Source organism: Mesorhizobium newzealandense, from assembly GCF_042682145.1.
In the GTDB taxonomy this organism is placed as follows: domain Bacteria; phylum Pseudomonadota; class Alphaproteobacteria; order Rhizobiales; family Rhizobiaceae; genus Mesorhizobium; species Mesorhizobium newzealandense.
Genome location: NZ_JBHUGZ010000008.1, coordinates 57,672 through 113,493, shown reverse-complemented (window position 1 = coordinate 113,493; position 55,822 = coordinate 57,672). Strand labels below are relative to the sequence as shown.

Here is a 55,822-nt window from a genome sequence, read left to right as displayed (position 1 = left end):
TGCCGCGCGCCAAGGTCGCCTTCATGGCAGCGCACGAGACCAACTCGATCGCCAACGGTGCGCTTGCCGAAGGCATCCATGGCGTGCGCACGGTGCAGAGCCTCGAGCGCCAGCACGTCAATTTCGACCTTTATGACGAGAAGGTGCTGGCCAATCTCAATGCCCATTTGACGTCGGCGAAGTACGCGCAGGTGATGGTGCCGATCGTCGACACGCTGACCGGCATCGCCATGGCGACGGTGATCGTCGTCGGCGGTTCGATGGTGCTCTCGCACAGCCTCGATGTCGGCGTCATGGTGGCGTTCCTGTTCTACATCCAGCGCTTCTTCGACCCGATCCGCTCGCTCACCATGCAGTACAGCGTCATGCAGCGCGCCATGGCCTCGGGTCAGCGCATCTCCGAAGTGCTCGACGTGCCGGTGGACGTCAGCGACAAGGACGGTGCAGTCGCCCTGTCGCGCGACATGGACGGCTCGGTCGAGTTCAGGAACGTCACCTTCGGCTACCGGCAGAACCAGCCGGTGCTGAAGGACATCTCCTTCCGCGTCAATCCGGGCGAGACCGTCGCACTGGTCGGCCCGACCGGATCGGGCAAATCGAGCTCGATGGCGCTGGTGCACCGCTTTTACGATGTCTGGTCAGGCCAGGTTCTGGTCGGCGGCCATGATGTGCGTGACCTGACCCAGGATTCGCTCGGCGATCAGGTGGCCATGGTCCTGCAGGAGCCGTTCCTGTTCTCCGGCTCGGTGCTGGAGAACATCCGCTACCACAAGACCGGCGCCAGCCGCGAGGAGGTGGTCCGCGCCGCACAGGCCGTCGGCGCGCACGACTTCATCGAGAACCTGCCTGAAGGCTACGATACCGAGCTCGAACAGCGCGGCGGCAATCTCTCGCTCGGCCAGCGCCAGCTGATCAGCTTCGCGCGGGCGCTGGTGGCCGACGCCAAGATCCTGGTGCTCGACGAGGCCACCGCCAGCATCGATTCCTACACCGAGATGCTGATCCAGAAGGCGCTGATAACACTGCTGGAAGGCCGCACCGGGCTGGTCATCGCCCACCGGCTGGCCACCATCCGCGGCGCCGACCGCATCATCGTCCTGCAGAACGGCGAGATCGTCGAAAGCGGCAACCACGAACAGTTGATGGCAAGAAAAGGCCTCTACGCCCGCCTCTACAACATGAACTATGCCTCGTTCGACGACATTTCGGAAGGCGAGCTGGAGCTGGACGCGGCGGTCGGCAAGGCGACATGACCAGGTTCGTCGACGACGACAGCCGATTTTTTGGCTTAAGGGCTTAACTTTCGCGGCACCGGTTTTTACATGTTGGACAGCTGGGGACGATCGAGCTTGAGGAGGCTCCCTTGCAGCAGCAACCAGAAGACATCGCCGCCCGCCGATTGGGCATGCTCATCGAGCAATATGTGGAAGCGCGCAAAAAGCGCTACGACTATGTGTCGACCGAGCAGGCCTACCGGGCCATCCGGCAGGTCCTCAAACCCGCCATTTCCGATCGCGAACTCGACGACATGGTCGCCTCGCTTGCCGTCAAGAACGGGCTGGCAGTGGTTTTCGATCGCCAAACCAAAGCCGACGATACCCCTCGTCCGCCAGGCACATAGACATCAGCAGTGATTTTCAGGTGGCCAGGCGAATCCACTTGCCATGCGGTCTCACTTAATAGCATGTTAAGTGAACCCTGAGATCACCATGAAAATTGCCGAGGATCACATCCCAGACGACAGCGCCAGTTCCAGCGCGGAAGCGCGCCGATCGACGGTGTTGGGCAATCGCATCAAGGCCTATCGCAGCGCGCGGCGCCTGACGCTGCGCCAGCTCGGCGACATGATCGGCACCACCGCCAGTTTCCTGAGCCAGCTCGAGCGCGGCCTTTCCGGAGCCAACACCAGCACGTTGATGCTGATCGCCAATGCGCTCGGCATCGGCCTCGCCGATCTTTTCGACGAATGCGAAGTGTCGCCGCACGCGGTGCTGACACGCGCCGAGCGGCCGGCGCTGCCGACCAGCGAAGGCTACCGCAAGACATTGCTGTCGCGCCGGCCAATCCGTGAGATGGAAGTCTATTGCGGTGAATTCGCCGTCGGCGGCTCGACCGGCGACGTGCCCTACACGCATGGCAACGCGCACGAAATGTTCCTCGTGCTGCGCGGCCGGGTGCAACTGACGCTCGGCGACGAGAGCTTCATCCTCGAAGAGGGCGACAGCATCGAATATGCGACCTCGACACCGCACAGGACCATCAATGTCGGCAATACGGTCGCCGAAGTGCTGTGGATCATCGCACCGCCGACAAGCGGCGCCGTCGATCTCGACCAATATGTAGCCCGGAAACCACTCGCAGCCGGGTTGCCAAAATCAAACAGCGAGTCATCGGAGGGTTAGAAAATGGGAAGCAGATCAATAGTGGCCGGATTTCTCGGTGCTGCCGCACTGGCCTTGATTACAGCCGCCGCGGCTCATGCGCAGAGTGCGCCGCCGGCAGGCACCGTGGTGGACGGTTCGCTGAAGGGCAAGACACTGACCTTCGTCTCCTACGGCGGCATCTACCAGGACGGCCAGGTCGCCGCCCTCAAGGAGTTCGTCGACAAGAGCGGCGTCAAGCTGCTGAACGATGGGCCGACCGAAATCGCCAAGCTTCAGGCGCAGGTCGAGTCCGGCAATGTGACCTGGGATGTCGTCGACACCGACGATTTTCCGCCATTCGTGCATTGCGGCAAACTGTTCCAGAAGCTTGACCTGACCAAGCTGGACGTTTCGCACATCCCGGCCGGACAGGTCGGCGAATGCAGCGTGCCGGCGATGAACTACGGCACCGTGCTGATGTACAAGAACGCGACCTACAAGGACAATCCGCCGAAGGACTGGAAGGATTTCTTCGACACCAAGAAATTCCCCGGTACGCGCGCCATCGATGGCAGCGGCAGCCCGATCGGCGGCCTGATCGAACAGGCCATCCTGGCTGACGGCGGCTCGGTCGACAACATGACCCCGGCCGACGTCGACAAGGGCATCGCCAAGATCAAGGCGATCGGTCCGGACACGATCTTCTGGAAGACCGGCGCCGAGTCCCAGCAGCTCGCCGAATCCGGCGAAGCCGACATGATCATCATGTGGACCGGCCGCGCCATGACGGCGGTCAAGAACGGCGCTGCCTATACGCCGGTGTGGAAGGACTGGCTGGTCGTCATGGATCAGCTGACCATCCCGGTCGGGGCCAAGGACACCGACGCGTCCTACGCGCTGATCAACGCCTATCTCGGCAAGAAGTCGCAGGAGATCCTGACCGAGCAGACGTCCTACTCGCCGATCAACACCGAGGCGCAGCCCAAGGTGGACGCTTCCGTCGCCGCCTTCCTGACCAACACGCCGGAACACGCCAAGCAGGGCTACCAGCAGAACATCAAGTTCTGGGTCGCCAACTTCGCCACAGCGTCCGACAAGTGGACGGCGCTGATGGCCGGCAACTGAGCCGGCTGAACGCCAGGGTGACGGCGTGAGCCAGACATCGCATACGCTGGCGGCCGGGGGTGAAAATCCCCGGCCGGCGGGTGCCGTGCAGGGGCCGCAACGGCGCCTGCGGCTCGCCGCCTATCCTTCGCTGCTGGCGATGCCGGCCCTGCTCCTGCTGATCGCCGCGATGGGCTATCCGCTGCTGACTGTCAGCCTGCGCAGTTTCTCGGATCCAGACTGGGGCCTGCAGAACTACGTCTGGTTCTTTTCCACGCCGGTGAATGTCACGGTACTGTGGCGCACCTTTTCCATCGCCGCCTGGGTCACCATCGTCTGCGTCATCGCCGCCTATCCCTATGCCTATCTCATGACGGCGGTCGGGCCGCGCATGCGGCTCGTCCTCATCCTGTGCGTGCTGGTGCCGTTCTGGGTGAGCGGCGTGGTGCGCACATTGGCCTGGGTCATCCTGCTGCAGGATTCCGGCATCATCAATTCGCTCATCAGGCTCGCCGGGTTTGACTCGGTAAAGCTGATCCGCACGCAGACCGGCGTGGTGATCGGCATGGCACAGGTGCTGCTGCCGTTCATGATCCTGCCGCTCTATTCGGTCATGCGCGGCATCGACCTGCGCCTCGTCCAGGCGGCGCGCAGCCTCGGTGCGCGGCCTTCGCTTGCCTTCCTGCAGATCTATCTGCCGCTCTCGCTGCCCGGCGTTTTCGCCGGCGCCATCATCGTCTTCATCCTGTCGCTCGGCTTCTACATCACCCCAGCCCTGCTCGGCGGTCCCCGCAGCACCATGCTGTCGACGCTGGTGCAGAGCCAGGTGCTCAGCCTGCTCAACTGGGGCCGCGGCGGCGCCATGGGTGTCGTGCTGCTGGTCGCGACCTTCGTGCTGCTGGCGCTCGCCGCACCGCTGATGCGCCAGCGCCACAAGCAGGCGTCGAGATCATGAGGCTGGCTCCGTTCCGCATTCTGCTCGGCCTGTTCTGCCTGCTGGTCGCGGTGTGGCTGGTGATGCCGACGCTGGTCATCATCCCGATGTCGTTCAACGAGAAGAAGTCGCTTGCCTTCCCGCCATCCGGCTTCTCCTGGCAATGGTACGAGAATTTCTTCACCAACCCCGATTGGCTGACGAGCTTCTTCAATTCGCTCAAGGTCGCGGGTCTCGTCGCCGTCGCCGCGACGCTCCTCGGCACGCTGGCGGCACTCGGCCTCAGCCGCATGAAACATTCCGGCGCCGGCCTGCTGCGCGCCATCCTGATCACGCCGATGATCGTGCCCGGCGTGGTGCTGGCGATCGGCATCTATGCCGTCTATCTCGACTACCATCTCGTCGGCACCACCACCGGCTTCGTCATCGCGCACACGATGCTGGCCATCCCCTTCGTCATCATCGCCGTATCGGCAAGCCTCGAAGTCTTCGACGTGCGGCTGGAGACGGCGGCGGCAAGCCTTGGCGCCGACCGCTTCACCGCGTTCCGCACCGTGACCTTGCCGCTGATCGCACCCGGCATCCTGTCGGGGCTGCTGTTTGCCTTCGTCACTTCCTTCGATGAAATCATCGTCGCGCTGTTCATCACCAGCCCGTATCTGAAGACCTTGCCGGTGCAGATCTTCACCAGCATCACCCGCGACGCCGATCCGACGGTGACTGCCGTCGGAACGATCATCTTCATTGCCACGACGCTGGTGATCAGCGCCGGGCTGATCATCAGCTCGAAATCGACGAGGAGTTGAGATGGCTGCGTCCAACAGCAAAGAACGTGGCGCGGCCATCGACATCAAGGGCGCAACCAAGCGCTACGGCAATTTCACCGCGCTCGACGATGTCAGCCTGCATATCCAGCCGGGAGAGTTCATGACGCTGCTGGGGCCTAGCGGCTCGGGCAAGACCACCACGCTCAACGTCGTCGCCGGCTTCACCGACCTGACCTCCGGCGACCTTGCCGTCGGCGGCAAAAGCATCGTCGCGTTGCCGGCGCACAAGCGCAACATCGGCGTCGTCTTCCAGCACTACGCGCTGTTTCCGCACATGACCGTCGGCAAGAACGTCGCCTATCCGCTCACCCTGCGCGGCACGGACAAGCAGGCGCGCGACCGCCACGTCGCGCGCGCCCTCGACATGGTCAAGATGGCCGACTTCGCGCATCGCTATCCGGCCGAGCTTTCCGGCGGCCAGCAGCAGCGCGTGGCGCTGGCCCGCGCCATCGTCTTCGATCCGCCGCTGCTGCTGATGGACGAGCCGCTCGGTGCGCTCGACAAGAAACTGCGCGAATGGCTGCAGCTCGAAATCAAGCGCATCCACCGCGAACTCGGCACCACCTTCGTCTATGTGACGCATGATCAGGAAGAGGCGCTGGTGCTCTCCGATCGCATCGCCGTGTTCAACCGGGGGCGCATCGAACAGGTCGGAACCGGACGCCAGCTCTACGACGAGCCGGCGACATTGTTCGTGGCGAAGTTCATCGGCGAATCGACCAGTTTGCGTGGTGATGCCCAGACGTCGGGCGGCGAGACCAGCCTGACGATCGCCGGCCAGAAGATCGTTGCCGGCGGCAAGCTCGCCGGCGGCCAGAAACCGGTGGTCCTGCTGCGGCCGGAAAAGCTTTCGCTTGCCAGCACGAAGACGCCTCCAGAGGCCGGGCAGAACAGCCTCACCGGTCAGGTCAGCGAAGCGATCTATCTGGGCTCGGGTTCGAAATACCAGGTGACGCTCGGCGATGGTTCGGTGGCCATCGTGCGCTCGTCGCTGGAGGCCACGCCCTTCTCGATCGGCGACGCGGTCGATCTGCGCTGGTCGGTCGTCGATGCAAAACTTCTTGCCGACGACGACCGCGCCGACATGACGATGACCTGACCGCTCCCTCCCCCCGCAGGATTTTTAGACATGGACGCCAAAGTCAACGGCAACGTCTCGTTCTGGTATGCCGACATTGGCGGCCTGCCAGCCTATCGCGCGCCGCTTCCGGGCGACCTCGAAGCCGATGTCTGCATCGTTGGCGCCGGCTACACCGGCCTGTGGACGGCCTACTATCTGAAGCAGGCCGATCCTTCGATCCACATCGCCATCGTCGAAAGGGAATTCGCCGGCTTCGGCGCTTCCGGCCGCAATGGCGGCTGGCTGTCAGGCGGCTTCAGCTGGTCGCGCGAGAAATATCTGCAGACGTCGACGCGCGGCGCCGTCATCGACATGGAAACCGCCATGCATGGCACGGTCGACGAAGTGATCGCAGTGACCGAGGCCGAAGGCATCGATGCCGACATCCGCCGCGTCGACAATCTGACGGTTGCCACCAACCCGCCGCAGCTGGAGCGGATCAAGGCCGCCTATGCGGACGCGATCGGCTGGGGCGTGCCACAGGAGCGCGTCAGCCTGATCGGCCAGGCGGAGGCCAAGGCCCGCATCGACATCCGGAACGTGCTTGGCGGTTATATCCACCACGGCACCGCGCGTGTGCAGCCGGCCAAGCTGGTGCGCGGCCTGTCCGAAGCCGTCGAGCGGCTTGGTGTGCCGATCTACGAACAGACGACCGTGACGACTATCGAGAAGGGCAAGGTCACGACCGATCGCGGCACGGTGCGCGCGGCCGTCATCATCCGCGCCACGGAAGGGTTCACGGCGGGCATTCCAGGCAATGAGCGGCTCTGGCTGCCGCTCAACAGCGCGCAGATCATCACCGAGCCGCTGCCGCAATCGCTGTGGGACGAGATCGGCTGGCAGGGCCACGAACTCCTGGGCGACGCCGCTCATGCCTATTGCTACGCGCAGCGAACCCGCGAAGGCCGCATCACCATGGGCGGACGCGGCGTGCCCTATCGCTACGGATCGCAGACGGACGTGCGCGGCCAGACGCAGCAAGCGACGATCGAAAGCCTGCACGCGATCCTCACCCGCCTTCTGCCGCAGACGAAAGGGCTTCGCATCGACCACGCCTGGTGCGGCGTGCTTGGCGTGCCGCGCGACTGGTGTACGACGGCCGGCCTCGACCTTGAGACCGGCATCGGCTGGGCCGGCGGCTATGTCGGGCTCGGCGTGTCGAGCTCCAACCTTTCCGGCCGGACGCTGCGCGACCTCATCCTGCGCCGCGACACCGAACTGACCCGCCTGCCCTGGGTCAACCGCCAGGTCAGCAAATGGGAACCCGAGCCGATGCGCTGGCTCGGCGTCCACTCGATGTATCAGCTCTACCGCGTCGCCGACGAGCGCGAGGAAGCCGGCCTCCGGCATACGTCGAAACTGGCGGCCATCGCCGACCGCATCACGGGGCATTGAGCCCCGCGACGCCACACATCGGATTGAAAAACATTTTCAGTGCCTGCCCGGAGACTGCCATGACCGACTTCCAGACCTTCGCCCATCTCGCCTCGATCGATCTCGGCGAGCCCGAGCCCAAGCCGACCTCGATCAGCGGCGATCAGCTCGAAGCGTCGAGGACACTGTGGACGTCACCGGACGGCACGCTGGAAGTCGGCGTCTGGGAGTGTACGCCCGGTCGGTTCACCGCATCGCGCGACAACAATTCCGAAACCTGCCACATCGTATCGGGCCGGGTCTCGCTGCATGGTCCCGATGGCCGCAGCAAGGACGTCGGCCCTGGCGAAATGCTGGTGCTGCCGAAAGGCTGGAAAGGCGAATGGACGATCCACGAACCGACGCGCAAGCTTTACATCCTGCACTTCGAGGCGGCGTGAGCTAGATCGGTTCATCGTTTCACGGAAACGCAGAACCGCTCTATCTCTTTGTTTTGACGCAATTCCGGACGGAAAACCGTTTCACACTTTTCCTGGAATTGCTCTAATCGTCGTTCCGGGTGACGACCGGCCTGCCTTCTATTGCCTGCCGCAATGCGTCATTGATCCGGTCCTGCCAGCCGGGCCCATCCGCCTGGAAATGGTCCAGCACGGCTCGATCGATCCTGATCGAAACAAGCTCCCTGACACCTGGCGCGGCCGAGGGCTCGCGAACCGCAGCGACCGGCTTCTTGATTGGCTTGAAGGCGGCTTCCGCCGCCGTCATCGGATTTGTCGGTCGGCGCGGGGGATTTGCCATCGGGTGACCCTGACTGGAGACAATTCATGCTCGCCGGTGAGGCTGCACGCTTGCACCAGCATAGCCCAACTGGTGCCATCGCGCAGTCCCATTTGGCCAGGACCGTCTCGATCCCCGCAAGGCGCGGTTCGCGCGCCGCCTTCGCGGCACGCGCTGGCGCTCATCACTCGGCGGCTTGAAGAATTTGTGCGTCGACGATGACGCGGATTTCGGCACGGCAAGAGCCGCAATTCGTGCCGGCATGCAGGGCCGCGCCGATCGCCTCGACGCTGGCGCAGCCGCCTCGCACCGCTTGCGCGATCTGGTTGGCGCCGACGCCGAAACAGGAGCAGACGATGGCACCGCGGTCGACGTCGACCCCGCCCGGCCGTCCGGCCACGATCGCCAGCCTGCCGCGCCGGTTGGCATGATCGGCAGTCAATTGTTCCGCCGCCCAGCCGCGCGACACCGCGACCGGACCGGGCGCGACGAACAAGGCGCCGGACAGGTGATCGCCGTCGAAAGCGGCGATGCGATGCTGGCCGGCATCGCGGTCATGATAGGCGAGCATTTCGGCGGCCCCCGGCGGCGTGCCGAACAAGGCTCCGGCGAAGCCGGCCCAGTCGATGTCGTCATCTCCAAAGGCAAGCTCGACTCGCCAGCCACCCCTGCACTTGGCCACGGCCCAGTAGCTTGCGGTATCAGGCGCCGGCCTCTGCCGCATCACGGCGAAACCAAACGCTTTCGCGGCGAATTTCTCGATGCGGGCGGCGACATGTTTCAGCGCCGGCTGGCCGGAGACCGGATCGATGAGCGGCGCGGTCAGCGCGTCGAGCCGGCCCTTTGCCGAGAACTGATCGGTCCAGTGCATAGGCGCAAACAGGCTGCCCTGGCGCTGGCGTGCCGTCACCAGCGCGCGCACCAGCACGTCGCCACGCGGGCTGGAAACGCGCACGATGTCGGCGTCGCCGATACCGAAGCGCTGTGCATCCGCCGGGTGGATTTCGACGAAAGGCTCGGCAATGTGCTGGGACAGCCGCGGGCTTTTGCCGGTCCGCGTCATGGTGTGCCAGTGATCGCGGATGCGGCCTGTGTTGAGGATCAGCGGATAGTCCGGGCTGGTACGGGTCTCGACGGTGGGGCGAATGGTGATGAAGCGCGCCTTGCGGTCGGGCGTGTAGAAATTGCCGTCGGCGAAGAAACGGATGCTGGAAGGCCTATGTCCAGCCTGACCGCCTTCCTCTGGCTGACGTCCAGCTTGAACTGGGCCCGGCGCCGGCCACTGGAACGGGGCCAATTCCTCATACCCCTCCGCATCGACACCCGCATAGGCACCAATATCGAAATCCCGCGCGCCGTCATTCTCGAACCCCGACAGGGCGGCGTGTTCGGCAAACACCTCCGACGGCGTCGCATGCGAAAATGCCTCGCCAAAACCCATCCGCTTACCGACTTCGGCGACGATCTGCCAGTCGGGCCGGGCCTCGCCGGGCAGGTCCAGGAACGCGCGCTGGCGCGAGATGCGGCGCTCCGAATTGGTGACGGTGCCGTCCTTCTCGCCCCAGGCGGCGGCGGGCAGCCGGATATGGGCGTGGCGGACGGTGTCGGTCCTGGCCAGCACGTCCGACACCACGACGAACGGACAGGCCTTGATCGCCGCTTCGACGGCATCGGCATCCGGCATCGAATCGACCGGATTGGTGGCCATGATCCACAGCGCCTTGATGCGTCCGTCGGCGACCGCCTGGAACATCTCGACCGCCTTCAGGCCGGGCCTTTCGGCAATGGCCGGCGCAGTCCAGAAGCGCTGCACGCGCTTGCGATGTTCTGGATTTTCGATCTCCATATGGGCGGCCAGCATGTTGGCCATGCCGCCGACCTCGCGGCCGCCCATGGCATTGGGCTGGCCGGTCACAGAAAACGGCCCTGCCCCCGGCCTGCCGACGCGGCCGGTGGCGAGATGGCAGTTGATGATGGCGTTGACCTTGTCGGTGCCCGACGACGACTGGTTCACCCCCTGGCTGTAGACCGTCACGGTCTTGGAGGTCGCGGCGAACAGGCTGTAGAAACGGCCAAGCTCGTCCTCGGTGAGGCCCGTGGCAGCGGCGACGCTGGCAAGGTCGAGCGCCGATGCGGCGAAAAGCGCTTGCCCGAAACCGGTCGTGTGCGCCGTGATATAGGCGCGGTCCAGCGCGTTGTGCTGGCCGAGATAGGCGAGCAGCCCGGTGAACAGCGCGACGTCGCCATCGGGCGCGATCGCCAGATGCATGTCGGCGATGTCGGCGGTCATGGTGCGGCGAGGATCGACCAGCACGATCTTCATCTCCGGCCGCTTTTCCCGGGCCGCCACGATGCGCTGGTAGAGCACGGGATGGCACCAGGCGAGATTGGAGCCGACCAGCACGATCAGGTCGGCAAGCTCCAGATCCTCGTACGTTCCCGGTACGGTGTCGGAGCCGAAGGCACGGCGGTGGCCGGCGACCGACGAGGCCATGCACAGGCGCGAATTGGTGTCGATGTTGGCCGAGCCGACAAAACCTTTCATCAGCTTGTTGGCGACGTAATAATCCTCGGTCAGCAACTGGCCGGAAACGTAGAAGGCGACGGCATCGGGGCCGTGCTCGGCGATGGTTTGCGAGAAGGTCGAGGCGACGAGGTCGAGCGCCTCGTCCCAGCCGGCGCGGCGGTCGTGGATCTCGGGATAGAGCAGCCTGCCGTCGAGATCGATGGTCTCGGCCAGGGCCGAACCCTTGGAGCAGAGCCGGCCGAAATTCGCCGGATGGTCGGGGTCGCCACGGACGGACACTTGCCCGTCCGCGGCGACCTTCGCCAGCACGCCGCAGCCTACCCCGCAATAGGGGCAGGTGGTCCTCACCTCGCGCGCTTCGTCAATCTCCATGGTTCAGGCCGCGCGGCTGGCCAGCGCTTCAAGCGCAATGAACAGACGCTCGCCCTCGACCCGCACCGGAATGGTACGCACCGCGCCCTCGTCGGCGCCCAGTGCCTTGCCAGTCTCCAGCGAAATCACCCAACTGTGCAAGGGGCAGGTCACCGCCGTGCCGTGCACGATGCCCTGGCTGAGCGGCCCGCCCTTGTGCGGGCAATGATCGTCGATGGCATAGACCTGGTCGTCGGCGGTGCGGAAGATGGCGATCTTGCCTTCCGGCGTGTCGACGCAGCGCGCGCCACGGCGGGGGATGTCTGACAGCGAGCCTATCGATACCCAGTTCATCTGTTCCATCCCTATTTGCGCGTGTTCTTGACCGAAGACCGGTTTCCACTTTTCGGGAACACGCGCCTACTCCGCCGCCTGCGCAAACCCGACCGAGGCCATCGGCCGGAACTCGTGCTTGTCCTTGCCGGACACGCGTTCCGACCACGGGTCGACCTGAGCGAATTTCTGGCTGAAGACGAAGCGGTCGAAATACGCCTTGCGCTTCTCGCCATCGTCCATGATCTGGCGCTTGATCTCGGGGATCCCGATGCGCTTGGCCCATTTGTAGATGCGCTCGAGATAGCGGCCCTGCTCGCGATACATCTGCGTCAACGCCACGATATGCTCCAGTGCCTCGTCCTCGGTCCTGACCAGGCCGAGCACTTCGGTGCCCTTGATGTCGAGGCCGGCCGCCCCGGCGAAATGGATCTCGTAGCCACTGTCGACGCAGATGACGCCGACATCCTTGCAGGTCGCCTCGGCGCAGTTCCTCGGGCAACCGGACACCGCCATCTTGACCTTGGCCGGGGTCCACGAGCCCCACATGAATTTTTCGATGCGGATGCCGAGGCCCGTCGAATCCTGCGTGCCGAAGCGGCACCAGTCCGAGCCGACGCAGGTCTTCACGGTGCGCAGGCCCTTGGCATAGGCATGGCCGGAGACGAAGCCGGCCTGGCCGAGATCGGCCCACACCGCCGGCAGGTCTTCCTTGCGGATACCGAGCATGTCGATGCGCTGACCGCCGGTGACCTTGACCATCGGGATCTCGAACTTGTCGACGACATCGGCGATGGCGCGCAGTTCGGCGGCGTTGGTAACGCCGCCCCACATGCGCGGCACCACCGAATAGGTGCCGTCCTTCTGGATGTTGGCGTGGACGCGCTCGTTGATGAAGCGCGACTGGTAGTCGTCGGCATAGTCGTCCGGCCAGTCGCAGACGAGATAGTAGTTGAGCGCCGGCCGGCATTTGGCGCAGCCGCAGGAGGTCGTCCATTCCAGTTCCTGCATGACCGCCGGAATGGTCTTCAGGTGCTTGGCCATGATCAGGCGGCGCACTTCGTCATGGCCGAGCGTTGTGCAGCCGCACATCGGCTGCACGGCGGCCGGGTTGTACTTGTCGCCGATGGTCAGCACCATCAGCTTCTCGACTAGCCCGGTGCAGGAGCCGCAGGAGGCCGAGGCCTTGGTGTGAGCGCGCACATCGTCGAGCGAGGTCAGCCCCTTGGCCGTGATCACGCCAGTGATCTTGCCCTTGCATACGCCGTTGCAGCCGCAGATTTCCGCATCATCCGGCAAGGCTGCAACGGCCGCCATAGGGTCCAGCGGGGCACCCCCCTGGTAGGACTGGCCGAAGATGAGCGTGTCGCGCATCTCCGATATGTCGGTCTGCTTCTTCTTGAGATCGTTGAACCAGGCGCCGTCGGCCGTCTCGCCGTAGAGCACGGTGCCGATGATGCGGTCGTCCTTCAGCACCAGCCGCTTGTAGACGCCGGCCGCCGCGTCGCGCAGCACGATCTCCTGGCGGTCCTCGCCCTCTGCGAAGTCGCCGAGCGAGAACAGGTCGATGCCGGTGACCTTGAGCTTGGTCGGCGTGTCCGAATGCACGAAGGCGGCAGCCCCGTCGCCGGCAAGCTGGCTGGCGGCGACGCGCGCCATTTCGTAGAGCGGCGCGACCAGCCCATAGACCTGGCCATTGACCTCGGCGCACTCACCGAGCGCGTAGATATCGGGATCGTTGCTGCGCATGCCGGCGTCGACGACGATGCCGCGATTGACGGCAATGCCGGCCTCCTTCGCCAGCGCCGCGTTCGGCCTGATGCCGACGGCCATCACCACCAGCGTCGCCGGGATGACTGTGCCGTCAGCGAGCTCAATTTGCTCGACCTTGCCGTTGCCGGTGATCGCCTGCGTGTTGGCCTTGGTGATGACCTTGATGCCGCGCTGCTCCACCGCGCGCTGCAGGAGATAACCTGCGGCTGGATCGAGCTGGCGCTCCATCAGCGTCGGCATGACATGCAGAACGGTGACGTCCATGCCTTGCGAATTCAAACCGGCTGCGGCCTCGAGCCCGAGCAGGCCACCGCCGATGACCACCGCCTTGGCCCGCGACTGGGCCGCCAGCATCATCGCCTGGACATCGTCCAGATCGCGATAGGTCAGCACGCCCGGCAGATTGTGGCCGGGCACCGGGATGATGAACGGCACCGAGCCGGTGGCGATGACCAGCTTGTCGTAAGGCTCGGTCACGCCATGATCGGAGGTGACGGTCTTCGCCGCCCGGTCGATGGCGACGATCTTGTGGCCCTTGTAGAGGGTGATGCCATGCTTGATGTACCAGCCGTCACCATGGATGATGATTTCCTCATAGGCCTTTTCACCCGACAACACCGGCGACAGCATGATGCGGTCGTAGTTCACCCTGGGCTCGGCGTTGAAGATGGTGACCTGGTAGCGGCCGGGCGCCTTTTCCAGGAGATGCTCCAGCATGCGCCCGGGGGCCATGCCATTGCCGATGATGACGAGTTTTTCGGTCATGGTCCTGATCCGCTCCTGTCTCACTCAGCCGCGTAGGAAAGGGCTGGAGCTTCGGCAGCCGCCACGCGCTCCATCCGCCGGATGCTGAAGTGCATCCAGGCAAAGCCGGCGACGACGATCACGAAAAGCAGCATGAAGCAGCTCGACCACAGGCCCGTGAGATCGTTCAGCGCGCCGAAGGCGATCGGCAGCACAAAGCCACCGAGCCCGCCGATCATGCCGACAAGGCCGCCGACCGCGCCAACGCTACCCGGATAGTAGGCCGGGATGTGCTTGTAGACGGCAGCCTTGCCGAGGCTCATGAAGAAGCCGAGGACGCTGGCGACGGCGATGAAGGCAACCGGCCCGATGGCGAAGTGGAAGGCGATCGGTCCGCTGGCGCCGTGAACGACATAGTCCGCGGGGGGCAGCGACAGGATCAGCGTGGCCACGGCCGACACCGCGAAGGTCCAATAGAGCACTGTGCGAGCGCCGATCCGATCGGAAAGCACGCCGCCATAAGCACGGAAGACACTTGCCGGGATCGAATAGGCTGCGCCGATCATGCCGGCGGTCGCGAGCCCGAAGCCGTAGACACCGATCAGATAGCGCGGCAACCACAGCGATAGCGCCACGAACGCACCGAAGGCGAAGAAATAATAGAAGGCGAAGCGCCAGACCTGCAGGTTCTTGAGCGGCGCGAATTCCTGCCAGAAGCTTCTCGGCGGTGCGACCTTGCCCGCGCGGCGCTCACGGATGACCGGATCGTCGCCGGTCGTGAACCAGAAAACGACGGCCATGACGACGAGCGCGGCTGCCCAGATCTGCGCAACCGACTGCCAGCCCCAGGCGAGAAGAACGAACGGTGCCAGGAACTTGGTGACCGCGGCGCCGACATTGCCGACGCCGAAAATGCCGAGAGCCGTTCCTTGCTTGCCGGCGGGGAAGAAGCGCGAGACATAGGCGACACCAACGGCGAAGGCGCCGCCGGCGAGCCCGACGCCGAGCGCGGCGATCAGCATCTGCCCATAGGTATGCGCAAAAGCGAGCAGAAAGGTCGCGACCGCCGCTGCAAGCATGGTCGCCGTGTAGACCAGCCGTCCGCCGTACCGGTCGGTCCAGATGCCGAGCACCATACGCACGAGCGAGCCGGTAAGGATTGGCGTGCCGACGAGCAGGCCGAACTCCGTCTCGTTCAGCCCCAGCTCCTGCTTTATGCGCACGCCGATGATTGAAAAGATCGTCCACACGGCGAAGCAGACGGTGAAGGCGATGGTGGACATCGTGAGCGCCTGCCGGGAAGCATTGTCCTGGCTCGGCGCGGCTGAAAGATTTGCAGTCATTGTCAGGCTCCGGATTGCGGCGTGGGAGGCGCCGCCCTTGTCTGTTCGTTCGCGACCGTCAGCGGCGCGGCATCGGCGAAATGGTTGAAACCGACCTTTGCGCGATCACTTCGGGACCCTTGCCGTCAGTCTTGGCGCCTGCGGGAAAGAGGAGGAGCGCGGCGGTGAACAGCGCTGCCGTCAGCGCGCTGCTGGTCAGAAAATCGCGGCGCGTGAAGTCCGCGAGGGACGCGCCAGTTCCGATCCGTTTCGTCATCGTCGTCTCCCGGTTGGGCGCCGCTTGGGACCAGCGCCGTCGATTGCGTGTTCGGTCAAAACAAAAAAGCTGCCGGTCAGGTCGCACGCGTCCGTCCATCCGGGATCGCGTATTGACCTGAGCGGCAGCTTTGCCTGTGGCGCCCGCCATTGGACGCCGTGTCACTTGGCCCTACGGACCTACATTCTCAAAAGCAGGAAGCGTGCCAATTCGACAGCGCTCTGAATTATCGAATGAAATCAATGTGAACCGCAGCCGCGCGACTTTCGACCAAGCCCTGCAGCGGATCAAAGATTAGTCAGAATGCCTTGCACAGCAGCATAATATTTGTGCAATGCGGTAGACTGCCCATTGCCGATGCAGATTGCCAATTGCCGGTGATGACGAGTTTTTCGGTCACAGCCTTACTCCGCGGCTTCGACGAAGCGGTGGCGTTCGTAGAGGAACTTCAGCACCGCCTCGCGGCAGCGCAGGAAGGTGCGGTCCGAGGAGAGTTCGACGCGCCGGCGTGGGCGGGCGAGTGGCACCGCAAGCACCTCGCCGATGGTTGCCGCCGGACCGTTGGTCATCATGACGATGCGGTCGGAGAGCAGCACCGCCTCGTCGACATCGTGGGTGATCATGATCGTCGTCGAGCCGAGCCTGGAATGGATGTCCATCACCGCGTCCTGCAGATGGGCGCGCGTCAGTGCGTCGAGCGCGCCGAACGGCTCGTCGAGCAGCAGGATCTTAGGCTCCATGGCCAGCGCCCGGGCAATGCCGACGCGCTGCTTCATGCCGCCCGAGATTTCCGCCGGGCGCTTGTCCCTGGCATGCGCCATCTGCACGAGGTCGAGATTGCGCATGATCCAGTCATGCCGCTCGGTCTTGCTTTTGCTGCGGCCGAAGACTTTCGACACCGCCAGGTTGATGTTCTCGTAGACGGTCAGCCACGGCAAAAGGCTGTGGTTCTGGAACACCACGGCGCGTTCGGGTCCGGGGCTGTCGACCTCCTTGTCCTCGAGCAGAACGGCGCCGGCGGAAACCTTGGTCAGGCCGGCGATCAAATTGAGCAAGGTCGACTTGCCGCAGCCGGAATGACCGATGATGGAGACGAATTCGCCCTTGTCGATGGTCAGCCTTATGTCTTTCAACACCTCGCTGACCTGGTTGCCGCGGGCAAAGGTTTTGTCGATATGATCGAGTTTCAGATAGGCCGTCATCGCCCTCTCCTCACTTTGCCGTTGTGCCGCGGGTGACGAAGGCGCCGACCGCCGCGACCAGGCGGTCGAGGCAGAAGCCGGTGACGCCGATATAGGCGAGCGCGACGATGATATCGGGCAGCCGCGACGAGTTCCACGCGTCCCAGATGAAGAAGCCGATGCCAACGCCGCCGGTCAGCATTTCGGCGGCGACGATGGCGAGCCAGGACAGGCCGATGCCGATCCGCAAGCCGGTGAAGATGTAGGGCGCCGCCGCCGGCACCATGATCTTGGCGAAGAATTCGAACTGGTTGAGCCGCAGGATACGCGAGACGTTGCGGTAATCCTCGGGGATGTTGCGCACGCCGACGGCGGTGTTGATGATGATCGGCCAGATCGAGGTGATGAAGATGACGAACAGCGCCGACGGGCTGGAATCGCGGAACGCCGCCAGCGACAGCGGCAGCCAGGCCAGCGGCGGCACGGTGCGCAGGATCTGGAACACCGGGTCGAGACCGCGCATCGCCCAGATCGACTGGCCAACCAGCGCGCCGAGCGCGACGCCGACGATCGCCGCCAGGCCAAAGCCGATGGCGACGCGCTGCAGCGAGATCAGCACCCGCCAGGCCAGCCCGATATCCTGCGGGCCATTGTTGAAGAACGGATGCGCGATCAGGTCGTAGGCCTCGTTCCACACCTGACTCGGCGGCGGCAGGCTGGCGGTCGGCGACGAGCAGGCGATCTGCCAGACGATCAGCATGAGGGCGATGACGATGGCCGGCGGCACCAGCGCACTGGCCAGCTTGCCGGCGATCACGATCGGATCGAAGCGGCGCCGCGCCTTGGCGGTGAAGGCGATGACCTCCGCTGGCTTGGCCGGGAACGCTTTCACCTTTGTGTCCTCGATTGTCTGGATCGACATGTCTGGGAAAAACTCCGTGGGGCAGGTCCTGGATCGGAATTGAAGGCGGCAAGCGGCGCCATGGGCGCCGCTTGCCGTCTTCTATGCCGAGGCCTTGATTTTCAGGCTGTCGAGATAGGCGGACGGGTTGGCCGGATCGAAGATCTTGCCGTCGAAGAAGGTCTCGATGCCGCGCGACGAGGACGCCGGGATATCGGCGGCCGCGACCCCGAGGTCCTTGGCCGCCTCGCGCCAAAGATCCTCGCGGTTGACCTGACCGACCAGCGCCTTGATGTCGGTGGTCGGCGCGAACTTGCCCCAGCGGATGTTCTCGGCAAGGAACCACGAGTCATGGCTCTTGAACGGGTAGGACACGCCGCCCTTCCAGAACTTCATGTAGAGATCGGTGCCGGTGGCGACGCGGCCATTGCCGTAGTTGATGTCGCCCTTGAGGCGGCCGATGATGTCGGCGACAGGCACGTTCATCCATTGCCGCTTGCCGATGATCGCGGCCATCTCGTCCTTGTTCTCGCGAGCCTCGCACCATTGCTGGGCTTCCATGACGGCCATCAGGATCGCCTTGGTGGCGTTCGGGTATTTGTCGATGAATTCGGCGCGCAGGCCGAGCGCCTTTTCGGGGTGGCCCTTCCACAATTCGCCGGTCGTGGCGGCGGTGAAGCCGACGCCCTGGTGCACGAGTTGCTCGTTCCACGGCTCGCCGACACAGAACACGTCCATGTTGCCGACCTTCATATTGGCCACCATCTGCGGCGGCGGCACGACGATGGTCGAGACATCCTTGTCGGGATCGATGCCGCCGGCGGCCAGCCAGTAGCGCAGCCACAAATCATGGGTGCCGCCCGGGAAGGTCATGGCGGCCTTGATGTCCTTGCCGGCCGCCTTCTTGGCGGCGAAGGCGTCCTTCAGCTTCGAGGCATCGAGGCCGACGCCGGTGCCGGCATATTCCTGGGCGACCGAAATGCCCTGGCAGTCGTAGTTGAGCCGCGCCACAATCGCCATTGGCATCGGTTGATTGTTCTGCGTCACCTTGCCGGTGTGCATCAGGTAGGGCAGCGGCGTCAGGATATGCGCGCCGTCGATGCCGTTGGCAGCACCCCCGAGCATCAGATTGTCGCGCGTCGCGCCCCAGGAAGCCTGCTTGAGCACCTCGACATCGGGCATGCCGTATTTGGCGAACAGGCCCTTCTCCTTGGCGATCATCAGCGGTGCGGCATCGGTCAACGCGATGAAGCCGAGCTTGGCGCCGGTGACCTCCGGCGCGGTCGTGGCGGCATAGGCGCCAGAGGGGAAGAGCTTGCGGGCCGCCATGAACAGCCCCGCCGTCAGCGCGCTGCTGGCGAGGAAATCGCGGCGCGTCATGTCCTTGAGTGTCGTTCCAGTTCCGATCCGTTTCGTCATCGTCGTCTCCCGTTGGGCACTGCTTGGGATCAGCGCCGTCGATTGCGTGTTCGGTCAAAACAAAAAAGCCGCCGGCCAGGCCGCGCGCGTCCGTCCATCCGGGATCGCGTGTTGACCTGAGCGGCAGCTTTGCCTGTTGCGCCCGCCATTGGACGCCTGTTCCGTGACCCCGAGAAGAGTCTGCTTATTGCAAAGCAGGAACCGTGCCAGTTTCGTAGTGGATGACAAACATCAATGAGATCAACGACATGTCACAATCGTCAGTGCGCCGGCCGGCCGGGCGAGCAAGCCAAAGATTGTTCATTAGCGCAGATGCACGCACAATTTTTGTGCAATGCACAAGAATGGCGCGGAAATGATCAGGCTTCCGCGCGGGCCGATTTCTGATGCGCGATGTAGGCGTCGATCTCGTCGGGATCGAAGATCTGGCCGTCGAAGAAACCGTCGGGACCGAGCACCAGGCTTGCCCCCGCCGAACCGACCGGAGTCGCGGCCTTCAGTGCGCCCTCGACCTTGGCATTGGCGCCGGGAAGTGCGACGCCAAGCGGCTTCAGCGCCGAACGGTAGAGGTCGGGACGGTAGCAGTCGCGGGCGATGGCGAGATTGTCCGGCGTGTGTTCGACATGCCCCCAGCGCACCATCTGCGTGTAGAACCACAGCGCATGGCTCTTCCAGGGAAAGTTCGCCGCCTTGTCGAAGGGCAGGAAGAAGTCGTCGATGGTCCGCTCGGCGCCACCGCCCAACTCGAGGCGTCCCGTCAAGATCGGCATCTGGACCGCCGGCGGCAGGCCGAGGAAGCCGGGCTGTGCCATCACCGCCGCCAGTTCGCCGTGGTTGGCCGGATCCTGGCACCAGCGCGCCGAGTGGTGCAGCGCGCGCAGCAGCGCCGCAAGCGCCTCGGGGTTCTGCTCGGCCCACGCCTTGCGCACGCCGATCACCTTCTCCGGGCTGTTGCGCCACAACAGTGCCTTGACGGTGACGATGTGGCCGGTGCCGGCGGCAACCGAGGCGCTGTTCCAGGGCTCGCCGACGCAGTAGCCGTCGATGCGCCCAGCGGCCAGCGCGTCGGCCATGAAGGGCGGCGGCACGATGACGATCTCGATCTCGCGCTGGGGATCGATGCCGCAGGCGGCGAGCCAGTAGCGCAGTTCGTAATTGTGCCCGGAATGCGGATGCACCACGGCGAAGCGCAGCGGGTCGTGGCCGGCCACCGCCCGCTCACGGATGAGCGCGCCAAGTGCGGCACCGGCGCGCGCCGGATCGAGATCGGGCTCGGCGCCATGCGCTGCCATGCCGGCCCAGACGGCGTTGGAAATGGTGACGCAATTGCCGCCGAGACCGAGAGAGAACGGCACGATGGTCTCGGAGGCGAGCGGCGTCAGCCCGAGATTGCAGGCGAGCGGCATCGGTCCCAGCATATGCGCGAGATGGAAGTGGCCGATGGCGATGCGGTCGCGGATGTTGGCCCAGGACGTCTCGCGGTGCAGCGTCAGGTCGATGCCTTCGCGTGCGGCGAAACCAAGCTCGCCGGCCGCGACCAGCACGGCGCTGTCGAACAGCGGCATGAAGCCGGCGGTGATCTGATGCCTGGCGCCCATGCTCATTCGTCCTCCGCCGGTCCCAGCAGTCCGGCGGCGGTCACCAGGCTCTGGGCGATGTCGCTGATCTTGCGGTTCTGGTTCATCGCCGTCTTGCGCAGCAGCGTGTAGGCGGCCTCTTCGCTCAGGCCGCGCGACTTCATCAGGATGCCCTTGGCGCGATCGATCACCTTGCGGCTCTCGAGCTCGCTGCGCGCCTCCTCCAGTTCGCGCGCCATGCGCGAAAAGGCGTTGAAACGGCTGACCGCCATGTCGAGGATCGGCTTGACGCGCTCCTGCCGCAAGCCGTCGACGACATAGGCCGAAACGCCGGCATCGACCGCCGCCTCGATCGAGGCCTGGTCGGAGCGGTCGACGAACATGGCGATCGGCCGCTTCACTGCGCGCGACAGCTGGAACATGTTTTCCAGCATGTCGCGGTTCGGATTTTCGAGATCGATGACGATGACGTCGGGCTGGATCTCGGCGATGCGCCGCGCAATGCCGGTCACGTCATGGACGACCGTGACCCGCTCATGGCCGGCCTCCCGCAACCCCGCCTCGATGATCGCGGCGCGGATGCGGTTTTCATCGATCACCAGGACGGCGAGTGCGGTTCGAACCATGCCCTGCATTGTCACCAAGCGAGGGAATTGTGCAATGCGGGATAATCCAAAGATCCCGACATTCGCTGATCGCCGCGGGTAATGTGGCGGCCGGCCCCCGAAACGTCATAGCTGGCGCCACCGAGGTTGCAACGCTGCAGCGGCCCGGCACTGAAAAGAAAAGGTGCACCGTCACCGTAATTCCATTGAGGGTCGTTGGTGGTATAAGCACGAGGCCATATGCAGGAAATCCATAGGTAGAGCCGTCCGGTGGCCAAATCGTATTCAGAATCTAACGTGAACTTAATAACGGACGCGCTCGGACATATAGCCAGCAATCCAAGGATACATATCGGAGAAAAGTACATTCCAGAAAATCTAATCGCAAGGCTAGTGAGCGATTTGATCGCTAGCGGGATCTAATATTATTTCAATAGAAAAACATAATAGCTGGTGGAAAGTATCTTCAGGAACGGATTGGCTTCAGAAGGAAGATGGGTGCATATCATATGACGAATGTTACTCATTTGTCACAATAAATGGAGCAGAAATGTTTAGAGATAGAGTTGGAGTTATACTTAACACTTTCTCGTTAGCGATGGTTACAGTTGGAATCGACGGAGTAAAGGTGATAAAGGGCGTTTACGAGAGCGGCGATCTGTCGCTAGATCATAACTATATTAAAAAAATGTTGTCGGTAGAGAGATGTTTGTAAAGCTGCCATCCGAAATTTTCATACCCCCGGCCTGACTGGAATTACGGTGACAGTGCACTTTTTCATGTCCGCCCGCCCTCACCGTATGTAGACTAGCCGCATGGCCCGCATCGCCGTTCCCGGTTACCGCACCACGTGACGCAGCGCGGTAACGGGCGCGCCAAGGAATTACGGTGACAGTGCACTTTTTTGCGGTTCGCCCGAACACCTTGCGCGCAGATTGAGCGTCGCGTCGGCCAAGGGCATCGGGTCGGCCTCTGGGCAGCGAGGCATTTCTGGACCAGGTTGACGAACAGACCGGAAAAACCGTGAAATCTGGAAGCGAGGCAGGCGACCAAACAAAAATGGTGCACTGTCACCGTAATTCTCAAAGCAGGCACTGCCAAATGCCATATCGAATCAAGAGAATTCTTTTAAAGACCGGCGAGATACTGACGGAGCGAGACCTCCCCGGCGGGGGTACTTTGGTAGACGAGGAGGCTCCGGTCGTCGGCGACGTGGCGGAAACCACGGTTCGGGGCCAGTCTATCAAGGTCGAAATAATATGGGGTCATTGGGCCGAGCGCCGATCCCGTAACCCGGATGTGATCGTCCCTTTGCGCGCGAAGGAGGTTTAGCACACCTATGAACTACTAGAATTACGTGACAGTGCACTTTTTTCTATTTTCGCCTTGCTGTCGTTGTGTGCAGAATAATCGCCTGCCCGCATTTGTCGTCCCTGCCTGCCGCAGCGTTGCGCTTGAGCACCTCTAACCAACAAACCTGTGGCCAACCGCCCGTCCTCGCCTTCGCGAATATCCGCATCACACCAGCATCTGTAGTAGTCTCAGCCTGAAAATCCTGGCTGAGAATCAGCCGGGGTGGCGGGTGGCTGGTCGTGGCGACACTCAACGCGCAGGTTCTGGATTTTTTCGACTGGTGGCTCGATGAGCTGCGAGGCGTCTGGTCGCGGGTCGCGCCCAGGCAAAGGCAATCTTCCACAGGCGACTGGATCATCAGCCTGGCGGATGATGGCATCCGGGCGCGCGAGGCCAATGCGCCGGAGTTCCAATCGATCCCGTTGGCGCTCACGGCGTCCTCGGACGAAATCTTGGCACTTCTCCAGGGCGGGCCTCGGCGCAAACGGCCGACCTTCGATATCCGGATCCAGCCCGGGCTGTTCCTGACCCGGCAGTTGGCGGCGCGGCGGCTGCCGCTTCGGCAGGCGCGGGACATGGCCGAGCTCGACCTTCTGGCCTCGACGCCGATCGACCCGGCGCAGGTGCATGTCGTTTTCGCCAGGCATGTCGAGCAGGAGTGCGTCTACCAAGTTGTCAAGGCGAAGACGCTTGCGGCGGTGCTGGACGCGGTCCGCCGGGCTGGCGGGTCGGTCAGGGGTCTGTCGCTGTCGCAACCCGAAAACACGCTACAGGCTGATCTGCTCAGCCTGGCCGCGATCTGGCCGCCGACCGCGCGCGACCGACGCGCCCGGACTGTCTGGGTGACGGCCTGTTCGATGCTGGCCGCGGCAGCGCTCGTCACCTTCGCGCATGCACATTGGCGCAGCTGGCAGGCCGGCGCGGAACTCGACGCGCAGATCGCCGATGCGCAGGTGCTGGCCAAGGCGGCGCGCACCTCGCTGCAGAAGCGCCAGACCGGCATCGAGCAGATCGAGAAAATCCGTCAGGAAAAGAAGACCACCGCGTCGCTGGTCCGCGTCTGGGCCGAACTGACGCATCTGCTTCCCGACACCGCCTGGCTGACCGATCTTTCGGCCAAGGGCGACGACCTGACCATCACGGGCTTTTCAGCCTCCGCCGCCGAATTGATTAAGCCGATCGACGATTCGCCGCTGTTTTCGGCGCCCGAATTCGCCTCGCCCGTGGTCAAGATACCCGGCCAGGACGGCGAACACTTCACCATTTCGGCCAAGATCGGAGCGCTCTGACGATGCTCTCCGCCATCCTCAACACCAGCCCGATGGTTCGTCGCCTGATTGCGCTGACAATCGCGGCGGTGACGGCCTGTGTCCTGGCCTGGGTGGTGTTCGCCGCGTTCGACAGCGTTGCCTCGGCGCAAGCCGGGATCGAGGAAAAGCGGGAGCTTCTCGGCCAGTTGCAAAGCGTGGCGGCATTGGCAAGGCGCCTCGACAGCGCCGCCAGCCCGGTGGCGACGGCAAATCCCGAGTTTCTCACCGGCGAAAGCGAAGCGATCATTCGCGGTGGGCTGCAGACCCGGCTGAACGCGATAGCCACTGCCAATGGGGTGAATGTGCTATCGGCCGGCAATGCGCCGGTGCTGAGCGAAGCCGGCGTCGACTACATCGGGCTGCGGGCCAATCTTTCGGGGCCGCTGGAGGGCATTCACAACGCCGTTCTTGCAATCGAAACGTCGCTTCCGGTGCTGTTCATTCGCGAGGCCACCTTGCGCACGACCGATGTCGGGCCGGTCGCAGGGCGCAGCGGCGACCCCGAGATCTTTGCCGAGATCCTGTTTTACGGCCCACTGCAAACGCAGGTGGCGCCGGCGCCCGGCGGGGTCAAGCCATGACCGGGAAATTCGCCGGCCTGGCGATTGCGGGTCTGATCGCGGGCCTCGTACTGGTCAATGTCGCGCTCTACGACACGCCGGTCGACATCTCGCCGGTCGCTTCCGGCAAGGGGCATGACGGCGGCGTGGCTTCGGCGACAGGATCGCTGCAGTTCCCAGAGGCCGGCAATTTCAGCGAGACGTTCCAGCGACCGCTGTTCACGCCGACACGCCGGAAATTCGTGGCCCCGCCAGCCGGGCCGCCGCCGGTTGAGGTTGTCGCGGCCGCCGTTGAACAGCCGTCGGCACCCGAGGCAGCACCCGCCGCTGCGCCATCGCTTCTGGGCATCAGCATCCATGGCGGGGCGGCGAAGGCGCTGCTGCGCGTCGCCGGCAGCGAAGCCGCCATCTGGTATGGCAGCGGCGAGACGATCGACGGCTGGAAGGTTTCTTCGATAGACAAGGATCATGCCGTGCTGGAGCGGGATGGCAAGGTGGCGCACATCCCGCTCTATCCGCCGTGGAAGAATGCCCCGCCACCCGCAAATGCCCCCTCACCCGCAAATATCCCGCCACCCCCGAATGAACCGCAATTATGAGCGACCGCACATCTCATGAAAGCGCAAACGCAGGGGGCGAAAGCACCAGCAGCGGCTTTTCGCTGGTCGCCGTGCTGGTGTTCATGCTGATCGTCTCGGCGATCGTCGTCCCCTTTGCCGTCACCGCGAAAACACGGCTGATGATCGCCAACAATGAGGTCGAGCAGGAACGCCTGTCGCTACTTGCCGAAGGCGTCGGCAATGTGGTTGCGAGCGAGTTGGTCGGCGGCTCCGGCACAAAAATTTTTGCGCTGGATTTTGCGCCGGCAGCGTGCCGGGAGGGAAATTTCAGCTTCGCTGTGCGCGTCCAGGATCATGGCGGGCTGATCAACCTCAATGCCGCGGACGACACACTGCTGGCGATCGGTTTTGCATCGCTCGGCTTCGAGCGGCAGACAGCGCAAGCGCTGGCCGAGGCCGCGATCCGGTTTCGTGACAGTGCCAAGCTGTTTGCTGGCCAGCAGCAGCCCAGAAGCCCGGTGGGGCCGCCCCAAGACAAGCAGGCGCCGTTCGAATCGGTTTCCGAACTGCAGGAGTTTTCAGCACTTGCGTCGACGCCCTTGCGGGCCCTCCACGCTGTCTTCACGGTCAACTCGGAGCGCAGCACGATCAGCGCCGATCGTGCGCCGAGCCGTCTTCGCGCTGCTCTTGCCGGCGGCAGCAGCGCGTCGGTCACTGAAGCGGCGGCCGATGCATCGGCCTACACGGTCGACGTGGTCGCAAGACGCGACGAATCCGGCATCACAGGCGAAGCCGGGTTCATCATCGAGAGGTCTCCGGTCAGCCCCACGGCATTCCAGCGCCTCTCCCGGAGCCCGGTCACCGACCCTGGCACACTGCCAGCCGTCGCCGCCACCGCCGACTGCGAGGTGCTTTTCGGCACCGAGGCGGCGCAGCTCCTGCGCGGGTGGAGCTCATGAACGCTTCTGCCCAGACCCAGGGGATCGAAGCGTTTCTTGCCTTTCTCGAGGGCGAGAAAGTGCTGACCGCGCATGCGGCCCAGCGCGCTCTGGGGGCATCGCGAACAAGCGGGCACCCGTTCGATACGGTGATGACCGAACTCGGCCTGATCGGCGAGCAGGAGCTTGCCAACAGCCTCAGCCGCTACCTCAACGCACCGACGCCGGTCGAGATTCCCGAACAGGTCAGCCCCGAAATGCTGGCAGGCGTGCCGCTGGCCTATCTGCGTGAAAACGCGATCCTTCCGCTGCAGATGGATGCCGAGCGGCTGGTAGTCGCCGTGGCCGATCCGTTCTCGTCGGCAACCATCGACGCGCTCGCCTTTCACTATGAGCGGACACTGGCGCTGCGCATATTGCCAAGGCGCACGATTGGCGAATGCATCGACCGCATCGAGCAATCGGCCATGGCGGCCGTTTCAAATGGCGGCAACGGTGGCGAGACCCTGGATTTCGGCCCCGACGACCTCGAACGGTTGAAGGATTTTGCGCGTGAGGCGCCGATCGTTCGCTTCGTCGCCGAGACCATCCACAAGGCGGTCGATGCGAGAGCCACCGACATCCACATCGAGCCGCTCGAGGATCACGTCCGCATCCGCTTCAGGCATGACGGCATGCTGTCCACCGTCGACACCGCCTCGATCGCGATGCTGTCCGGCATTTCCACCCGCATCAAGATCCTGTCGCGGCTCAACATTGCCGAACGGCGCTTGCCGCAGGATGGACGCATGCGCATTGCCGTGCGCGGCCGCGACATCGACCTGCGCGTCTCGGTCATTCCGTCGATTCACGGCGAAGCCATCGTGCTTCGAATTCTCGACCGCGCCGGGGTCGAATTGCGGTTGGAGAAACTGGGTTTCGACGGCACCGCGCAAGCGAAAATCCGCAGCATGTCGCAAGCCGCCAACGGCATCGTGCTGATCACCGGGCCGACCGGAAGCGGCAAGACGACGACGCTCTATTCCATCCTCGCCGAGCGTTCGCGCCCGGATGTCAAGATTTTCACCGTCGAGGACCCGGTCGAATACCGGATGGCCGGCATCACCCAGCTGCAGGTCAATCCGGCGATCGACCTCGACTTCGCCGCCGCCTTGCGTTCGATCCTGCGGCAGGACCCCGATATCATCCTGCTCGGTGAAATCCGCGACCGGGAGACGGCGCAAGTCGCGGTCCAGGCGGCCCTGACCGGCCATCTGGTGTTTTCGACGCTCCACACCAACAGTGCGGCGGGGGCACTCACGCGTCTTCGCGACATGGGCATCGACGGCTATCTGCTCGGCGCGACGATCAGAGGCGTCATCGCACAGAGGCTGTTGCGCCGTATCTGCCCGACCTGCCACGGCGCGGAACAAACCGGTCCGGCCTGCCGCACCTGCAACGGCTCCGGCTACAGCGGGCGCACGGTGACCTACGAAATGCTGCAGGTGTCGCCACGCATCGCCGAGCTCATCGACCAGGGTGCCGGCGAAATGGAGATCGGGAAAATTGCCGCCGAAGACGACCTGGTGCCGATGTCCGTCCACGCCACCGCACTTGCCCGGTCGCAGGTCACCACGATGGACGAAGTCCGGCGTGTCATCGATCTCGCAGGAGGCGGCTGATGCCGGCCTTTGCCTATCGTGCCTATCTCGTCGACGGCAGCACCGAGACCGGCGTTCTCTATGCGTCGACCAAGCAGGATGCCGCCCGCAAATTGGCGCAGCAGGGCCGCCGCTCCTATCATCTTGCCCCGGTGAACGGCGAGAGGCAGCAGCTTCGCCTGCCGGGGCGCAGCGCGCTGACGTTTACCCGCAGGGTCGATCTCAGCCGTCTCTTTTCCGAGCTCTCGGTGCTTCTGAACGCCGGTTTCACTGTCGACCGCGCCTTGAGCGCGGTTATTTCGGGCGAAACCAACCACCAGCGGCGCCAACAGCTGCAATCGGTGCTCGATCACACCACAGGCGGCCGGCCGATCGCCGAAGCATTCGCCGGCCTGCCGGGCATCACCTCAGACGTTGCCGCCTTGCTCGCCAGCGGAGAGCGCAGCGGCAAGATGGCCTATATATGCCAGCGACTGGCGGATACGTTTGAGGCAACGGCCAAGCGCCGTGCGGCAATCGTCGAGGCTTTGGCCTATCCGGCTTTCCTGCTGCTGGTCATGAGCGGCGCGCTGGTCATTCTGGCGACGGTTCTGGTGCCGGCACTGGAACCGATCTTCGAAGGCTCATCCGGCCCAAAGCCGTTCACCATGACCATGCTTTCGGCGCTCGGCACGGTGTTCAGGGACTATCCGTTCGTTTTCCCGCTGGCGGCGGTCCTGGCCCTGCTTTCCTATCTCTTGCTGTCCCGGTCCGCAGGCGCCAGAAAACGCCTTTCGCATTGGCTGTTGAAAATCCCGCTGATCGGCGCGCTGGTCAAGGATGCGGTGATCGCGCGCTATCTGGAAACGCTTGCGCTGCTGCTCGGCAATGGCGTGGCGATGACCGAGGCGCTTGGCCTGGCCGCCAGGGTTTCCAGGCAGAACTCACTGGCGGCGAGCTTTGCCACGATCGAAGAAACCGTCGCAAACGGCGCCCGCCTGCATGGCGCGATCGTCAAGGTGGGGATTTTCGACAACGCCACGATGTCGCTGGTCTCGCTGGGCGAAGACGCGAATGCACTTCCGGTGGTGCTGGATCGCGCCGCGAAAATGCTTCAGCTGACGCTGTCGCGGAGGATCGACACGGTGCTGAAGCTGTTGACGCCGGCGCTGACGATTTCGCTCGGTTTTCTCGTCGGCAGCCTGGTCATTTCGGTGATGACCACGATCCTCAGCATCAACGACCTGGCGCTGCAATGACAGCGCCGGGAGCCAGCGCATCGGCGGACGCGACGGCCGGATTCACACTGGTCGAAATGCTGGTCGTGCTGGCGATCATGGCCCTTGTCGCGGCGATCGCCGCACCGGGGCTCGTCAGCAATTATCGGACCAGGAACGTGGAGACGCTGGCCGGCGAGATCACCATGCGGCTGCGCCTGTCGCGCACATCGGCAATCGCCACCGCCAGGCCGAAGCAGGTCGTTGTCGATCTCGGCGCTCGCCTCATCCGTTTTGGCGAGCGAGACATCGTCACCCTGCCCGACGATGTCAAAATGACGGTAATCACCGGCCAGGAGACTGTCGCTGGCCGGCAGACGGTCTTGACCTTCCTTCCGGACGGCAGCGCTTCCGGCATGGATATCTCCCTGCAGCAAAAGGGACGGACCACGCGCATCGCCGTCAACTGGCTGACCGGGCTTCCAACGTGGCGCGCACTGCCATGACAGGGCCATCGTCGCGAGCCTCCTCCGAAGACGGGTTCTCGATCCTGGAGATGATCGTCGCCATGACCATCCTAGCGCTTGTGCTGGGCATCGCCAGCCAGTCGATCGTGCTGGCGAGCCGCAGCATCGCCGCGGCCAAGCGCCAGGTCGAAGCCGCCAGGACCGTCCGTACGATGCTGGCCGACTACGAAGCCCAAGTCCAACCCATGGCGCAGAACATGACGCAACCCGGCTGGACCCTGAAGACCCGCACGATAGACGTGTCGAAGGCGAAGGTAACCGCTGTTCTCGTCGAGAAGACCGGTGGAGCGTTTCCAGGCGGGCCGTTTTTGACCTTCGTGCCCGCGCGGGACCCGGCGACCCGATGAGCGGCCTGTTCTCTCGCGCTCGCTCGAAGGTCCGCGCCGATCGCGGACGGTGGCGTCTTTCAGGCGCCCCTCCGCCCGGCCGCAAATCGCCGCCGGGACCATCGGCGTCGGTTGAGGGTTTTGCGCTCATCGACGTGTTGGTCGGACTGGCACTGATCGGCGTGATCACATCGCTGATGATGGTCTTCCTGAGCCAGGCCCGAACGATGGTGCGCATCGAAAAGGCAACCGAATTCCAGATGGAGGTCGACGCCGCATCGCGGTTTCTGGAAACCGCGATCAGCCACGCCGAGCCGTTGCCACTGTCCAAGTCGTCGCCGGACATGGTGCTTTATCTCAACGGCGACAGTGCCCGGATCGAATTCAACGCCGTTCAGGCGATCGGCTTCAAATCCTCGGCACTGCGCGAAATGGCCGTTTCGCTTGGCAACGGTGGCCAGGCCGGGGGCGCGCTGACCATTGTCCAGAAGACACGGCGCGGCAGCGGAGCCGGGACGTCGACGCCGAGCCAACCGGTGCGGCTGATCAGCGGTGTGAGTGCCATGAAACTCGAATATCTCGACGGCTCAGTGGCGGCCTCATCGTGGTCGCCGAGCTGGAATGTGCCACAGCGCCTGCCCGCCGCCGTACGGTTCACCATCTCGGTTCTGCGGGATGGTGCGGCCTATTCGGCGAGAGGTTTTGCACGCCTCGACCTGGCAAATGCCCAGGTGCAGCCGCGCACGAAATAAAGACTCGTTCCTGTCGGAATGAAATCCCGTCAGTTGGTGACGTCCTGGTCTTCGCCGGTTCCGTCCGGCTTGCCGTCTTTGCCAAAGGTGCGGATGATCACGCCGCTCGCATCGGCCTTCACTTCGTAGGAATAGGGCCTCCCCCACGGATCCTTCAGGCCGGTTGTTCCCTTCAGGTAGGGGCCGTTCCAGCGCGCTTCGCCGGCGGGCGCCGTGACCAAAGCCGAGAGCCCCTCTTCCGCGGTCGGGTATTTCGCGTTGTCGACATAGTAGAGTTCGAGCGCGCTTTCGATGTTGCGAATTTGCGCCTTGGCCGCATTGGTCCGAGCCGAGCCGAGATAACGCAGGACCTGTGGCGCGGCGAGCGTGGCGATCAACGCGATGATGGCGAGCACGACCAGGAGCTCGACCAGGGTGAAGCCGCTTTCGCGATGTTCGCCGACAGATTTTCTGGCGCGCCGGGGTTCCTCGGTAGCGGGTTTTTCGGAAGGTTTGAAAGAGCGCAGAGTGATCATCAGAGCAGTCCCATGTTCAAACCGGCAAATTGCTCCAGCGCCCAGCTGCAGCCGAGACCGATGGCGACAAACGGGCCGAAGGCGACACGGGCCCGCGCCGCCGCAGGCCCTGTTGCAAGCACTTGCCCGCCGACGAACAGCAAAGCGCTGGCGCTGGCGATGAACAGCAGCATCGGCAGCAGCAGCGGGCTGATCCAGCATGCGGCGGCGGCGAGCATCTTGACGTCGCCGAGGCCGAGACCGATCCTGCCGGTCATCAGGAAATGACCGCGCCGGATCAGCCAGGCAGCGGCAAAAGTCGCGGCAGCGAACAGGAGCCGCACGGGGATGCCGTCTGCGTCCGTCGCCATCTGGTAGCCAAGGCCGACGCCAGCCAGAGCCAGGTTGAGCCCGTCCGGGATGATCTGCCTGCGGAAATCGGCGATTGAAATGGCGACGAGAACAGCCGCCAGGGCGACAGTGGCAGCCAGCACGAGAGATGGGTGCGTAGCCATCGTCAATACGCCAGCCTCTTGAGATCCTGTTGCAGCTTGGTGCCGCCGCGTCGCTTCTGGATCGGCGTCTGCAGGCTGATCTTGCCGCGGAATTCGTCCGTCACTTCGCGGGCTTCGTTGATGTCACGGACCACATGCGGCCTGATGAAGATGATCAGTTCGGTGCGTCCGATGCTGTCCGTCTTTTGCTTGAACGCGTTGCCGATGATCGGGATATCGCCGAGGATTGGCACTTGCGTGCGGTCGACATTGTTGCGCGACTGGATGAGGCCGCCCAGCGCCAGGCTCTCGCCATCGTTGACCAGAACGCGGGTCTGGATCTTGCGCTGCTGGATGGTCGGCGAATCGATGCCGGAACTGGTCGTCTTGGTCACATTGCTGACCTCCTGCTCGATGTCGAGCATGACCCTGCCGGCATTGTTGATGCGTGGCGTTACCGTCAGGATGACGCCCGTATCCTTCATCTCGACCGAAACGACCGGCGAGCTGCCGAGCGTCTGGTCCACCACTTGCCGTGTGGCGATCGGCACCTGGTCGCCGACCTGCAATATCGCTTTCTGGTTGTTCAGGGCCATGATCGTTGGCGCCGAGATGACATTGACGTCGGTGATGCTGGACAAGGCGTTCAGCGTCACCTGGATGTTGTCGGTTGCGTAACTCCAGTTGAAGCCAGGCAGTGCTGCCGCGGCAACTCCCTTGGCCACGTCGGACACCGAGATCTTCATGCCACCATTCTCGAAGAACCAACGCAGGCCGTATTTCAGGTCGTCGTTGAGCGTGACTTCGGCGATGACGGCTTCCAGCATGACTTGCGTCGGCAGCACGTCGACCTTGCTCAGGATCTGCTCGATGCGTTCATAGTCGCGCGCCGTGGTCTGGATCAGCAGCGCATTGTTTTCGATATCGGCGACGACCGTGGCGTGGGCGGGCGGCTGTCCCTCCTGCGTGGGCGGCAGCGAAGGCGACGGCCCGGTCAATGGCACCGGCGTGACGCCGTCCGACTGCATGGCGATCGGCGTCTGGTCGGGCGACACGTTCGAGCCACCCGAGTCACCTTCGGTCTTGACCGTGGTGCCGAGAACGGAGCTCAGCACCGCGGCCAGTTCCTTGGCCGGGCGGTTCTGGATCTGGTAGACGAAGAGCTGGTTTTCATTGGTCTCGGCCAGTCTGTCGAGCTTGTTGATCCAGGTCGCGGCACGGGCGAGATAGGCCGGGCGCGACGTGATCACCAGCACCGAATTCAGCCTGTCGTTGGGAATGAACTGGATGAGCTTGGCGCCCGGCCCGTCCTTGGTGCCGAAGATCGAATCGAGTTCGGCGGCAACGGCTTCCGGCTTGGAGGTCTTCAGCGGATGAAGTGCCACGGACATGCCGCGCATCCAGTCGACGTCGAACACCGAAACCGCTTCGCGAATGGCATTGAGGTCGCTGTCGTTGCCGGCGACGGTGATCAGGTTGCGGGTGGAATCGACCCGCAGCACCGAGCCCTGGCGGGTGATCGGTTCCAAAATGGTCTTCATTTCGTCGGCGGCGATGAATTGCAGCTGCAGCACCTGCACCTTGACGCCGGGGCCCGACGGCGAAACCGACGGCACGCTGACCGGCGGCGTGCTCGACATGATTTCGGAAAGCGGCACGACCTGGTAGGTGCCGGCGCGGTTGGTGATGCCGGCACCGTTGACCGCAAGCGCCGATTGCAGGATGTCGACCAGCGCATCCTTCGACACCGGCTGCGAGGTCTGCAGCGTCACCGTGCCTTGCACGCGCGGGTCGACGATGTAGTTGAGGTGCAGCGCGTCGCCAAGCACCGCCTTGGCCGCCTCGGTAATCGGCGCATTGATCAGATTGAGCTCGAACTGCCCCGAGCCATCGGTCGTCACCTTGGTGACAGGGGCGCCGGAGGAGACGAATTGACCCGAGCCCTGATACTGCGCACCGTTAAAGCGCTGCGCCTGGCCGGCGGCCGACGTGACCGCGCCAGGCCCGGTATATCCCGCCCGCAAGGGCGAGTTCCTGGCGTGCAGGCTGTCGATGGTTTCGGTGAAGAAGTCCTTGCCTGGCGCGGACGTGCAGCCGGCAATCGCCAGCAGCGTGCACAACACGACGCGATGACACGGCTTGATCGACATTCACCCGATTCCCCTAGGTTGCCAGTCTAGGGCTTCTTGCAAGGGGATGTTTGGAATGATGCCGGTCTTTGCGGTCTATCCACAGGGTTGGTGGCGAAGGGCGGGGGGATGGCAGACCGCGGAACTTGACCACTTCTGGCGGGTTATCCGGTTGACCATCGGGTGCCGGAGATGCCGTCGACCGTGATCTTCAACGAATTCATTCGGGATCGCCACAGATATCGTCGTTTGGGGAAAAGCAGGAAGCCGGGGGATAGAGTGTTTCAGGGCTACAGTCCCGACAGCTTCCAAGCCGAGGTCAGGTGAGGACACGTGACGATCCTCACCTCGACCAACTCAGAACATGATCCTTTGCCTCAACCACGCAAGGAAACCATTTCCTTCAACTGTTGCGCGAACTCGTTTGGCAGCCCAATGCGCTTTCATGGTAGCGCCGACATGGCAATCGCAGACGATCTCGTGCAGTTGCCAGTCGCTCAGTTTGAAGAAACGCCTGGCCTCGCCATACGTGTCATCTTTCAGGCCCGACGCGCGCAATACCGGGTCGTCGAAGGCAACGGCAATTGCTGATCCGTCCCCACGCAAGCTGGCACGTTCTTCCATGTGCAAATATTCGGTACCTGTAAACGCGGCAACGCATCGCTCGGGGTGTTGCTCGAGAAGTTCAGCCCAGCGCTCGATACGCTGGTTCCGTGTCATTGCCGAATACGCCGCCGAAGATTCAATCTTGGCGACCGCATGCAGTTGATCGAGTGTCTGGTGTTTCATGGCCGGCTCCTGTTTGAGAGGGAAGCGCCCACGCCTTCAAGGAAATTATCGCGCGGTGATGCTTCGACAAGAGCCGGAAGCCTCAGCAAGAAACCTATATTCGACACCATCAGGCCGGGCCGGCCGCGATCATGAACACCTACCCGGCGGTCATGGAGCGGGGCCGTAGCGCAGCCCCAGGGTCAGCCAGTGTCCAGTCCAGCCGATCGACTATTTATTACTTGTTGCCAGGTCGGACGCTGCAAACACCGATGGCGCCCTGACATTGGTCATCCAGACGACAAGCTGGATTGGCTGGCCATCGGCAGCGCGCCGATCAAGATCTTTGTATTCTTGATTTTGGAATGAAGCCCACCGGCGCAAAGCGCCGCTGCGCGCCCGCGCCGTCTCACGAGGAGACCGAGCGCCGGCAAACTGGAGAGTCTGGTGAGCGCGAGTTTGCCGACGCTCGGTGGTCGCAGCGCCCGGGGGGTTGGGGTGTTTTTGGGGCTGCGGCCACAGTACGTTAGCACAAGCTAATATAGAGGTATATGGCCATTTTGCTGGCTAATCCCGGCATCGCCTGAAGGCGCGTCATGCTGCGCTTCAGATCACCGGGCCAGAGTATTCGCAGGGCCGGCGGCGTTCGATCACCGAAATGAAGACAAGGAAGGAAATAGCATCGGCGTCCTACGCTTGTACGCCTCGTATTCGGGGAAGGCCGATTGCAAGACCTTTTCCTCATTGACCAGCCGCCGGTATTGGAAGGTGAGAGCAATCGCGCAAATCGCGACCGTTATCCACGTCGGATTGCGCAGCACAATGCCCAGCACGACAATTGCTTCGCATGCGTACAGTGGGTGCCGCACGAAGCGGTAGGGCCCTGCTGTGACAAGCCGCCTGGCCTGGGCGGAGATGCTGAACGATCTGCCGAGCCACCACAGGCACCAGATGCAAAGCGCGAAACCGCCGAGGATGATGAAGTCCGCAACCAATTCAAGCTGCGGCAGGATCTGGACACGAGGAACAACGACCAAAGTCACCGTGGCAAAGCATCCGATCAGCGCCGCGATTCGGGGTTCAAGTCCCTGCGCTGTCTTCACCGGCGGAAGACGCGTCACGGTTGAGACAACCATGAGCACCAGGAAGCCGAGAGAGGCAACGTCCGCCGCAAAGTCGACGCTGGATGCTGCCGTCCACACAATATCGCGCAGAACCAATATCAGAGCTGCCACCTTGATGACCGCGCCGAACGCGAAGTAAAATGTCAGCGTTGCGCGGCCGATAAAGTCACGCATCGCTGGTGGCGGGAGCAAGCGCATGGATCGCTGAAGAATGCCGTCCTGAACACCTTCCGTCGGCGTCTCAGAGCGAACGGATATGCGATCCCCTTCAGAATTGGAAATGTTCATTTGGAGCCCCACCGACAAGATGCAATCCAAGCATTTTGCCGACCGTGGGGCAAGTTAATGGTTCCCAAAAGGTTAATCTGGTTATCAAAGCTTCGGCGAAATCCACCGGGTGATTTTGTGAAGCACACCCGTTAGGCAAATAGACTGCCAGGGGCGACAAAGCTGCTTACGATCTGGAGTGCGATCGTACATATCGACGCCAGGGAAATCGGCACTCCAAACGGCACAACACCTTTGCGATCCAAATGCTGAATGTATACCCGGAAGGCGCCTTCCGGCAGCAGCGTTGGGTTTTTCACGACCAGCGCCGTGACGAGAGCAAAAAGCAGCATCAGAAAGGAAAAGACGACGAGCGCGCTGCCACCGATCAGAAAAGGCACGGTCGCCATCAGCTTGATATCGCCGGCGCCAACCTTGTGCAGCGCCCAGAAAGGCAAGAGCGCGATGAACAACAGAAGCCCGGCAGCGGCACTCAACCCCATGTCCAACCAGGATCCGGACTGCAGCGACAGCAGCAACTGCGACCCCGCCCCCAGGCAGAGCAGCAGAAGCACGTCGCGATTGGCTATCTGCTGGGTGGTGAAGTCGAGCCACCCAATCCTTGCCAGCAGGGGGATCGCGAGCGCCATCAGCAGCAGCGATTCGACGAGCAGCATGCTAGCGCTCGATATTCTGCACGCTCGACGACAAAAGCTTCAGATTGTTGGTCACCGTCGGATCGTTGGGCGCCAATTCGTAGGCCTTGAGGAAATTCGCGCGCGCGTTCTGCAGCTTGCCGCGCAGCAGGTAGGAATAGCCGATGTTGTTGTAGTATTCCGGCGTCGCCCCGAGCAGCTTGAAGGCTCGGGCATAGGCCCGATCGGCGAGGTCGAAGCGATGAATCCGGTCGCTGCAGGCGGCCAACCCCATCCACGCATTACCGTCATTGGGCGACAGTTGCGTCGCCTTGAAGAACAAGGCGCCGGCATTGCCATAGTTTTCCGCGCGGAACTGGTTCTTGGCTTCGGCCACGGCCTGGTCCGAGGCGTGATATTCGACGTCGCTGACCGTCTTCAGCCCGTCGAAAGCATCGCCAAAGGACGTTACGTCGCCTTTCGACGGCTCGTTGGTGCGAACGACACCATCGAGGGTGTCGTTCGTTTGACAGCCCGCAAGGACCATCAACAGACTGGCTACGACTGCGAGGCGCATTGGCCCTGTCATTTTATCCCCCAAGAGCCCTCCGACTCAGCTCATTTTAGGACCAAAGCATATATACAACTAGAAGAAAACGCCTTTCATTCGGATGACGACCGGCAGCATAACAATCATCATCACGACTGGAAAGATGCAAAGACCCAGCGGAATCATCATCTTGACCGGAAGAGCGTTGGCGATCTCCTCCGCGCGCAGGATTCTCTGACTGCGCATTTCGTCGCTGTAGACCCGCAAGGCGTCTGTCAGGCTTGTGCCGAGCTCTTCCGATTGCCGGAACAGCACCGCCAGGGACCTCGCCTCTTCGAGACCGATTCGGTCCGCCAGCTCGCGCAGAGCTTCCCGCAACGGCTTGCCGGCGCGCAACTGCAAATTCATGATCGTCAGCTGAATACCGAGCCATTTGTGGGTGGCGGCAAGTTCCGTTCCGACGCGCTCGACCGCCGCCTCGAGGCTCATGCCGGCATCGGCGCAGGTGATCATCATGTCCATGAAATCGGGAAAGCCACGGCGATAGACCTGCTTTTGTGCACTCTCGAACCGATCGAGTGCGATGCTTGGAACCACTATGCAAGCCAGCCCGAACACGGCAGCGATCACAAAGGTTATGACCCCTGGCACTTGAGACGGCAGTATACGCGACAGGATCGCGAACGTCACAGCGAAGCCTATCAAGACTGCACCCAGGCGCGACAAGGTGTAAACCGCCGGCGCACTTGATTGATAGAAGCCGGCGCGGAAAAGCTTGGCGTCCAGGGCGCTGGGTTCGTCCCGTTCCTTTTCTATCGACCGAAAATACGCATCGACCGGGCGCTGCGCCGAAATCTTGGCCAAATGGTCCTGTCCCATCAGCGAGCGGCGGCTGGCAATTCCCTCGGCCAACAGGCTTTGCGCAACCAGCTTCCGTGTCTGCATGGCCGGCAAGATTATCAAAGCGCCGAACAGGAAAAGCGCCATCGCCGCCATGAAAACGGCGAATGAGATGAGCATCCCCGAATTCTGAAGGCTTGCAAAAACGGTCATGGCGCGCCCTCCTCAGAAATCGAAATTGACCATTCGGAACATGATGAAATCGCCCAAAAGCGCTAATAGTCCAAATATCACGAATACCGGCGTTATCAGCGGGCTACCCCAAATATCTCCATAATAGCTGGGGGCAACTATAAAAAGTATTCCAAACATAACCAAGGGAAATAGAGAGATTATCCATGCCGATGCTCGACCCTCGGCGGAAAGCGCCTTGATCTTCAGCCTCAATTTCTGCCGCTCGCGGAGCGAAGATGAAAGATTCGATAACATCTCGGTCAGGTTGCCGCCGGTCTTGGCCTGAATGGAGAGTGATATGGTAAGGAGATGGAGGCCTTCGAAGCCGACGCGTTGCGAGAGTTTGCGCACGGCCTGTTCGAGGCTGAGGCCAAAAGTGATTTCGTCGGAGACGATGCCGAATTCGGTTCCGAGCGGGTCGGGCATCTCGCGTGCAACAAGGCCAATTGCCACCGATGTCGGATGACCGGCGCGCAACGAACGCACGATCATGTCGAGTGCGTTGGGAAGTTGGGCGGCAAATTTCTGGATTCGCTTGTTCCGCGCACGGCGCAAGACGAGAAGCGGCAGGATAAGGCCGACGACAAAAAAGGCGATGATCCCGGCCACAGTCGAAAAGCCCAGAACCAACGGCAGCACCAGTGCCGACACCAGACCGGCCAACAGGAATACCGCTGCAAAGGCCAGCGGGTTACCGGTAATGCCGGATTGCGTGTAAAGCCGGTTGAGCGCGACTGCACCGAAGATGAAGTCGCCACTCGCCGTCAGGCCACGTTCCTGCAACAGCCCCTGCAACGTCTGTTCGGCCGGGGCCTCCTCCCTCAACCGCTTGATACGCCGGTTGACGGTGGTGATGCGCGCGCGCCGCCCTGAAAATGACACGTAGAACGATTCCGCAGCGAGAATGACCGAGGCCGCTGCCAGCACGTAGATGAAGTAGAGTAAGGTCTGTCCGGTCGGCATCAGAGCGGAACCTGAGGATTGAAGGCGTCCTTGGCGAACTGATGGCCAAGCGTCGCCGCCTCCTGGGCAAAGCGCGGTCGAACACCGGTGGCGCGAAAGTCACCGATAATGGAGCCGTCGGCGCCGACATCGCGGCGCACGAAATGGTAGATTTCCTGAAGCTGGATAACATTGCCTTCCATGCCGGTCAGTTCCGAAATGGATGTTACGCGCCTGCCGCCATCGGAAAGACGCTGCGTCTGCACGACAATATCGATGGCCGAGGCAATCTGCGCCCGGATGGAATCGTTGCTCATCGGCATGCCGGCCATGCCGACCATCTGCTCCAGCCGCGAGATCGCGTCGCGTGGCGTGTTAGCATGGATTGTGGTCATCGACCCCTCGTGGCCGGTGTTCATCGCCTGCAGCATGTCGAAGGCTTCCTCGCCGCGCACCTCGCCCACAATGATGCGATCGGGCCGCATGCGCAACGCGTTCTTCAGCAACTCGCGCTGACGAACCTCGCCCTTGCCCTCGACATTGGGCGGACGCGTCTCCAGCCGGCCGACATGCGGCTGTTGCAGCTGCAGTTCGGCTGCGTCCTCGATGGTGATCAGTCGCTCTCTCGAGGGGATGTAACTCGACAGCGCGTTGAGCAGGGTCGTCTTGCCGCTGCCGGTGCCGCCCGAAACCAGGATCGACTTGCGCGACTGCACGGCGATGCGCAGGAGATCGACCATCGGCGGGCGGATGGAATTGAACGCCATCAGGCGCTCAAGCGAATAGGGATTCTTAGAGAATTTGCGGATCGAGACCAGGGGCCCATCCACGGAGATCGGCCGCACCGCGATGTTGACGCGCGAGCCGTCGGCCAGCCGCGCATCGACCATCGGCGCCGATTCATCCACGCGCCGCCCAATTGCCGAGACGATCTTGTTGATGATACGCAGCAGATGCGCCTCGTCGCGAAAGCGTATCCCGGTCTCCTCGATCACGCCATATCGCTCGATGAAGACGCGCTTGTGGGTGTTGATCAGGATGTCGGCAATCGAATCGTCCTTGAGCAGCGGCTCGATCGGCCCCAGCCCGAGCATCTCGTCAGCGGTGTCGCTGGTCAGTTGGTCGAGTTCGCGGGCATTCAGCGGCACGTTGCGGCCACGAACGAACTCACGCACGATCGGGCGGATCTCGTTCAGGATCTCGTCCTTCGACGCTGTATCAAGCGCTGCGAGGTTGAACCGGTCAATCAGATGTCGATGCAGTTCCACTTTCAAGGCCAGGAATTCATCGCCATGCGGCGCAAGATCGGGGATTGCTGACGATGGCGTCACAACGGGCAGCGGCGCAGCTTGCGCCAGCGGCTCGGCTGCCCCCTTTATGAAACGGCCTAGCATTTTGTCCTGCCCCCGATTTCTGGTTCCCTGAGATTATTTGTTGACCGCGAGCTGCGCGCACCGCCGGCCTGGCCCATCTGGGTCATGCCGCATGCACGATCCTGAAACGGTCTCGCGAACCGCTCCCCACTCCCCGCCTGCCCCTTTTCCGATCGCCTCGACACAACGATTAGCCCCCGCTAAATTCGTAAGGCATAAACTAACCATTAACCACGGGAGGGGGCAAGCGTCTGGCGGCGAACCGCAAGTCAATACTCGCAACATAGTTAAGGCTGCTCCGCCGAAAATGTCGCTTTTTTATTTTGCCTGAAGCGCCCGCCCCACCCAGCCTCACGGAACCTTACAGACCGCAACAGGTGGTGCGGAGCCATGAACAAGGCGTAACCCCTTAGATATAAAGGAATATGCGGTACACCTAATGTATTAGTGGCATTACTCCATCTGGGACGGAATCATGAACGAATGGTTAAGAACGCTCGAAAAAATAGTCGAATCAAGCTCTTGCTTAAATCTAAATCAGCTTCTGACGCGATAGATCAGGTATTCAAACGTTAACGAACCCTTAATCCCATTTGACTTCGCTTTTTTGTGAGACCTAGATCGAGATGACGGGGGATGCTTGGGTATGGGATTTTATGCTTGGCTCGTCTCGTCGGGTTCAAACCTCCAAAAGGGCGAAATTGACATGAAGAAGCTCATGACGATGACCCGGCAGTTCCGCGACGACGAAACCGGCGCTGCCATGGTCGAATACTCGATCCTGATCGGTCTGATCAGCGCCGCGGCAATTGCGGCGATTGTTCTGGTCGGTGGCTATGTGACCAATTCTTGGGCCGTGCTGACCAACGTGCTCAATCTGGGCTAACGACAATTTGGGCTCAGGCTTGGCCCCGGCTCGATCGGCGCCGGGGCCCAGCATCTCGTCGGCGGTGCCGCTGGTCAATTGGTCGAGTTCGCGGGCATTCAGCGGCACGTTGCGGCCACGACTTACGCACGATCGGGCGGATCTTGTTCGGGATCTCGTCCTTCGATGCTGTTTCAAGCGCCGCGAGGTTAAAACCGATCAATCAGATGTCGCTGGAAATCCGCTTTCAAGGCCAGGAAGTCACCGCCAAATCGGGGATTGCTGGCAATGGCGTCACAACAGGCAGCGGCGCAGGTTGCGCCAGCGGCTCGGCTGGCCCCTTGGTGAAACGGTCTGGCATTTTGTCCTGCTCCCTAATTCCCGTGCCCTGAGACTATTTGTCGACCGCGAGCTGCGCGCATCGCCGGCCAGGCATCCGGGTCACATCGCATACCCCCATCCTCAAGGGTCTCGCGAACCGCCCTCAATACTTTCAACCTTGTTAAGCGGGCATCGCCGAAAATATCGGTTCTATTTTGCCTGAAGCGCCCGCCCACCCGGCCTCACGGAACCTTACAAACCGTAACAGGCGGCGCAGTGCCCCTGAACAAGGCGTAACCCATTAGATATAAAGGAATATGCGCTACACACCTAATGTATGAGCGGCATACCCCAACTGCGACGGAATTGTGAACGAATGGTTAAGACCGCTCTAAAAATTAATCGAATCAAGGTCTTGCTAAAATTAGAATCGGCTTGTGACGCGATAGATCAGGTATTCAAACGTTAACGAACTCTTAATCCCATTTGACTTCGCTTTTTCGCGGGACCTAGGATCGATGTGACGGGGGATGCTTGGGTATGGATTTCATCCTTGGCTCGTCTCGTCGGGTTAAACCTCCAAGAGGGAGAAATTGACATGAAGAAGCTCATGACGATGACCCGGCAGTTCCGCGACGACGAAACCGGCGCTGCCATGGTCGAATACTCGATCCTGATCGGTCTGATCAGCGCCGCGGCAATTGCGGCGATTGTTCTGGTCGGTGGTTATGTGTCCACGTCCTGGAACACACTGACCAACGCGCTCAATCTGGGCTAACCTCAATCTGGGCTTGGCCCCGGCTCGATCGGCCCCGGGGCCTAGCATCTCGTCGGCGGTGCCGCTGGTCAATTGGTCGAGTTTCGCGACCATTCAGCGGCCCGCGTCGTGGCCACGAACGAACTCATACACGATCGGGCGGATCACGTTCGGGATCTCGTCCTTCGACACTGTTTCAAGCGCCGCGGGATGAATTTCTGGCCTTGAAAGTGGATTTCCCTCGACATCTGACTGATCGGTTTAACCTCGCGTCGCGGGGATTGCTGGCAATGGCGTCACACAGTGGGCAGCGGCGTAGGTTGCGCCAGCGGCTCGGCTGGCCCTTGAACAAACGGCCTGGCATCTTGTGCCCCCGAATTCCCTTGTCCTGAAATTATCTGTTGATCGCACGGGTGCCGCCAATCCAGCGGACCGTTTGAATTGCCGCAGCGGCGACCAAGACCCCGGCGAGAACGTCGACCAGATAGTGGCTGCCTTCGGCTGGCGTGGCCAATATGAGCATCGCGTTGAGCAGATAGACCGGCAGTGCAACGAAGCGGATGCCGCGCACCGAGTAGGCGAATATCACGGCCAAAGCGGCGTGGAAGGACGGGAAGGTCACAAGACCCTCCGGATGCTCGATCAGGAACGGTTTCAGCGTTCTCAGCGCATGCAGTTGATCCAGGTGACGAGTCGAGGCACCAGCACCAAACGAGCTCAAAAGATCAGGTGAAGGATGGTAGAAATCAAAAGCCCCAGCTGCCGGCACCACCAACATAATCAGGCAAGTCAGACAACCGGCCAGCTCGAATTGGGCAATCATTTCCGCCACCCGGTCCGGGCGGGCGATCAAGGCCAACATGGCCGGCAGTAACGGCAGTTGAAAACTCAGGCTGAAATAGGCCTTCGAAAGTATGGATGCAATCAAGTAATGGCTATCGAGCCATCCAACGTAAGCTGTCCAATTGAACCCAAGGGCGGCGTCGGCGGATGCCAAATACATGTCCATCAAGGGCTGGGCCGTTGCGGTCGCCATGTAGGAGAACAACAAAAGCCACGTCGAAAAGAACAGGATGGAACTCAGGGCTAGGACAAGCACTTGGATGCGGCGCGCGAAATCCCTCCAAATCTCACGATGCCGAAACGGTGCTTTGCGAAGCCGCCACCGTATCGCTTCAAGTAAGGCCAAAAGGAAGACGCTGGGCAAAAGGATCGCCGCGTCGCCGAGGTTGCCATTCGAGTCTACTGTCGAGAATGGCAGCCAGAGCAAAGTTGCGGCCATGAGCGCTACGAGCATGGCGACTATGAAAAGGACAAGCCGCCGGTTTCGCAAATTTGCTGCCGGATTGGATCCCCACCATTGCGCGGATCTGGCGCGCGGCAAATCGGCAGGTATTTCGCATCCAGGATGCGACCCGTGCATGACCACCTGCTCCCCACCCGTTGCCCTGTTGGCCCACCCGGCTGCCGACTATGCGTAGCCATCGCTAAGTTTGCGATGCATAAACTAACCATTAACCACGGGAGGGGGCAAGCACCTGGTGGCGGACTTCGAGCCAGTACTTACAACATAGTTAAGGCTGTTCTCCGGAAAATATCGTTTTTATTCTGCCTGAAGCGCTCTCCACTCAACCTCACGGAACCTTACAAACTGCAACAGGCGGTGCAGTGCCGATGAACAAGGCGTAACCCCTTAGATATAAAGGAATATGCGCTACACCTAATGTATGAGTGGCATACGCCCAACTGGGACGGAATTGTGAACGAATGGTTAAGAACGCTTGAAAAATTAGTCGAATCAAGGTCTTGCTCAAATTAAAATCGGCTTGTGACGCGATAGATCAGGTATTCAAACGTTAACGAACTCTTAATCCCATTTGACTTCGCTTTTTCGCGGGACCTAGGATTGAGATGACGGGGGATGCTTGGGTATGGGTTTCATCTCTAGCTCGTCTCGTCGGGTTCAAACCTCCAAAGGGAGAAATTGACATGAAGAAGCTCATGACGATGACCCGGCAGTTCCGCGACGACGAAAACGGCGCTGCCATGGTCGAATACTCGATCCTGATCGGTCTGATCAGCGCCGCGGCAATTGCGGCGATTGTTCTGGTCGGTGGCTATGTGACCAATTCTTGGGGCAAGCTCACCACCGCTCTCAATCTGGGCTAACAACAATTTGGGCCCGGGCTTGTACCGGGCCCAAAGCTCCACAAGGGGCGACGAGTGTTTGCCTGGGGAATCTAAGGGGCTAGGGCCATGCGCGCAAATACAGTTATCATGATTGTTCTCGCCGGCGTGTTCGGCGTTCTTGCTGTCGTGCTTGCCAACTTCTGGCTGGCGAATCAACGCAGCGCGATGGCGCAAACAGGTAATGTCCCCCACGATACAGTCGTGGTGGCGGCGGAGGCGCTGAAGTTCGGTGACATTCTGACCGCCGACAAATTGCGCGAAGTCGAGTGGCCGTCGGGTGCGGTTCCGGCCGGCGCTTTCAAGACCACACAAGAACTTCTTACCAAAGACCTTCCGGCCGGCGGAGGCAACAAGCAGGCATTGCAGGCGATCGGCGTCAACGAGCCTGTCCTCGCCACCAAGATCACCGGCCCCGGCCAGCGCGCCACGCTTTCGGCAGTGCTCGGCGAAGGCATGAAGGCGGTTTCCATTCGCGTCAACGACGTGCTTGGCGTTGCCGGCTTTGTCTACCCCGGCGACCGGGTCGACGTTTTGCTGACGCGCACGGTGCACGCCAATGACGGCCCGGACCAGAGTTTTGTCGACGTGCTGCTGCAGAGCATGAAGGTGCTCGCCGTCGACCAGGTTGCGGACGAAAGCAAGGACAGCCCAACGGTCGTCAAATCGGTGACGCTCGAGGTCAGCACCAAGGACGCGCAGAAGCTCACCTTGGCCGCCGGCGCCGGCCAGTTGTCCTTGGCGCTTCGCCAGGCAGCGGCCAGCAAGGGCGAGACGACCGAGCGCGTGACTCTATCCGACCTGACCGGGGAAATGCCGGCTGACGTCGCCAAAAGGCAAGCCGAACTCGCCAAACAGGCTGCAGCCGACGCTGCTGCCGCAGCCGATCGCCAGCTCGCGGAGGACGCGCGCAAGCGTGCCGACGATAAGATTGCAGGATTGGCACAGGCAGTCGACCGAGTCGGAAACAAGCTCGACGATCTGAGCAAGATCAAGCCGGCTCCGGCCGTGGCAACGGCCCCGGAAGTGCGGGAAGTTGTTAAGGAAGTAGTCAAATATGTCACACCCGAGCCGCCGTCGCGTGCTAGCGTGGGCGTTTTCCGGGGCGTGAAGCTTGAGACATATGACGTGCCGAGACAACCATGATAAGGTGCAGTGAATAAAGTGGCTGCCACCGGCGAATAAAGTGGGGCTGCCACCGGCAGCGAGTGGGGAGTTGGGGATGCAGGGGTCTTGGTTGAGGATGGCGGCGGCCGCGTTGTTCTGTATGGCAGCGCTGTTTCTGTCGAGCCTGGCGGCTCAGGCGGCCGACCGTTTCATCGACGTGTCGAACCCCAGCGTCCATAAGGTCTTCCTGCCGATGTCGCAATCGGTAACGATCCAGGTGAATGCCAATCTGGGCGACATCGTCGTCGGCGACGAGAAGATCGCCGATGCCCAGCCGATGACCGACCGCACGCTCTACGTCATCGGCAAGGGCGCCGGCACCACCACGGTCAATCTGTTTTCCACGGACAAGCGTTCGCTCGGCGTCATCCAGATCGAGGTCGGCGTCGACGTCAGCGACATGGCGCAGGCGATCCGCCAGGTGGCGCCAAGGTCGCGCATCGAAGTGGGCTCGGTCAACGGCAGGGTCAGGCTTGGCGGTCATGTCAAGGACGGCGCGACGCTGGCGGCGATCATGGCGGTTGCTCAGCAATATGGTCCCGACGCCATCATCAATTCCGTCATCGTCGACGACAGCCAGCAGGTCAATCTCGAAGTGCGCGTGCTTGAGGCCAAGCGCAATGCGGGCCGCGATCTCGGCGTGTCGATCAGGAGCACGAACGGCAGTGGCACGACTAAAGTCGGAACCGGCATTGCCGCCGTGGACGAAGACAAGGTGGTGCTCGGACCGGGCGCTCTGCTCAGCAACCTGCTGTCCAACTCCACTCCCTTCGGAGCACTGCTCACCCGCGTCATCGACAGCAACATCAAGGTCGATCTGTACATCGAGGCGCTCGAGGCCAAGGGCGTGGTCCGCACGCTCGCCAACCCCAACCTCACCACGCTGTCCGGCGAGGAGGCCAGCTTCAATGCCGGCGGCGAAGTCCCTATCCGCTCTCTCGACAAGGATGGCCAGATAAACATCGTCTACAAGCAATTCGGCGTCAATCTGCGGTTCACGCCGGTCGTACTCGACGACGGCAAGATCCACATGAGGCTGGCGCCGGAGGTCAGCGACCTGACCGGATTCACCACCGCCGGCGATCCGATCTTCACCAACCGCAAGCTGGAAACCGTCGTCGAGTTGCGCGACGGCCAGAGCTTCGCCGTCGGCGGGCTTCTGTCGAGCAAGACTACCAAGCTCCAGAACCAGGTGCCGTGGCTCGGCCAGGTGCCGGTTATCGGGACGCTGTTTCGCAATTCGAGCAACCAGAAGGAAGAAACCGAGCTGGTCGTCATCGTCACGCCGCACCTCGTGCGGCCGGTGAAACCCGGCGAGCAACTGGCGACGCCGTTCGACAAGACGCGGCCGGCCAACGACCCGGAGTTCTTCGTGCTTGGCCAGCTCGAAGTGAACAAAGACATGATCCGCAAATATGAAACGGGCGACGGCGTCACCGGCCCCTATGGCCACATGTTGGATTTCAAATCGAAGGACAAGATGCTCTATGTCAAGAAATAGCGCCTTGATCCTCGTGCTGGGCACCGGCCTGCTGACAGGCTGCGCCGCGGACTATCTGAACAACTACGATACGGTCACTTTGGCCGCCGGCGACACGCAGAGATACAATTCGCTGCTGCAGACGGTCGACCCGTTCAATCCGGCCTCCAAAAACACCAGGATCGAAGGCGACGGCACACGCGCCGCCGCTGTTGCAAACCTCTACAAATTTCCGCCGCCGCCGCCGCCGCCGCCAGCGATCACGGTCAATGTCGGCGGAGCGGGTGTAACGACGAACCAGTGAATTGAGACGCCGTGAACTGAACAGAAGGATGCGGTTTTAGTGCGCCAGGCCATGCGAGGGAACCTGGCGTCAGGGGAGCAAAGAGTAAGGCCATGCTGCGGACCATTCGCGCGTTCTGGCACGATCAGAGGGGAATAGCGCTGATCCTCGTCAGCGTCACGCTGCCGGCGATCATCGGCTTTTCCCTGCTGGCGATCGACATGAGCCGGGTCAACAACCTACACAACGATTTACAGAAGGCGGCAGACGCCTTTGCGTTGGCTGGGGCGGCGGAACTTGACGGCTTGCCAGGCTCATGGGTTAGAGCCGAGCGCGCCATGGCAAATCTGGTTATCAACGAGGCCACGTTCTCAACCGTTGGCACCAATGGCCGGTTCAATTTGGCTTCCGGGCCACCAGTCGGCACCGCACGATGCAACAGCGCCGGCAACATTTCGTGGTGTTTCCTCAAGACGCTTCCGAGTGATAACCAGCCGATCACCAGCGCAAACTATGCCGATGCAATTCAAACTGTTGGCGAAGACGAGACCCGATTCATTGAAGTGAAGGTGACACCGACTGGTTTCGCCGCGATTTTCCCCGCTTCATTTCTGACGGGCAACGCGGCAAGCAACAGCTTCAACATTGCTGCCGCGTCGGTCGCCGGTTTCACGTCGGGCGTTTGCGATTACACGCCCGTTTTCATGTGCAACCCGTATGAAAATACAGCCCTCACCGGGGGCGTCACACTGGAACAGGCGGCGCAAACCAGGCAATACCGCCGCCGCCAGATCAAGCTGCGCGGAGACGGGTCTTACGCTCCCGGCAACTTCGCTTTTCTGGCTTCGCCGTTTGGCAACGGCGCCAGCCAGCTCGAAAAGATGCTCGCTGACTCCAAGCCGCAGAATTGCTATTCGCGCGACGGTGTCGACACTGAGCCGGGACAGAATTCCGGTCCGGTGAAAGATGGCATCAACTCGCGCTTCGGCATCGATTCGTCATCGTTTTCGGACGGACCCGCGGTCAATGTGCGCAAGGGTGCCATAAACTGGGATCAATTTGTCAAGGACAACAAGGTCAACTACCAAACAGATCCGACCAAAGGCATCGGGCTTGAACGCGACTCCTGCCAGATCTCTGGCACATGCACCATGATGGGCGGTCGCATGGGTGCCGGCGACTGGAACTTCGCGCGCTACTGGGCTGCCAATCATCCGCTACGTTCCGTGCCTTCGGCTCTATCCGGCACCGGCGCCGATCTCCCGACGCGGTATGAGGTCTATCGCTATGAGATCGACAACAACATTGTTTCGGACGCGTCCGTCGGCGGCGAACAAGGCACGCCGCCGACTGGAGCCCTCACGCCGATCGCGACCCCGGATCGCCGGTTGCTTTACGGTGCAGTCCTGGACTGCAATGCGATTCAGGCTGGGGGCCTGAGTTTCAATGGCCGCGTAAATGTCCCGGCGAGGAGATTTGCCAGTTTCTTCATCACGGAGCCCATCATCGACGGCAAAGACATCATGGTGGAACTCGTCGACATCACAGGCAAGGGCGGCAGTGGCACGCTCGACAACTTCCTGCGCGACGAACCGCAGCTCTACCGGTGACCGCGATGTTCAAGATGCTGTCCCGATATCTCAGTCGATTTCGCCACGACCAACGCGGCGCGGTGATTGTCGAGATGACCCTGATCACGCCGCTGATGCTGTTCCTGTCGGCCGGGGTGTTCGAGTTCGGCAATCTGATCCATGCCAAACTGCTGATGGAGGCAGGGCTTACGGACGGCGCGCGCTATGCTGCGCGCTGCAACAGCAAGTTGTATACAGACGCGGGGCTGACGATCGACTGTGCGGCCGTGGCCAAAAATATTGCGGTGTACGGCAACCCAACCGGGACAACACCCGCGCGTGTCGCCGGCTGGACGACATCGGATGTCACGGTGACCTTGAACAACTCCTGCCAGGACGCCGTATCGTCGACTGGCGTTACCGAATATCGCTCCACCACGGCACAAGTCTGCGCCGTCCGCGCGGCCGGCACCTACGCATACACCGGGGTCGGGATGCTGTCGATCATCGGCATCGGCCCACTCACGCTTCATGGCTCCCACGACGAGCGGTTGATCCGGTTCTGACCATGATCCAGCGTTTTGCAAAATCGGAAGACGGCGCGGCGATGGTGGAAATGACCATCGTCTCGTCGCTGCTGTTTGCGCTTGTCCTCGGCTTCGTCGATTTCGGTTACGCGTTCTATCAATGGAACGAGGCGACCAAGGCCGTGCAGGTCGGCGCCCGGCTGGCGTCGATCTCCGATCCGGTTGTCAGCAATCTGACGGCCTCTGCCCCCATCGCAACACCGGGTGCCCCCATCGCGGCTGGCGCCTACGGTCCGTTTGTCTGCAAGTACACCGGAGCCACCGGTGCATGCAGCAATGGCGGCACATTCGATGCTGCCGCCTTCAGCCGTATTTTCCGCGGCGACACCGCAAACACCGCCAATGACGTCTGTCCGGCGCTGGCCGCCAACCAGCGGCCAGGCATGTGCCACTTCTTCGCGGGACTGCACCGCGACAACGTCGTCGTCACCTACTCGGCCACCGGCCTCGGCTACCAGACCCGTCTGGGCGGACCGGTGCCGACGATCACCGTCAACCTACAGAACCTGACCTTCCAGTTCTTCTTTCTGAAAGGACTTATGGGTTTTAATGACATCTCCATGCCCTCCATGCTGAGCACGGTCACGGGCGAAGATCTGAAGAGCGCAGCGCCAACATGAACGCCATCAACACCAAGGTTACGCCGACCAAGCGAAAGCAGGTGGCGTTATTTTCGTCGGATCCGAACTTCAAGCGCGACGTGGCGACACGGCTCGACGCGCTGGCCATCTACGATGTCCGGATTTCCGAGACGGGCGACTTTCTCAAGGGTCCGCCCGCGGAAACGCGCCCGGGTATCGTCATCCTCGATCTCGGCAATGGCGAGTTGCTCGGCAGGCCCGGCATCGTCGAGGCGCGCGCCCTGTGGGCGGCCGTGCCGCTGATCGCGGTTTCCGGCGAGCTGACCTCGGAACAGACGCGCGTGCTGGTGCGCATGAACGCCTCGGACTGGCTGCACAAGCCGCTCGACGGCAAGGAACTGCTCAACGCAGTGACCTTCCACGACACCGGCAACCAGGGAACGAAAAGCCGGATCATCACCTTCATCGGCGCCAGCGGTGGTGCTGGCGCCACGACGCTCGCGCTGTCGGCGGCCGAATTCCTGGCCTCGAAATCGACTGAGCGCGCGGCGTCCACCTGCCTGGTCGATCTCGATTTCCAGAGCGCCAATTGCGGCGCCTACCTCAACCTGTTCAACCAGTTCGACCTTGCCGGCATCATCGGCCAGCCGGAACGGCTCGATGTCGAGCTGATGGATGTCATCAAGCTGTCGCGCCCGTCCGGCCTCACCCTCTATGCGTTCGAGAGGCCGCAGCTGCCATTCGAGCCGCACGGCAGCGATTTCGTCTTCCGGCTGCTGGACCTCGTCGCCTACCGCTTCGACGACATCGTCATCGACCTGCCCAATCTCGAAACGCCCTGGCACAATTCCGTGTTGTCGACGAGCGACGAGATCTTCATCGTCTTCGAACTCAATGTCGCTTCGCTGCGGCAAGGCAAGCGGCTCTACAGGAAGATCCGCGAGCTGCGCGGCAATGCGGTCAGCATCACGCTGGTCGCCAACAAGCACAAGCGCAAATGGTTCGGGAACCATTTCTCGCGCAGCGAACTCGAAAAGATATTCAAAGCGCCGCACATCAAGTCGGTCGCGCTGGACAATGCCCTTCTGACCGACGCGCTGAACAGGGCCATCACGCCTTCCGAAGTGGACGGGCGGGCGCGCTTCAACAAGGATCTGAGTCGGATGTTCAAAGAGCGGCTCGATGAAGCTGCCCGATAGATATCGGGTCGCCACGAGGCTGGCCGGCGCCTGCGTGCTCGGCATGGCGCTGGCGCTGTCCGTCCAGGACTTCGCCGACGCGCGATCGGCGCTTTCGGATCGTCCGCCGCTGCCGGCGATGGGGCCCAGCCTGCGCAAGACGGTTGCCTTCGCAACCACCGAGCAGCCCGGAACGATCATCATCCGCAAGAACGAGAAGGCGCTTTACCTGGTGACCCGCCAGGGCCAGGCGCTCCGCTACCAGATCAGCGTCGGACGCGACGGGTTTGGCTGGACGGGCGTCGTCAAGGTGGGAGCCAAGACCGAATGGCCGGAGTGGCGCCCGCCACAGGAAATGCGGGCCCGCCAGCCGGAGCTGCCGAAAATGGTGCCCGCCGGCCCCTACAACCCTCTCGGCGCAAGGGCGCTCTATTTGCTTCGTGACGGTCGCGACACACTCTACCGGATACACGGCACCAACGATCCGTCGGGTGTCGGATTCGACGGGACATCGGGATGTTTTCGGCTTACCAACACCGATGTGATCGATCTTTTCAAGCGCGTCGCGGTGGGCGCAAAGGTGGTTGTTCAATGACGACGATCAGCGAACCGGAGATGCCGACGATCATTGCCGAGCAGCTTGAACCGCCACTGCTCGACCGCGTCACGAGCCGGCACCGGCTGGCCGTCGCGGTCGGCGTCGGACTGACGCTGTTTGCCGTCCTCAATGCCACGGCCGCCGTCTATCTCTTCCGGGGGATCTCCGATCTGCGCGTCGTGGAGGGGCGGCTCGAGGAACTCGGAGCGTTCGAGCAACGGATTTCAGCACGGTTCGACACGGTCAACAACGGCTTCCAGAGCCGGTTCGAGAAACTGGACCGCCAACTGCAAGGCAGCTTCAACGAGATCAATAGCAACGTTGCCCAGCTGGCACTGACTAGGCCGATCGCCGACGGCGAGGCCACGCCGGGTGCGGTGGAGCCGCCGGAGATGACCACCAGCACGCTGGCGGAAGCGCCCGAAGCTCTCGAAGGCGAAAGCGCGAGCGAACCCGGTGTCATCGAAGCGCCGCGTGCGCCTAGGAAAAGGGCCGCACCGGCAGCGCCCCCTCCCCCAAGCTCCAACTACCAGCGCATCCAGCAGGCTGACGGCAAGGTCACTTACCGCAGGATCAATTAGACCTTGTAGGGCATAGACTTGGCAGGGACGCACAGGCGGCGAATGCCGTCTTGAACGGTTTAGATATCCCGCTGCAGAGCCAGGATGCGGACGGTCCGGGCTTCGGCCCGCGCCCGCGCTTCGGCGAGGAAGGTGACGTGGCAGTATGCACACGCCGCGGTGCCCAGCAGCAGCACCAGGCTGCTCTTCAAGGTGAAATCAACCGTCAGCGAGAACGGAAGACCGCTGGGCGACGTGAATGCGGCGATCGTGCTCGCCGTTTCCGAGTTGCCGCCGACCGCGATCATCAGCCCGGCGAAAATCAAGGCGACGTGGTTGGCGAGGAAGAAGAAAGCCGACCTTCTGGTGTGGCACGCCATCCAGCAGGCGATCGCTGCGGCAGCAAGGACGACGGCGTCGACAGTCATCGATTCACCCAGATTGAAATCGATCTGCTGCCAAAACATCGTCGACCAAGGGCGCAGTTCAAGCCATATCCACCATGCGGTGGGGCTGGCTGGATAGGTTCCCAGCAAGACGGTCGCCATGCGCTCCCCTGCGAGGATCGCAAGAATGAGAAGCGGGAAGGCAAAAAGCAGAAGCGGCTTGCGTTTCATGTTCCCTCGGCAATCTGCCAGTCAAGGTAGACTGCATAGATTGCTCAAGGCTTAACGGCCCTGGCCGACAGACGCCGATGGCCCATGCGGTGAGGACCGGAACAAATCACGGCACGATCGAGAAAGCTTCGAAGCGCCTGCACAGGGAGCGTCCCAGCGGTGGCCTATACGGTGAATTGGTACGGAAAAGAGGGCATCGTTGAAAAGACGCCCGTCGAAAGCCTCGAAGGAGGACTTGCCGACTGACTCGGTTCAGGCAAGGACAAAACCGGCCAGAAGGACCGCAACAACAAGCGATAGAGGTACGGCAAGAAGCCAGCGAGCCTCCAGAATGCTGTTATGCTGACTTTCCATTGCAGGGACCTAGTACCAGCGTCCGCGACCGTAAAAACCGCCACCACCCAGCAGAATAACAATAAGAACTATGACCAAAATTGTGGTGATATCCATAATGCACCTCCTGAGCGAGGCCGGCCGGATTCGCCGTTCGCCCTCTTGCCCTGTAGGGTAGGAATTGTTCCTACCACTTTGATATCCACCAACGTTTCGCACGGCATACTTGTTCCAATGGACTCAGGCATGACCAGCCCAACCGAACCGTTGGCCTCTCACCTCTCCTGGAAAGGTTTCAGAAACCATGTCCGGGTTCACCAAGGAACCAACCGGCCCGACGATTTCTTTAGCTGCATGAAAAAACCTGGCCCGCTCGGAACGGAAGATCACGACCACACCGGTTCAGTCCGTACGCCGCCCGAATTGCCATCCCAACATCAGGATGCTGAAGGCGATTTCGGCGGCCGATTTGGATATGGGCATCCCGCTCACAGGCCGGATCCTTTTGCCACATACACGTTCTCGGCCGGGGCTGTTCGGCCTCTGCCGGTCGATAACAAGAAAAGATGGCGCTGATCGCTGTGCAAAAACCCTATGAAACAGCCTATTTCGCCAGGAAGCACGGGATCACCCAGGCCCAGGCACGACGGATCACCAAGGACTTCGGCCCTTTACGTGTCAGGTGCGACATTGCCGCCCAGGATCTGAACTTGGCCCTGACAGGCTCATCGCCCTTGCTGGGCGTCAGCCAGCATCGGTGTCTTCGGTACCGAAGGAGTAGCTGAATTCTGAACGCAGACGGCCAAGCCGATGCATCGGCGTTGGCACAATCAGCGAAGCCACTTCCTGAACCTCGCGGCTTTGTTCCGCACGAATGCAGCAGCTGCCGCATCACACGTTCTGCGCGATGGTCCATTCGCGGCGATGATGAACTTGGCGTCTCTCAGCGTGAGGCCGTGCTTCTTTGCAAAGTAGATTGCTGCATAAGGCTCGTCTTGGGGTATGCCCCCGTTCGTGTAGGCCATTTGTGCCTCGCATGATGGATATAGCCTGGCTCGGCCTCTCCGCGCGCGCAGTCTGGTACGTCAACCTTCGACGACAGGCGAAGGTTCCAAATCAAGTGTGGAACCTCCAACTATAGGGCAAGGTTAAAGCTTGATGTTCGAAGGCTTTCGACTTGAGACAATCCAGCTGCCCGAGGCGATGTCTCGGGTCAGGCACGGCGATTCAGGACCACCGGTTCTGCTTCTGCATGGCCATCCTCGTACGCCAGGCGGCGATGGCCAGTCAGCGAATCTGGTTCTCGATCAGGGAGAAAGAAGCCGTTCGAGTTTTCTGGTCAGTTCATCAAAGCTGAACGGTTTGCGAAGGACGGCGCGGTCGCTAAAACCTTCGCGCATGTCGCGATCGGTGTTGCCAGTCGAATAGATGAACGGCACGCCGCGCTCGGCGAGCGCGTCGGCCACGGTATTGCTGTCGTCGCCATCCAGATTCATGTCCAGCATGGCGGCATCGAAAATCTGTGCTTTGATCAGGGCGATCGCTTGTCCAATCGTAGCCGCGGAGGTGACGGACTCGCATCCAAGATCGCTCAGCATGTCTTCAATCATCATCAGGACCAGAATTTCATCCTCGACAACGAGGAAGCGTCGGCCGGCAAGCAGTTTATCCATCGTGAATTCCCGGTACCGGAATGTTCATCGTGCAGATCAACCCGTCCGGGCGATAGTCAAGTTGCACAGTGCCTTCGAGTTCGTGGGTCAGGCCGCGCTCGATCACGCGCGAGCCGAACCCCTGTCGTGACGGTGGCGTAACCGGTGGTCCGTCCTTCTCTTGCCAGGACAGGATCAGTCTGCGGCCCACAGACGTCGGCTCGATCGTCCAGTCGATCTGGATAGAGCCCTTGTCGTTGGAAAACGCACCATATTTCACCGCGTTGGTCGCGAGTTCGTTGAACGCGATGCCGAGCGCCAGAGCCGCCTTTGTCGAAAGGCGGATGTTTTCGCCGGCAATCACCAGGCGCTCCGACCGCCCGTCGGTGACGCCGAACGGTTCCAGGGCGTCGTGGAGCACATCGAGCAGCCCGGCGCTGTGCCAATTTTCCCGGGTCAGCAAATTGTGCGATCGGGCGAGCGCAAACAGCCGGGACTCGACGGCTTCGCGGATCGCTCGCGGATCGGAATTCGCTCGCGATGCCTGCCAGACGATCGACTGCA

The 55,822-nt window shown here is 62.1% G+C and carries 56 protein-coding genes (2 of these 56 only partly in view); 31 read left to right on the top strand and 25 right to left on the bottom strand.

Annotated elements, in window-relative coordinates:
- The 9 genes from ACFSOZ_RS13545 to ACFSOZ_RS13505 all read left to right on the top strand — a co-directional run.
- A protein-coding gene (locus tag ACFSOZ_RS13545) for an ABC transporter ATP-binding protein (RefSeq protein ID WP_379098483.1) crosses the window boundary here: on the top strand, window positions 1-1,253 show its 3' portion. 640 nt of this gene lie to the left of the window's left edge; 1,253 of the gene's 1,893 nt are visible here — the last part of the coding sequence; its start codon lies off the left edge, out of view; the stop codon is at window positions 1,251-1,253.
- A 110-nt stretch (window positions 1,254-1,363) separates the two neighbouring features.
- Window positions 1,364-1,621 (top strand): hypothetical protein, encoded by a 258-nt coding sequence (locus ACFSOZ_RS13540; RefSeq protein WP_379098481.1) that lies wholly within the window; start codon window positions 1,364-1,366, stop codon window positions 1,619-1,621.
- 88 nt (window positions 1,622-1,709) lie between these two features.
- The gene (locus ACFSOZ_RS13535) at window positions 1,710-2,402 is read left to right on the top strand and encodes a helix-turn-helix domain-containing protein (protein WP_379098478.1); all 693 of its coding nucleotides are present in this window, start codon (window positions 1,710-1,712) and stop codon (window positions 2,400-2,402) included.
- Between the two features lie 3 nt (window positions 2,403-2,405).
- A complete protein-coding gene (locus tag ACFSOZ_RS13530) occupies window positions 2,406-3,488 on the top strand; it encodes an extracellular solute-binding protein (protein WP_379098475.1) in 1,083 nt (360 codons plus the stop codon).
- Between the two features lie 25 nt (window positions 3,489-3,513).
- Complete coding sequence (locus ACFSOZ_RS13525; RefSeq protein ID WP_379098472.1) at window positions 3,514-4,422, top strand: ABC transporter permease; 909 nt, start codon at window positions 3,514-3,516, stop codon at window positions 4,420-4,422.
- Window positions 4,419-5,207 (top strand): ABC transporter permease, encoded by a 789-nt coding sequence (locus ACFSOZ_RS13520; RefSeq protein WP_379098469.1) that lies wholly within the window; start codon window positions 4,419-4,421, stop codon window positions 5,205-5,207. The genes ACFSOZ_RS13525 and ACFSOZ_RS13520 overlap by 4 nt, the downstream gene beginning before the upstream one ends.
- 1 nt (window position 5,208) lies before the next feature.
- Window positions 5,209-6,327 carry an ABC transporter ATP-binding protein gene (locus ACFSOZ_RS13515; RefSeq protein WP_379098466.1) on the top strand — a complete coding sequence of 373 codons (1,119 nt, stop codon included), beginning with the start codon at window positions 5,209-5,211 and terminating at the stop codon, window positions 6,325-6,327.
- Between the two features lie 30 nt (window positions 6,328-6,357).
- Window positions 6,358-7,743, top strand: a complete 1,386-nt coding sequence (locus ACFSOZ_RS13510; protein ID WP_379098463.1) for an NAD(P)/FAD-dependent oxidoreductase — start codon at window positions 6,358-6,360, stop codon at window positions 7,741-7,743.
- A 59-nt stretch (window positions 7,744-7,802) separates the two neighbouring features.
- Window positions 7,803-8,162, top strand: coding sequence for a cupin domain-containing protein (locus tag ACFSOZ_RS13505; protein ID WP_379098460.1), 360 nt, complete (start codon window positions 7,803-7,805; stop codon window positions 8,160-8,162).
- 103 nt (window positions 8,163-8,265) lie between these two features.
- Here the strand turns inward: ACFSOZ_RS13505 and ACFSOZ_RS13500 are convergent, their stop codons facing one another.
- The 11 genes from ACFSOZ_RS13500 to ACFSOZ_RS13450 form a co-directional block, all read right to left on the bottom strand.
- The gene (locus tag ACFSOZ_RS13500) at window positions 8,266-8,520 is read right to left on the bottom strand and encodes a BrnA antitoxin family protein (RefSeq protein WP_379098457.1); all 255 of its coding nucleotides are present in this window, start codon (window positions 8,518-8,520) and stop codon (window positions 8,266-8,268) included.
- A gap of 163 nt (window positions 8,521-8,683) precedes the next feature.
- Window positions 8,684-11,398 (bottom strand): nitrate reductase, encoded by a 2,715-nt coding sequence (locus ACFSOZ_RS13495; protein WP_379098454.1) that lies wholly within the window; start codon window positions 11,396-11,398, stop codon window positions 8,684-8,686.
- A 3-nt stretch (window positions 11,399-11,401) separates the two neighbouring features.
- The gene (gene nirD / locus ACFSOZ_RS13490; RefSeq protein WP_379098451.1) at window positions 11,402-11,731 is read right to left on the bottom strand and encodes a nitrite reductase small subunit NirD; all 330 of its coding nucleotides are present in this window, start codon (window positions 11,729-11,731) and stop codon (window positions 11,402-11,404) included.
- 66 nt (window positions 11,732-11,797) lie between these two features.
- On the bottom strand, window positions 11,798-14,248 hold the full coding sequence (nirB, locus tag ACFSOZ_RS13485; RefSeq protein ID WP_379098449.1) for a nitrite reductase large subunit NirB: 2,451 nt from the start codon (window positions 14,246-14,248) through the stop codon (window positions 11,798-11,800).
- 20 nt (window positions 14,249-14,268) lie between these two features.
- Complete coding sequence (locus ACFSOZ_RS13480) at window positions 14,269-15,570, bottom strand: MFS transporter (protein ID WP_379098446.1); 1,302 nt, start codon at window positions 15,568-15,570, stop codon at window positions 14,269-14,271.
- Between the two features lie 58 nt (window positions 15,571-15,628).
- Complete coding sequence (locus tag ACFSOZ_RS13475) at window positions 15,629-15,826, bottom strand: twin-arginine translocation signal domain-containing protein (RefSeq protein WP_379098443.1); 198 nt, start codon at window positions 15,824-15,826, stop codon at window positions 15,629-15,631.
- A gap of 404 nt (window positions 15,827-16,230) precedes the next feature.
- Entirely contained in the window at window positions 16,231-17,028 is a 798-nt protein-coding gene (locus ACFSOZ_RS13470) for an ABC transporter ATP-binding protein (protein ID WP_379098440.1), read from the bottom strand.
- A 10-nt stretch (window positions 17,029-17,038) separates the two neighbouring features.
- Entirely contained in the window at window positions 17,039-17,929 is an 891-nt protein-coding gene (ntrB, locus tag ACFSOZ_RS13465; protein WP_379098437.1) for a nitrate ABC transporter permease, read from the bottom strand.
- Window positions 17,930-18,010: 81 nt separating this feature from the next.
- A complete protein-coding gene (locus tag ACFSOZ_RS13460; protein ID WP_379098434.1) occupies window positions 18,011-19,327 on the bottom strand; it encodes a CmpA/NrtA family ABC transporter substrate-binding protein in 1,317 nt (438 codons plus the stop codon).
- A gap of 359 nt (window positions 19,328-19,686) precedes the next feature.
- Window positions 19,687-20,925, bottom strand: a complete 1,239-nt coding sequence (locus tag ACFSOZ_RS13455; protein WP_379098431.1) for a CmpA/NrtA family ABC transporter substrate-binding protein — start codon at window positions 20,923-20,925, stop codon at window positions 19,687-19,689.
- Window positions 20,926-20,927: 2 nt separating this feature from the next.
- A complete protein-coding gene (locus ACFSOZ_RS13450) occupies window positions 20,928-21,530 on the bottom strand; it encodes an ANTAR domain-containing response regulator (protein WP_379098428.1) in 603 nt (200 codons plus the stop codon).
- A gap of 1,571 nt (window positions 21,531-23,101) precedes the next feature.
- On the opposite strand from ACFSOZ_RS13450, the gene ACFSOZ_RS13445 reads away from it, so the two are divergent.
- Genes ACFSOZ_RS13445 through ACFSOZ_RS13405 form a run of 9 tightly spaced genes read left to right on the top strand, consistent with a single transcriptional unit; the run spans window position 23,102 to window position 30,671 of the window.
- The gene (locus ACFSOZ_RS13445; RefSeq protein WP_379098425.1) at window positions 23,102-24,151 is read left to right on the top strand and encodes a PilN domain-containing protein; all 1,050 of its coding nucleotides are present in this window, start codon (window positions 23,102-23,104) and stop codon (window positions 24,149-24,151) included.
- A gap of 2 nt (window positions 24,152-24,153) precedes the next feature.
- Window positions 24,154-24,753 (top strand): type II secretion system protein GspM, encoded by a 600-nt coding sequence (gene gspM / locus ACFSOZ_RS13440; protein WP_379098423.1) that lies wholly within the window; start codon window positions 24,154-24,156, stop codon window positions 24,751-24,753.
- A complete protein-coding gene (locus ACFSOZ_RS13435; RefSeq protein WP_379098420.1) occupies window positions 24,750-25,331 on the top strand; it encodes a hypothetical protein in 582 nt (193 codons plus the stop codon). Before gspM ends, ACFSOZ_RS13435 begins: the two co-directional genes overlap by 4 nt.
- Window positions 25,328-26,251, top strand: a complete 924-nt coding sequence (locus ACFSOZ_RS13430; RefSeq protein ID WP_379098417.1) for a hypothetical protein — start codon at window positions 25,328-25,330, stop codon at window positions 26,249-26,251. Before ACFSOZ_RS13435 ends, ACFSOZ_RS13430 begins: the two co-directional genes overlap by 4 nt.
- Complete coding sequence (locus ACFSOZ_RS13425) at window positions 26,248-27,891, top strand: GspE/PulE family protein (protein WP_379098414.1); 1,644 nt, start codon at window positions 26,248-26,250, stop codon at window positions 27,889-27,891. The genes ACFSOZ_RS13430 and ACFSOZ_RS13425 overlap by 4 nt, the downstream gene beginning before the upstream one ends.
- Entirely contained in the window at window positions 27,891-29,108 is a 1,218-nt protein-coding gene (locus tag ACFSOZ_RS13420) for a type II secretion system F family protein (protein ID WP_379098411.1), read from the top strand. Before ACFSOZ_RS13425 ends, ACFSOZ_RS13420 begins: the two co-directional genes overlap by 1 nt.
- Entirely contained in the window at window positions 29,105-29,572 is a 468-nt protein-coding gene (locus ACFSOZ_RS13415; RefSeq protein WP_379098409.1) for a prepilin-type N-terminal cleavage/methylation domain-containing protein, read from the top strand. Before ACFSOZ_RS13420 ends, ACFSOZ_RS13415 begins: the two co-directional genes overlap by 4 nt.
- A complete protein-coding gene (locus ACFSOZ_RS13410) occupies window positions 29,569-29,940 on the top strand; it encodes a type II secretion system protein J (protein WP_379098406.1) in 372 nt (123 codons plus the stop codon). Before ACFSOZ_RS13415 ends, ACFSOZ_RS13410 begins: the two co-directional genes overlap by 4 nt.
- Window positions 29,937-30,671: a hypothetical protein gene (locus ACFSOZ_RS13405; RefSeq protein WP_379098404.1), complete on the top strand. Its 735-nt coding sequence runs from the start codon at window positions 29,937-29,939 to the stop codon at window positions 30,669-30,671. Before ACFSOZ_RS13410 ends, ACFSOZ_RS13405 begins: the two co-directional genes overlap by 4 nt.
- A 29-nt stretch (window positions 30,672-30,700) precedes the next feature.
- Here ACFSOZ_RS13405 and gspG read toward each other — a convergent pair whose 3' ends face one another.
- The 10 genes from gspG to ACFSOZ_RS13355 form a co-directional block, all read right to left on the bottom strand.
- The gene (gene gspG, locus ACFSOZ_RS13400; RefSeq protein WP_379098401.1) at window positions 30,701-31,186 is read right to left on the bottom strand and encodes a type II secretion system major pseudopilin GspG; all 486 of its coding nucleotides are present in this window, start codon (window positions 31,184-31,186) and stop codon (window positions 30,701-30,703) included.
- Entirely contained in the window at window positions 31,186-31,680 is a 495-nt protein-coding gene (locus tag ACFSOZ_RS13395; RefSeq protein WP_379098398.1) for a prepilin peptidase, read from the bottom strand. Before ACFSOZ_RS13395 ends, gspG begins: the two co-directional genes overlap by 1 nt.
- A 2-nt stretch (window positions 31,681-31,682) precedes the next feature.
- Entirely contained in the window at window positions 31,683-33,809 is a 2,127-nt protein-coding gene (gene gspD, locus ACFSOZ_RS13390) for a type II secretion system secretin GspD (RefSeq protein ID WP_379098395.1), read from the bottom strand.
- Window positions 33,810-34,145: 336 nt separating this feature from the next.
- The gene (locus ACFSOZ_RS13385; protein WP_379098392.1) at window positions 34,146-34,577 is read right to left on the bottom strand and encodes a hypothetical protein; all 432 of its coding nucleotides are present in this window, start codon (window positions 34,575-34,577) and stop codon (window positions 34,146-34,148) included.
- Window positions 34,578-35,206: 629 nt separating this feature from the next.
- Complete coding sequence (locus ACFSOZ_RS13380; protein WP_379098389.1) at window positions 35,207-35,968, bottom strand: methyltransferase family protein; 762 nt, start codon at window positions 35,966-35,968, stop codon at window positions 35,207-35,209.
- A gap of 131 nt (window positions 35,969-36,099) precedes the next feature.
- Complete coding sequence (locus ACFSOZ_RS13375; RefSeq protein ID WP_379098386.1) at window positions 36,100-36,624, bottom strand: prepilin peptidase; 525 nt, start codon at window positions 36,622-36,624, stop codon at window positions 36,100-36,102.
- Window position 36,625: 1 nt separating this feature from the next.
- The gene (locus ACFSOZ_RS13370; protein WP_379098383.1) at window positions 36,626-37,171 is read right to left on the bottom strand and encodes a tetratricopeptide repeat protein; all 546 of its coding nucleotides are present in this window, start codon (window positions 37,169-37,171) and stop codon (window positions 36,626-36,628) included.
- Window positions 37,172-37,228: 57 nt separating this feature from the next.
- Entirely contained in the window at window positions 37,229-38,185 is a 957-nt protein-coding gene (locus tag ACFSOZ_RS13365) for a type II secretion system F family protein (RefSeq protein WP_379098381.1), read from the bottom strand.
- 12 nt (window positions 38,186-38,197) lie between these two features.
- Entirely contained in the window at window positions 38,198-39,169 is a 972-nt protein-coding gene (locus ACFSOZ_RS13360; RefSeq protein ID WP_379098378.1) for a type II secretion system F family protein, read from the bottom strand.
- Window positions 39,169-40,542 carry a CpaF family protein gene (locus tag ACFSOZ_RS13355; protein ID WP_379098375.1) on the bottom strand — a complete coding sequence of 458 codons (1,374 nt, stop codon included), beginning with the start codon at window positions 40,540-40,542 and terminating at the stop codon, window positions 39,169-39,171. Before ACFSOZ_RS13355 ends, ACFSOZ_RS13360 begins: the two co-directional genes overlap by 1 nt.
- 685 nt (window positions 40,543-41,227) lie before the next feature.
- On the opposite strand from ACFSOZ_RS13355, the gene ACFSOZ_RS13350 reads away from it, so the two are divergent.
- Window positions 41,228-41,407, top strand: a complete 180-nt coding sequence (locus ACFSOZ_RS13350; RefSeq protein ID WP_379098372.1) for a Flp family type IVb pilin — start codon at window positions 41,228-41,230, stop codon at window positions 41,405-41,407.
- An 898-nt stretch (window positions 41,408-42,305) separates the two neighbouring features.
- Window positions 42,306-42,485, top strand: a complete 180-nt coding sequence (locus ACFSOZ_RS13345) for a Flp family type IVb pilin (protein ID WP_379098369.1) — start codon at window positions 42,306-42,308, stop codon at window positions 42,483-42,485.
- A 373-nt stretch (window positions 42,486-42,858) separates the two neighbouring features.
- On the opposite strand, the gene ACFSOZ_RS13340 is transcribed toward ACFSOZ_RS13345, so the two are convergent.
- A complete protein-coding gene (locus ACFSOZ_RS13340) occupies window positions 42,859-43,887 on the bottom strand; it encodes a phosphatase PAP2 family protein (protein WP_379098366.1) in 1,029 nt (342 codons plus the stop codon).
- 566 nt (window positions 43,888-44,453) lie between these two features.
- Here ACFSOZ_RS13340 and ACFSOZ_RS13335 point away from each other — a divergent pair.
- From ACFSOZ_RS13335 to ACFSOZ_RS13290, 10 genes are all read left to right on the top strand, one after another.
- The gene (locus ACFSOZ_RS13335) at window positions 44,454-44,633 is read left to right on the top strand and encodes a Flp family type IVb pilin (RefSeq protein WP_379098363.1); all 180 of its coding nucleotides are present in this window, start codon (window positions 44,454-44,456) and stop codon (window positions 44,631-44,633) included.
- An 87-nt stretch (window positions 44,634-44,720) separates the two neighbouring features.
- Entirely contained in the window at window positions 44,721-45,797 is a 1,077-nt protein-coding gene (cpaB, locus tag ACFSOZ_RS13330) for a Flp pilus assembly protein CpaB (protein ID WP_379098360.1), read from the top strand.
- 76 nt (window positions 45,798-45,873) lie between these two features.
- Window positions 45,874-47,319 (top strand): type II and III secretion system protein family protein, encoded by a 1,446-nt coding sequence (locus ACFSOZ_RS13325; RefSeq protein WP_379098357.1) that lies wholly within the window; start codon window positions 45,874-45,876, stop codon window positions 47,317-47,319.
- Complete coding sequence (locus ACFSOZ_RS13320; RefSeq protein WP_379098354.1) at window positions 47,306-47,602, top strand: hypothetical protein; 297 nt, start codon at window positions 47,306-47,308, stop codon at window positions 47,600-47,602. Before ACFSOZ_RS13325 ends, ACFSOZ_RS13320 begins: the two co-directional genes overlap by 14 nt.
- 92 nt (window positions 47,603-47,694) lie before the next feature.
- On the top strand, window positions 47,695-49,191 hold the full coding sequence (locus ACFSOZ_RS13315; RefSeq protein WP_379098351.1) for a TadE/TadG family type IV pilus assembly protein: 1,497 nt from the start codon (window positions 47,695-47,697) through the stop codon (window positions 49,189-49,191).
- A 5-nt stretch (window positions 49,192-49,196) separates the two neighbouring features.
- The gene (locus tag ACFSOZ_RS13310) at window positions 49,197-49,718 is read left to right on the top strand and encodes a TadE/TadG family type IV pilus assembly protein (protein ID WP_379098348.1); all 522 of its coding nucleotides are present in this window, start codon (window positions 49,197-49,199) and stop codon (window positions 49,716-49,718) included.
- 2 nt (window positions 49,719-49,720) lie between these two features.
- Window positions 49,721-50,359, top strand: coding sequence for a TadE/TadG family type IV pilus assembly protein (locus ACFSOZ_RS13305; protein WP_379098345.1), 639 nt, complete (start codon window positions 49,721-49,723; stop codon window positions 50,357-50,359).
- Window positions 50,356-51,519 (top strand): AAA family ATPase, encoded by a 1,164-nt coding sequence (locus ACFSOZ_RS13300; RefSeq protein ID WP_379098342.1) that lies wholly within the window; start codon window positions 50,356-50,358, stop codon window positions 51,517-51,519. The genes ACFSOZ_RS13305 and ACFSOZ_RS13300 overlap by 4 nt, the downstream gene beginning before the upstream one ends.
- A complete protein-coding gene (locus ACFSOZ_RS13295; RefSeq protein WP_379098339.1) occupies window positions 51,503-52,093 on the top strand; it encodes a L,D-transpeptidase in 591 nt (196 codons plus the stop codon). Before ACFSOZ_RS13300 ends, ACFSOZ_RS13295 begins: the two co-directional genes overlap by 17 nt.
- Window positions 52,090-52,677, top strand: coding sequence for a hypothetical protein (locus ACFSOZ_RS13290; protein WP_379098336.1), 588 nt, complete (start codon window positions 52,090-52,092; stop codon window positions 52,675-52,677). The genes ACFSOZ_RS13295 and ACFSOZ_RS13290 overlap by 4 nt, the downstream gene beginning before the upstream one ends.
- Before the next feature lie 59 nt (window positions 52,678-52,736).
- Here ACFSOZ_RS13290 and ACFSOZ_RS13285 read toward each other — a convergent pair whose 3' ends face one another.
- Complete coding sequence (locus ACFSOZ_RS13285) at window positions 52,737-53,273, bottom strand: hypothetical protein (RefSeq protein WP_379098334.1); 537 nt, start codon at window positions 53,271-53,273, stop codon at window positions 52,737-52,739.
- Window positions 53,274-53,852: 579 nt separating this feature from the next.
- On the opposite strand from ACFSOZ_RS13285, the gene ACFSOZ_RS13280 reads away from it, so the two are divergent.
- Window positions 53,853-54,182, top strand: a complete 330-nt coding sequence (locus ACFSOZ_RS13280) for a hypothetical protein (RefSeq protein WP_379098331.1) — start codon at window positions 53,853-53,855, stop codon at window positions 54,180-54,182.
- Window positions 54,183-54,913: 731 nt separating this feature from the next.
- On the opposite strand, the gene ACFSOZ_RS13275 is transcribed toward ACFSOZ_RS13280, so the two are convergent.
- Entirely contained in the window at window positions 54,914-55,279 is a 366-nt protein-coding gene (locus tag ACFSOZ_RS13275) for a response regulator (RefSeq protein ID WP_379098328.1), read from the bottom strand.
- Window positions 55,272-55,822, bottom strand: the 3' portion of a protein-coding gene (locus tag ACFSOZ_RS13270) for an HWE histidine kinase domain-containing protein (RefSeq protein WP_379098326.1). Its footprint extends 502 nt past the window's final position; 551 of the gene's 1,053 nt are visible here — the last part of the coding sequence; its start codon lies off the right edge, out of view; it ends in the stop codon at window positions 55,272-55,274. Before ACFSOZ_RS13270 ends, ACFSOZ_RS13275 begins: the two co-directional genes overlap by 8 nt.

What these genes read in the sequence shown, in the direction of transcription:
- ACFSOZ_RS13535 (WP_379098478.1), top strand. Translation starts at nt 1,710, where the DNA reads ATGAAAATTGCCGAGGATCACATCCCAGACGACAGCGCCAGTTCCAGC.
- ACFSOZ_RS13530 (WP_379098475.1), top strand. Translation starts at nt 2,406, where the DNA reads ATGGGAAGCAGATCAATAGTGGCCGGATTTCTCGGTGCTGCCGCACTG.
- ACFSOZ_RS13520 (WP_379098469.1), top strand. Translation starts at nt 4,419, where the DNA reads ATGAGGCTGGCTCCGTTCCGCATTCTGCTCGGCCTGTTCTGCCTGCTG.
- ACFSOZ_RS13515 (WP_379098466.1), top strand. Translation starts at nt 5,209, where the DNA reads ATGGCTGCGTCCAACAGCAAAGAACGTGGCGCGGCCATCGACATCAAG.
- ACFSOZ_RS13510 (WP_379098463.1), top strand. Translation starts at nt 6,358, where the DNA reads ATGGACGCCAAAGTCAACGGCAACGTCTCGTTCTGGTATGCCGACATT.
- ACFSOZ_RS13505 (WP_379098460.1), top strand. Translation starts at nt 7,803, where the DNA reads ATGACCGACTTCCAGACCTTCGCCCATCTCGCCTCGATCGATCTCGGC.
- ACFSOZ_RS13500 (WP_379098457.1), bottom strand. Translation starts at nt 8,520, where the DNA reads ATGGCAAATCCCCCGCGCCGACCGACAAATCCGATGACGGCGGCGGAA.
- ACFSOZ_RS13495 (WP_379098454.1), bottom strand. Translation starts at nt 11,398, where the DNA reads ATGGAGATTGACGAAGCGCGCGAGGTGAGGACCACCTGCCCCTATTGC.
- nirD (WP_379098451.1), bottom strand. Translation starts at nt 11,731, where the DNA reads ATGAACTGGGTATCGATAGGCTCGCTGTCAGACATCCCCCGCCGTGGC.
- nirB (WP_379098449.1), bottom strand. Translation starts at nt 14,248, where the DNA reads ATGACCGAAAAACTCGTCATCATCGGCAATGGCATGGCCCCCGGGCGC.
- ACFSOZ_RS13480 (WP_379098446.1), bottom strand. Translation starts at nt 15,570, where the DNA reads ATGACTGCAAATCTTTCAGCCGCGCCGAGCCAGGACAATGCTTCCCGG.
- ACFSOZ_RS13475 (WP_379098443.1), bottom strand. Translation starts at nt 15,826, where the DNA reads ATGACGAAACGGATCGGAACTGGCGCGTCCCTCGCGGACTTCACGCGC.
- ACFSOZ_RS13470 (WP_379098440.1), bottom strand. Translation starts at nt 17,028, where the DNA reads ATGACGGCCTATCTGAAACTCGATCATATCGACAAAACCTTTGCCCGC.
- ntrB (WP_379098437.1), bottom strand. Translation starts at nt 17,929, where the DNA reads ATGTCGATCCAGACAATCGAGGACACAAAGGTGAAAGCGTTCCCGGCC.
- ACFSOZ_RS13460 (WP_379098434.1), bottom strand. Translation starts at nt 19,327, where the DNA reads ATGACGAAACGGATCGGAACTGGAACGACACTCAAGGACATGACGCGC.
- ACFSOZ_RS13455 (WP_379098431.1), bottom strand. Translation starts at nt 20,925, where the DNA reads ATGGGCGCCAGGCATCAGATCACCGCCGGCTTCATGCCGCTGTTCGAC.
- ACFSOZ_RS13450 (WP_379098428.1), bottom strand. Translation starts at nt 21,530, where the DNA reads ATGGTTCGAACCGCACTCGCCGTCCTGGTGATCGATGAAAACCGCATC.
- gspM (WP_379098423.1), top strand. Translation starts at nt 24,154, where the DNA reads ATGCTCTCCGCCATCCTCAACACCAGCCCGATGGTTCGTCGCCTGATT.
- ACFSOZ_RS13435 (WP_379098420.1), top strand. Translation starts at nt 24,750, where the DNA reads ATGACCGGGAAATTCGCCGGCCTGGCGATTGCGGGTCTGATCGCGGGC.
- ACFSOZ_RS13430 (WP_379098417.1), top strand. Translation starts at nt 25,328, where the DNA reads ATGAGCGACCGCACATCTCATGAAAGCGCAAACGCAGGGGGCGAAAGC.
- ACFSOZ_RS13425 (WP_379098414.1), top strand. Translation starts at nt 26,248, where the DNA reads ATGAACGCTTCTGCCCAGACCCAGGGGATCGAAGCGTTTCTTGCCTTT.
- ACFSOZ_RS13420 (WP_379098411.1), top strand. Translation starts at nt 27,891, where the DNA reads ATGCCGGCCTTTGCCTATCGTGCCTATCTCGTCGACGGCAGCACCGAG.
- ACFSOZ_RS13415 (WP_379098409.1), top strand. Translation starts at nt 29,105, where the DNA reads ATGACAGCGCCGGGAGCCAGCGCATCGGCGGACGCGACGGCCGGATTC.
- ACFSOZ_RS13410 (WP_379098406.1), top strand. Translation starts at nt 29,569, where the DNA reads ATGACAGGGCCATCGTCGCGAGCCTCCTCCGAAGACGGGTTCTCGATC.
- ACFSOZ_RS13405 (WP_379098404.1), top strand. Translation starts at nt 29,937, where the DNA reads ATGAGCGGCCTGTTCTCTCGCGCTCGCTCGAAGGTCCGCGCCGATCGC.
- gspG (WP_379098401.1), bottom strand. Translation starts at nt 31,186, where the DNA reads ATGATCACTCTGCGCTCTTTCAAACCTTCCGAAAAACCCGCTACCGAG.
- ACFSOZ_RS13395 (WP_379098398.1), bottom strand. Translation starts at nt 31,680, where the DNA reads ATGGCTACGCACCCATCTCTCGTGCTGGCTGCCACTGTCGCCCTGGCG.
- gspD (WP_379098395.1), bottom strand. Translation starts at nt 33,809, where the DNA reads ATGTCGATCAAGCCGTGTCATCGCGTCGTGTTGTGCACGCTGCTGGCG.
- ACFSOZ_RS13385 (WP_379098392.1), bottom strand. Translation starts at nt 34,577, where the DNA reads ATGAAACACCAGACACTCGATCAACTGCATGCGGTCGCCAAGATTGAA.
- ACFSOZ_RS13380 (WP_379098389.1), bottom strand. Translation starts at nt 35,968, where the DNA reads ATGAACATTTCCAATTCTGAAGGGGATCGCATATCCGTTCGCTCTGAG.
- ACFSOZ_RS13375 (WP_379098386.1), bottom strand. Translation starts at nt 36,624, where the DNA reads ATGCTGCTCGTCGAATCGCTGCTGCTGATGGCGCTCGCGATCCCCCTG.
- ACFSOZ_RS13370 (WP_379098383.1), bottom strand. Translation starts at nt 37,171, where the DNA reads ATGACAGGGCCAATGCGCCTCGCAGTCGTAGCCAGTCTGTTGATGGTC.
- ACFSOZ_RS13365 (WP_379098381.1), bottom strand. Translation starts at nt 38,185, where the DNA reads ATGACCGTTTTTGCAAGCCTTCAGAATTCGGGGATGCTCATCTCATTC.
- ACFSOZ_RS13360 (WP_379098378.1), bottom strand. Translation starts at nt 39,169, where the DNA reads ATGCCGACCGGACAGACCTTACTCTACTTCATCTACGTGCTGGCAGCG.
- ACFSOZ_RS13355 (WP_379098375.1), bottom strand. Translation starts at nt 40,542, where the DNA reads ATGCTAGGCCGTTTCATAAAGGGGGCAGCCGAGCCGCTGGCGCAAGCT.
- ACFSOZ_RS13350 (WP_379098372.1), top strand. Translation starts at nt 41,228, where the DNA reads ATGAAGAAGCTCATGACGATGACCCGGCAGTTCCGCGACGACGAAACC.
- ACFSOZ_RS13345 (WP_379098369.1), top strand. Translation starts at nt 42,306, where the DNA reads ATGAAGAAGCTCATGACGATGACCCGGCAGTTCCGCGACGACGAAACC.
- ACFSOZ_RS13340 (WP_379098366.1), bottom strand. Translation starts at nt 43,887, where the DNA reads ATGCACGGGTCGCATCCTGGATGCGAAATACCTGCCGATTTGCCGCGC.
- ACFSOZ_RS13335 (WP_379098363.1), top strand. Translation starts at nt 44,454, where the DNA reads ATGAAGAAGCTCATGACGATGACCCGGCAGTTCCGCGACGACGAAAAC.
- cpaB (WP_379098360.1), top strand. Translation starts at nt 44,721, where the DNA reads ATGCGCGCAAATACAGTTATCATGATTGTTCTCGCCGGCGTGTTCGGC.
- ACFSOZ_RS13325 (WP_379098357.1), top strand. Translation starts at nt 45,874, where the DNA reads ATGCAGGGGTCTTGGTTGAGGATGGCGGCGGCCGCGTTGTTCTGTATG.
- ACFSOZ_RS13320 (WP_379098354.1), top strand. Translation starts at nt 47,306, where the DNA reads ATGTCAAGAAATAGCGCCTTGATCCTCGTGCTGGGCACCGGCCTGCTG.
- ACFSOZ_RS13315 (WP_379098351.1), top strand. Translation starts at nt 47,695, where the DNA reads ATGCTGCGGACCATTCGCGCGTTCTGGCACGATCAGAGGGGAATAGCG.
- ACFSOZ_RS13310 (WP_379098348.1), top strand. Translation starts at nt 49,197, where the DNA reads ATGTTCAAGATGCTGTCCCGATATCTCAGTCGATTTCGCCACGACCAA.
- ACFSOZ_RS13305 (WP_379098345.1), top strand. Translation starts at nt 49,721, where the DNA reads ATGATCCAGCGTTTTGCAAAATCGGAAGACGGCGCGGCGATGGTGGAA.
- ACFSOZ_RS13300 (WP_379098342.1), top strand. Translation starts at nt 50,356, where the DNA reads ATGAACGCCATCAACACCAAGGTTACGCCGACCAAGCGAAAGCAGGTG.
- ACFSOZ_RS13295 (WP_379098339.1), top strand. Translation starts at nt 51,503, where the DNA reads ATGAAGCTGCCCGATAGATATCGGGTCGCCACGAGGCTGGCCGGCGCC.
- ACFSOZ_RS13290 (WP_379098336.1), top strand. Translation starts at nt 52,090, where the DNA reads ATGACGACGATCAGCGAACCGGAGATGCCGACGATCATTGCCGAGCAG.
- ACFSOZ_RS13285 (WP_379098334.1), bottom strand. Translation starts at nt 53,273, where the DNA reads ATGAAACGCAAGCCGCTTCTGCTTTTTGCCTTCCCGCTTCTCATTCTT.
- ACFSOZ_RS13280 (WP_379098331.1), top strand. Translation starts at nt 53,853, where the DNA reads ATGACCAGCCCAACCGAACCGTTGGCCTCTCACCTCTCCTGGAAAGGT.
- ACFSOZ_RS13275 (WP_379098328.1), bottom strand. Translation starts at nt 55,279, where the DNA reads ATGGATAAACTGCTTGCCGGCCGACGCTTCCTCGTTGTCGAGGATGAA.